Origin of the sequence: Streptomyces silaceus (assembly GCF_001419745.1) — a bacterium.
GTDB lineage: Bacteria > Actinomycetota > Actinomycetes > Streptomycetales > Streptomycetaceae > Streptomyces > Streptomyces silaceus.
Genome location: NZ_LIRJ01000031.1, coordinates 1 through 55426, shown reverse-complemented (window position 1 = coordinate 55426; position 55426 = coordinate 1). Strand labels below are relative to the sequence as shown.

Below are 55426 nucleotides of genomic sequence, written 5' to 3'. Positions count from 1 at the left end.
CCGGTGCCGCCTGGCCGAGGAACGGGCGCGCGACATGGCCGCCGCGGTGCACGAGGCGGTGGTGAACGCCGTGCGCTTCGGCGGTGGCCACGGCGTGCTGCGGCTGTGGAGCGACCCGGACTGGGTGGTCTGCGAGGTCGCCGACACCGGCGGCGGACGCCCCGCCGTCTCCGTCCGGGACGCCGGTTACCTCGGCCACCTCCCACCCGACCCGCTGGCCCCCACGGGCCACGGACTGTGGGTCGTACGACAGCTGAGCGACCTGGTCACCGAACGGCTCGGCACGGAGGGGACGGCCGTGCGCATGCACTTCCGCCGCTGAGCGCCGCCCCGCGACGCGTCCTCGACGGTGTGCCTGGGCGCCGAGGTGGGTGTGGCTGGACCCACCTCGGCGTCGATTCCCGCGGGACCGGGCTCCTCCGGGTGCACAGTGGGGACTCCGGGCCGTGGGATGCGAAGGAGAGCAAGGTCATGCGACAGGTGACGTCGTGGATGGCGGGGGTCTGCGTGGGGTTCGCGCGGGCGTGCGCCGTGGCGGTCGTCAGCATGCTGGTGCCGGCCGTGTGGGCCGGTGCCGTCGCGCTGGGGATGTGGTGGGGAGCGGGCAACCCGTGGTCGTGGGTGGCGCCGGTCGTGCTGGTCGGCGTCGGCACCCTCGCCCTGGCCCGGCCGGTCTGCCGGATGTTCCGCGCCCTCGTCGCGCGGTGGACCGGCACCGTGCTCCCCGCCGGGTACCGGCGGCCCGGACCGGTCACCCAGCTGTCCACCGGCCACTGGTGGAACGGCTTCGGCTACGAGCGCACCCGTCGCGACGCCCTCATGGACCAGCGGTGGCGTCTCCGCTGGAGCGATCCCGCCACCTGGCGCGACGTACGCTTCACGGCTGTCGCGCCGTGGACCGCGGGCGCGGTCGCGGCACTCCCGCCGGCCGGGCTCGCGGCGGCGGTCGTCGCTCTCACCGGGCCCGAGCCCGTCGCGCGTCTCCTCGGCGGACTCGGCCTGCTCGCCGCCGTCGCCCTGGCGCCCTACGCCTGGCGGGTCGCCGAGCCGGTGGCCGTGCGCTTCCTGCGCCCGTCGCCCGCGATGCTGCTCGCCGAGCGGGTGGACGAGCTCACGGCCCAGCGCGCGGACACGACGGTCGCGCAGGCCGCCGAGATCCGCCGGATCGAACGCGACCTGCACGACGGGGCCCAGGCCCGCCTGGTCGGCCTCGGGCTCTCGCTGGCGACCGCGGAGAAGCTGATGGAGACCGACCCGGAGCAGGCCAGGGCCCTGATGCGGCAGGCACGGGCGGGCGCCGCCACCTCCCTGAGCGAACTGCGCGACCTGGTGAGGGGCATCAACCCGCCGGTCCTGAACGACCGAGGGCTCGTCGACGCGGTGCGCGCCCTCGCCCTGGACAGCCCGCTGGACGTGACGGTCACCGCAGCGGCGCCGCTGAGCCTGGACCCGCCGATCGAGTCCGCCGTGTACTTCGGGATCGCGGAGCTGCTGACCAACGCGGCCAAGCACGCCCACGCGACCCGGGTGCGGATCGCGCTGGCCCGGGACGACATCGGCATCGTCGTCGACGTCGAGGACGACGGCCGGGGCGGCGCCGAGGTGCGGGCCGACGGCGGACTCGCGGGCCTGCGCCGACGCCTCGCGGTCTTCGACGGCGCCCTGGAGATCACCAGCCCCGTGGGCGGCCCGACCAGCGCGAGGATGATGGTCCGATGCGAATCGTTGTAGCCGAAGACCTCTACCTCCTGCGCGACGGCATGGTCCGCCTCATCGAGGCGTTCGGGCACGAGGTGGTGGCGACGGCGACCACCGGGCCCGAGACCCTCGACGCCCTGCTGGCCCACCGGCCGGACGTCGCCGTCGTCGACGTCCGCATGCCGCCGAGCCAGAAGGACGAGGGCCTGCGGGCGGCCCTCGCCGCCCGCCGCGAGATTCCCGGCCTGCCGGTCCTGATCCTCTCCCAGTACGTGGAGCAGCTCTACGCCCGCGAACTCCTGTCGGACGGCTCCGGAGGCGTCGGCTATCTCCTCAAGGACAGCGTGTTCGACGCCGATCAGTTCATCGACGCCCTGCAACGCGTCGCGGGCGGCGGCACCGCCATGGACCCGGCCGTCATCGGCAAGCTGCTCTCCAGCGGCTTCTCCAACCGGCGGCTGGAGAAGCTCACCGAACGCGAGCACTCCGTGCTCGCCCTCATGGCCGAGGGGCTCTCCAACCACGCCATCGGCCGCCGGCTGTTCCTCAGCGACAGCGCCATCGGCAAGCACACGACCTCGATGTTCGGCAAGCTCGGCATCACCGATGACGACGACAGCAACCGTCGGGTCCTGGCCGTCCTCACCTATCTGAACGACACCCAGGACGACGCCTGATGACAATGCGTCAGGTGGTGCCCCAGCGGTGCGCCGCCAACGCGGCCCGCAGGCGCGGCAGTTCCGCTGGCAGCGTCGGGTCGAGACCGGTGAGTACGGTGACGCGGCGCAGCCGGTAGTCGACCGTATTGGGATGGATGTGCAGGGCCTCCGCCGTCGCCCGGCGCCGGAAGCCGCTGTCCGCGTACGCGCGCAGCGTCTCCAGGAGCGCGGGCTGCCGCTCCAGCGGGGCGAGGAGCGCCGCGAGCCGGTCGCGGCCCGCGCCGGGCCGGGTCAGCTGGTAGTCCAGCAGGACGTCCACCACCCGATAGGCGCCGGGCGGCCGTCCGAAGGTCCGCGCCACCCGGAGCACCTCCTCCGACTCGGCGACGGCAGCGGGGACACCGGCGGGCACGGCGGACGCCGCCCCGGCGAGGACCGCGGCGCCCGTGCGGTCCGCGAGCCGGGCGACCAGCGCGACGAGCCGCCCCCAGTCCTCTCCCAGCGCGCGGCCGGCGTCGTCGGAGGGCAGCAGCACCCGGCCGCCGTGCGGACCGAGCGCGTGCAGGGCGCCACCGCGCGCGTCGTGGTCGACCTCGGACCGGGCGCGGCGGACCTTGCGGCGCGCGGCGACCGCGCCGCCCGTTCCCGGCAGCGCCTCGTCGGGGTGGTCGGCGAAGGCCAGCGCGAGGACGACGTACGCGGGAGCGGGCCGCAGTCCGGCGCGCGCCGCGGCCTCGGTGGCGTCCCGCCCGTCGAGCAGGGCGGTCAACAGGTCGTGCCGGGCGGCCTGTTCGTACCCGTGGAGCGCCTCGCGCGCGTCGAGATAGGCGTCGGTGACGGCGCGGGTGGCCAGCCGCAGCTGGGTCAGGGCGACCCGCTGCGTCGCGGCCACCGCCGCCAGATCCCCGGGCCCGGCCCCGGCCAGCAGCTCGTCCAGGCCGAGCTGCCAGCCCAGGTGGTACGCGCAGAGCACCGCCGACAGCGGTACGCCCTCCTCGGCGCGGCGGGCGGCGGAGCGTACGAGAGGCAGGAGTTCGCCCGGGTCGGCCAGACCCGGGCCGTGCCGCAGGGCGCGGGCGACGACCCGGATGCCGTGCTCGCACACACGCGTCACGTCTCCGGCCAGCTCCTCGCGGGGCAGCGCGGCGTAGGCGGGCACCTCGGCGGTGAAGGCCGCGACCATGAGCCGGGTGAGCCGTGGCAGCGCGGCGGTGAGCAGGCCGTCGACGGGCGTGCCGCCGATGCGGGGCGCCGGAGGACCCGCGGTACCCGGCGGTTCGGAATCCGTCCCCATGCGGGTGCTCCAACTCTGGAGTTCATCATGAACACGCGAGTGGCATGAGACACCGACCATGGCGGTGTCACCAGGGCGGTGCCGCCCCCGACGCCACGGAGGAGTCATGGTCAACTCCGCACGCCGAACGTTCCGTTCGCCCCGCAGAGCCGCCGTCGCCGTGGCGGCCGGCTGCGCGGTCACCGGGCTGCTGCTGCCCGGTGCCGCACCCGCCACGGCCACCGGTCCCGGCCACGAGAGGTATGTGGCGCTCGGCGACTCGTTCACCTCGTCCCCTCTGACCGGGCTGCCGCAGCCGGGCTCGCCGCTCGGCTGTTTCCGCTCGAACAACAACTATCCATCGGTGATCGCACAGCGTCTGCGTCCCGCCTCCTTCACGGACGCCAGCTGCGGCGGCGCGCAGACCAAGGACATGACCGCGCCGCAGGACGTCACGCCCGGCGGGCCCAACCCGCCGCAGTTCGACTCGCTGCGCAAGAACACCACGCTGGTCACCCTGGAGATCGGCGGCAACGACATCGGGTTCGGCAAACTGATGGACTGCTTCAGGCTCAGCGTAGGCGACCCGGACGGCTCGCCGTGCAAGGACGCGATGGTCAAGGACGGCAAGGACCCCTTCGTCGAGGCCATCAACGCCACCGCCCCCAGGCTCGCGGCCGTCCTGCGCGGCATCCACCGGCGCGCGCCCGAGGCCGACGTGTACGTCCTCGGCTACCCGGCGCTGCTGCCCGCGCGGGGCGACGGCTGCTACCCGTACATCCCTCTGGCCAAGGGCGATGTGCCCTGGCTGCGCGGTGTCCAGCGCAAGCTGCACGCGATGATCGCCGCCCGGGCGACGGCGGGCGGCGCCCGGTACGTGGACCTGTCCGTGCCGGGACACGACATGTGCCAGGTGGACCCGACGAAGCGATGGGTCGAGGGGCCGGTGCCCCTCCTGCCGGCGGCACCGGTCCATCCGAACGCGAGCGGTTCGCGGAACATGGCGCGCATCGCGCTGGAGGCCATCCGGGGGAGCTGACCGCGCCGGGGCGGCGACCGCTACTGCCAGACGCGGATGTAGTCGACGTACATCGTGGAGTTCCAGTCGAAGACCTCGTCGTGCACCGACCCGTCGGCCCAGTTGTCGAGCACCTCGTGCGACAGGATCGGGAACTCCTTGACCTGGCTGATCAGGCCGGGGTCGGTGACCGTGCGCACGACGGCGCCGTCGTACAGGAACTGCATCCGCGTCGGCGTCCAGGTCAGCCCGAACGTGTGGTACCAAGTGCCGTGCAGGCCGGGTGCGTTCGCGACCGCGGACGAGGACCGGTGGTCGGCGCCGTAACCGTCCCAGTGGAGGGTCGCCGAGTACGTGTCGGCCTGGAAGTTGGTCTCGGTGACGTCGATCTCGGCGCCGTCGCGCGCCGTGCCGTCGACCGCGCCGCCCGGTGTGAGCCCCGCGTCGGCCTGCAGCCAGACCGCCGCGAGATGTCCGTTGGTCCGCGCCGGGGTGTGCACGCGTGCCTCCAGTGTGCCGTGCGTGTAGGTGAACTTGCCCTGGCTGTCGATCCGGCCGCCGGAGAACTGGTTCGGGGCGAGCTGCCGTACGTCGATGGCGAGGGCGCCCTTGCCGTCCGTGCGGACATCGGCCGGCTTGTACCACCAGCGGTCGCCGGGCGCGGCACCGGAACGCTCCTGGTCGCGGGCGGTCCAGCGCGCCGTGCTCACCGTGGAGCCGTCGAACTCGTCGCTGAACACCAGAGCTTGGGCGCTCGCGGCGCGGGCGTCGTCCGCACCCAGAGGCTGGACTCCCCGCGGTGTCGCGGGGTCGATCAGTGAGGCCGGAGGTGGGCCACCGGAGGCTCCGGTGGGTGCGGCCGCCGCCGGAACGGCAGCCGCGAGCGCGCAGGCGCCGAGCAGCAGCCCGGCGGCCGCGCGACGGCGGGAACGGACGACGGCGCGGTGGTCTCGCATGGCGTCACCTCTCGGTCGGGCCGCTCCCGGCGGGCGAGGGGCCATTCCTCGGATGCCGGGTAGAAAACGCTTTCTCGACGCGCCATGGTGAGGCTGAGGTGAGGAAGCGTCAAGAGGTGTGGCAGGAGGCGGTGTTGAGGGAGAGGCGCGGTGTCTCAGATCGGCAGCAGCCGCGCGACGAGCCCGCTGAGCTGGCGTGCGTTGCGGCACTCGTGCATATCGACCAGCTCGGCGTACGCGTCGGCTGCGGAGTCGCCCGTCGACCACTGCGCGCGCTGCTCGGGGTTGAGCCAGTACACCTGGCGGGCCCGGCCCGCGATGGCGCGCAGCGCGGGGAGGTTCGGGTCGCTCATGTTCGTCCGGGCGTCACCGAGGACGAAGACCGTGGAACGCGGGCCCACCGCGTCGAGGTACCGCTCGGCGAACTCCCCGAGGGAGGTGCCGTAGTCGCTGCTGCCGTGCCAGCCCGTCACCGTGGCCTCGCCGATGATCCGGCCACCGAGGCCCGCCGGGTCGGCGGCGCCGTGGGCGACCAGGTCCGTCACCTCGTCGATCCGGTTGACGAAAGCGAACACGCGGACCTTGCTGAACTGGTCGTGCAGCGCCTGCACCAGCAGCATCGTGAAGTTCGCGAAGCCCGCGACGGAGCCGGACACGTCGCACAGCAGCACCAGCTCGGGCCGGGCGGGACGCCGGCGGCGCAGCACGGGCCGCATCGGCACCCCGCCGGTCGACAGCGAGCCGCGCAGCGTGCGGCGCAGGTCGATGCTGCCGTGCGCGGCGCGCCTGCGCCGGGCGGCGAGCCGGGTCGCCAGCTTGCGGGCCAGCGGGTGCACGGCCCTGCGGAGTTCGTCCAGGTGGGCGCGGCCCGCCAGCAGGAAGTCGACGCGTTCGGCGGTGGTCGCCACGGCCCGACGGGCGATCTCCTCCGTGCCGCGCCGCTCGGCGACCCGGCGGCGTGCCTCGGTGCGCACGCGCTCGCGGAACCCCTCGATGCGGCGCCGGATCTCGTCGGCCTCCAGACGGTCCGTGAACGCCGCCTCCCCGGTGTCCTGCCCGGCCGGCCCCGCGCGCAGGGCGGCGAGGACGCGCGCGAGCAGCGTCTCGGGCCGGAGCCGGCTCAGGGTCTGGTAGGACGACCAGCCGTCGGAGCCGGCCGAGGACGAGCCGTAGCCGCCGAAACCGTCCACCGCCTCGCCCGCCAACTGGCCCAGCAGGGCCTGGTCGTCGGCGGCGAGCGCGGCGACCAGACGCTCGCGCAGCGCCTGACGGTCGGCCTCGCTGCCGCTCTCGCGATCGCGTCCGTCGGCGCCGTCCGGTCCGCCGACGCCCAGCGGGAAGTACAGATCGAAGACGGGGTCGAAGACCGTCCGTTGGCTCTCCTGGTGGAGCAGCGCCGCGGCGAGGCCTTCCCTGACCCGCTCGCGGTCGGCGACGCCGAGCGCCTCCAGGGCGGCGGCCGCGTCGACGGTCTCGCCGGGCCCGATGCGCAGACCGTGCGCGCGCAGCGCCGCGACCAGCCCGGTGAGTCGACCGGTGAGCCCGCCGGCGAAGCCACCGGAGGAGGAGCCGGGTAGGCCGGCGACGGTGGATCCCGGCAGGCTCGCGGCTGCTGCCGGGCCGGGCGGGCTCGCGGCCGGGGATCCGGGCGGGGGCGCGGCCCCGGGCCCCGGCAGCTCCTCGGCCATGGATCCGGGCGGGCCCCCGGGGCCGGGTGCCGCCGTCACACGGCGTCCAGGTCCAGCTTGGCGGCGGCCTTCAGCACGTCGTCCTGGTGCTTGAGGACGACACCGAGGCTGTCGCGCACGACGGTCTCGTCCAGCGCGTCCGCGCCGAGCGCGAGCAGCGTGCGGGCCCAGTCGATGGTCTCGGCCACCGACGGCACCTTGCGCAGGTCCATCGCCCGCAGCGCCCCGACCACCCGCACCACGGACGCGGCCAGCGCCTCGTCCAGGCCGGGCACCTTCATGCGCACGATCCGGCGCTCCAGCTCCTCCTCGGGGAAGCCGATGTGCAGGAAGAGGCAGCGGCGGCGCAGCGCCTCGGACAGCTCCCGGCTCGCGTTCGACGTGAGCACGACGAAGGGGCGCCGCTCGGCGCTGATCGTGCCCAGCTCGGGGACCGTGACCTGGAAGTCGCTCAGGACCTCCAGGAGCAGGCCCTCCACCTCGACGTCCGCCTTGTCCGTCTCGTCGATCAGCAGGACCTTCGGGTCGGCGCCCCGGATCGCGCCGAGCAGCGGGCGCGAGAGCAGGAACTCCTCGCTGAAGATGTCGGTCCGCGTCTCGTCCCACGACTCGTCGCGCCCCGCGGTGATGCGCAGGAGCTGCTTGGCGTGGTTCCACTCGTACAGCGCGCGGGACTCGTCGACGCCCTCGTAGCACTGCAGCCGCACCAGCCGCGCGCCCGCGACCTCGGCGACGGCCTTCGCCAGCTCCGTCTTGCCGACGCCCGCGGGGCCCTCCACCAGCAGGGGCTTGCCGAGCCGGTCGGCGAGGAAGACGGTCGTGGCGACGGCGGGCGAGGCCAGATAGCCGGTCGCGGCCAGCCGGGCCGCGACATCGTCGACGGATGTGAAGTACCCGGTCGTCATGGGGAGTTCTCCTGCTTCGTCGGCCCGACCGGTGCCCCGCCCGGTGCCCGGTCCTCCGTACCCGATCAGGTCCGGGCACCCGGCCACAACGGGTCGGCGCCGTTTGCGTCGAACGTCACGTCCCTCCGGTACGGCTCCTCACTGCTGGGTCTCATGGTGAGACCCTCCGGTGCCCGCCCGGGTCGGGCCTACCGGGCCCTGTGCGGGTGAGGCCTTCTGGGGCCCGGGGGCCGGTTCGTATGCTGGCGCCATGAGGCGGACTTCCTTTGCGAACTGGCCGTGCTCCATCGCCCGCACGATGGACCTGCTCGGCGACTGGTGGACGCCCCTCGTCCTGCGGGAGGCGTTCTACGGCATCACGCGGTTCGACGTGTTCCAGCAGGAGCTCGGCATCGCCCGCAACACGCTCACCGACCGGCTGCGCCGCCTCGTCGACGAGGGCCTCCTGGAGAAGCGGCCCTACCAGCGCGATCCGGTGCGCCACGACTACGTCCTCACGGAGAAGGGCCGCGACTTCTTCGGGGTCCTCGCGGCCATGAACAGGTGGGGCGACCGGTGGCTGGGCGGCGAGGAGGGCGCGCCCGTCGTGTTCCACCACGACCGCTGCGGTCGGGAGAGCCACGCCGAGGTCGTGTGCGCCGCGTGCAAGGAGCCGATGACGGCCGCGAACACGACCCCGCGCATGGGCCCCGGCTACCCGCCCCGGCTCGCCGAACGTCCCGACGTGCAGGCGCGGTTCAACCGCTGAGCCCACCCGGACCACGGTGTGCACCTGTCCGGTCGTCGACTCTTGACGAGTGAGTTCATCTACGCAACTCTCAAGCTCAGAGACGACTTCCGAGCCCTTGGACGATGTGGAGGACGGTCGACGATGGAGTGGACGGGTGCCCGCTATGCGGACGGGCCGACGGTCGAGGTGAGCGGGCGGATCGCCGCGTCGCCGGAGCGGGTGTGGGAGCTGGTCTCCGACATCGGCCTGATGCCGGTGCTGAGCGGGGAGCTGCAGTCGGCGGGGTGGCTCGACGGCGCGAGCGGGCCCGCGGTCGGCGCACGGTTCGCCGGCCGCAGCAGGCACGAGTCGCTGGGGGAGTGGGAGACCACGTCGTACGTCGTCGCGTGCGAGGCGCCGCGCGTCTTCGCGTGGGCGGTGACCGACCCCGAACAGCCCAGCGCCCTGTGGCGGTTCACTCTCGCGGCGCGGGAGGACGGCGGCACCGAACTGACGCAGTGGATGCGGCTGGGCCCCGGCCGTTCGGGACTCTCCTACGCCATCGACCGGATGCCGGACAAGGAGGAGAGGATCGTGTTCGTACGGCTGCGGGAGTTCGAGCGGAGCATGACCGCCACGGTCGACGCGATCCGGCGCCTGGCCGAGGGCACGGCGACCGCGGACGAGGTGCGCGCCTGATGCGTACGTCGACGACGATCGAGGCGTCCGGGGCGGACTGGCGGCAGACCGCCGACTTCGTGTCCGAGGCCGAGAAGCTGGGCATGGACATCTGCTGGGTGGCCGAGGCCTGGGGTGCCGAAGCGCCGTCCCCGCTCGGCTACTTGGCGGCCCGCACCGAGCGGATGCTCCTCGGCTCGGGCATCATCCAGCTCGCCACCCGCAGCCCGGTCGCCATCGCCCGCGCGGCGCTCACGCTCTCGCACATCTCCGAGGGCCGCTTCCTGTTGGGCCTCGGACCGTCCGGGCCGCAGGTGATCGAGGGGCTGCACGGCGTGCCGTTCGCGCGTCCGCTCTCCCGGATGCGGGAGACGGTGGAGATCGTACGGAGCGCGGCCGCCGGCGAGAAGATCGCCCACGAGGGGCGGGAGTTCACCATTCCGCTGCCCGGCGGCGAGGCCCGCCCGATGCGCCTGTCCCTGCGCCCCGAGCACGACCTGCCCGTCTACCTCGCCACGCTCTCCCCGAAGATGCTGCGTCTGACGGGTGAGATCGCGGACGGCTGGCTCGGCACGAGCTTCGTGCCCGAAGGCGCCGAGGAGGCGTACTTCGCGCCTCTGGACGAAGGGCTCGCCGCGGCCGGGCGCAGCCGCGCCGACCTGGATGTCTGCCAGGGCGCGGAGGTGGCGTTCGCGGAGGACGAGGACGTGCTGCGCACGATGGTCGCCGGGCGCAAGAAGGAACTCGCCTTCAGCCTCGGCGGGATGGGCTCCGCCACGACCAACTTCTACAACGACGCCTACAGCAGGCAGGGCTGGGCCGAGGTCGCCGCCGAGGTCCGCGAGCGGTGGCAGGCGGGCGACCGCGACGGCGCGGCCGGCCTCGTCACGGACGAGATGGTCCTCGCGACCACGCTGATCGGCACCGAGGAGATGGTCCGCGCGCGGCTGCGGGTCTGGCGCGCGGCCGGTGTGGACACGGTGCGTCTGTATCCGGCGGGCGACACGCTGGACGCGCGGCTCGCCACGCTGGGGCGCGCGATCGAGCTCGTGCGCGAGACGGCGACTGGGTGAGCCGCGTCCCGGCCTGTCGAACCTGTGGGCCTGCCCTCCCGGGTGCCGGGTGGGACAGGCCCGCAGAAAGAGCCGATCAGGGCTCGAACGGCGTCAGCACGAAGAGGGGGATCTCCCGGGCTGTCTTCTTCTCGTACTCGGCGTAGTCGGGCCAGGCGGCCACGGCTCGCTCCCACCAGATCTCCCGCTCCTCGCCGGTGGCGATCCGCGCGCGGTAGTCCTTCTTCACGGGGCCGTCCTGCAGCTCCACATGAGGGTGGGCGACGAGGTTGTGGTACCAGGACGGGTTGGCCGGGTCGCCGCCCTTGGACGCGACCACCGCGTACTCCCCGTCGTGCTCGACGCGCATCAGGGGGTTCTTGCGCAGCTTGCCGCTCTTGGCGCCGACCGACGTGAGCACGATGACGGGCTTGCCCTGGAGGGTCGTCCCGTCGGTGCCGCCCGAGCTCTCGTACAGGTCGGTCTGCTTGTTCGACCAGCCCCAAGTACCGGGCTCGTATTCACCAGTCAAAGGCATACCCCCTTCAACGGCGGAGGGGAGTGGAATGTTCCTCGACCTCGTGGGCCACGGCGACGTCGCGTACCGGCCCCCCTGGCCATGCCCCGAAATGTCGGACCCGGCGGGGCGCCGTCGACCCCTCATGCGTTAGAAAGGCATCAAGGTTTCACCGAGGTGGCTGTGGTCCACCACGACATCAGGGGGGACATGGCGGCGCACGGCATACCCGAGGAGTTTCTCGACGGCTATGCCCACATCCTGGCCGGAGCCGCGGCGACCGGTCGGCGGCTGACCCGCGACGAGCTGGACTCGCGACGCGCGCTGGGTGAGCGGGCCGCCGAGGCGGGGTACGGGCTGCGGGCTCTGGTGGGCGCCCATCTGGCCGCGACCCGCGCCCACTGGCCCACCTCACGTGCCGTCTCCGCGGACAGCGTGATGTACGCCGCCGAGCAGGCCGTCGACGCCCTCGCCGAGGGCTACGAACGTGCCCAGCGCCTGGCCGTGCGCCAGGAGGAGGCCGCTCGCCGGGAGTTCATCGACGACCTGCTCCACGGCCGCAGCGACCTCGGCCGCCTCGTCGAACGCGCGGACCGCTTCGGGCTGCGCCTCTCCTACGAGCACGCGGTCGCCGTCGCCGAGGGCACGGGCGGATACGAGGACGGGGACCCCGTACCCCGCGAGGTCGAGCGGGCCCTGATCGGCCGGTTCGGCGACCGCAGCATCCTGCTCACGACGAAGGAGGGCCGCCTGGTGTGCGTCGCCCCCGGTGACCAGGACGAGGTGCTCGCCTTCTTCGCCAAACACGCGTACGCCGCCACCGACGGGGGCCGCGTCGCCATCGGCCGTCCCCGGCCGGGACCCGGCGGTGTCGTCCAGTCGTACGAAGAGGCGCTGAACGCGCTGGATCTCGCCGAGCGCCTCGAACTGGACGAGCCGGTGCTGCGCGCCGTCGAACTGCTCGTCTACCCGGTCCTGACCCGCGACCGGCAGGCCATGGCCGACCTGGTCCTCGACACCCTCGGGCCGCTGCAGAAGGCCCGCGGCGGGGCGCGGCCGCTCATCGAGACGCTGATCGCGTTCTTCGACTCCGGCTGTGTGGCGGCGGAGGCGGCCCGCCGCCTGGCGCTGAGCGTGCGCGCCCTGACGTACCGCCTGGACCGCATCCACCAGCTGACCGGCGCCAACCCTGCAGACCCGGTGCACCGCTACACCCTGCAGACGGCGGTGATCGGCGCGCGGCTGCTCGGCTGGCCCGAGAGGCCGTTCTGAGACCGGACGCGCCCTTCCGTGCATGAGCCCGTGAGCCCGCGACCACCGCGGCTACGCGTCGGGCTCCCGCGTCCCGACCCCCAGCAGGGCGAGAAAGGCGGACGCCGCGGGAGACGGCGTGAACCGGCTCCAGATCAGACGCTCCACCCGTACCGGACCGCCCGCGACCGGCACCGTCCGCACCTCGTGCAGCCCGTCCGCGAACGCCCCGGGCAGCAGGGCGATGCCCAGGCCCGTGCGGACCATCCGGGCCATGAGCTCGACGCCGGACACCTCGAAGGCGACCTCCCGCCGCAGGCCGGCTGCCGCGAACGCCTCGTCCGACTGGGCGCGGGCGGCGCTGCCGTCGGCGAAGTCCACGAACACCTCGTCGGCGAGGTCGCTGAGGTCCACTTCGGCCCGGTCGGCGAGCGGGTGCCCCGGGGCGACCACGGCGACGTGCCGCCCGTGCGCGAGCTGGTGGTCGTGGACGCCCTGCGCCCGGAACCCCGGCGGCACGCCCAGGAACGCCGCGTCCAGGCCGCCGTCGCGGACCTGCTCGATGAGCCGCTCGCTGGAGCCCGTGCGCAGACTGATCCGCACCTGGGGATAGCGCCGGCGGTAGTCCCGCAGCACCGCGGGCAGATCGACCGCCGCCACGGTCGGGATGGAGCCGACGACCAGCTTGCCCCGTATCTCGCCGGTGGCCGCCGCGACCTCCGCGCGGGCCCGCTCGGCCGCCTCCAGGGACTGGCGCGCGGCGGGCAGGAACGCCTCACCCGCGGTGGTCAGCCGCACCCGCCGGCTGGTCCGCTCGAAGAGCCGGGCGCCCAGCTCCTTCTCCAGGCGGGCCACCTGGTGGCTGAGGGCCGACTGGACGACGTGACACCGCTCGGCGGCACGGGTGAAGCTCGCGGTCTCGGCGACCGCGAGGACGTAGCGCATCTGCTGGAGATCCATTGATCCATCGTGGATCGCGATGGATATCGATGACAAGCATGTGTTGGACCGATGGATGCCCGCTCGGAGATGCTGAAGTCCACGGCGGGCCACGGGAGTCGGCGGCCCGCCGGACCGGACCGATGAGGTCCGCCCATCCGCCGCACCACGGCAGGCGCCGCCGGCGCCCCGACCCACGGAGACCCTCATGCGCGTGATCGCCTTCGACCACCTCGTCCTCAACGTCGCCGACGTCGAGCGCTCGCTCGCCTTCTACACCGGTCCGCTGGGTCTCGAACCGGTCCGGGTGGACGAGTGGCGGGCCGGCGAGGTCCCCTTCCCGTCCGTGCGGGTCAGCCCCACGACGATCATCGACCTGGTCAAGCCCTCCGACGGGCAGCCGGAGGGCTCGAACGTCGACCACATCTGCCTGGTCGTCGAGCCCCTCGACTGGCAGGAGGTCATCGACTCCGGTGTCTTCACGGTGGTGGACGGCCCCGGCAAGCGCTTCGGCGCGCGGGGCGTCGCCCTCTCCCTCTACGTGCGGGACCCGGACGGCAACACCGTGGAGCTGCGCTGGTACCCGAAGGAGGCGTGACTAGCCGAGGCGCGGGATCTCGATGGCGGGGCAGCGGTTCATCACCATCTCCAGTCCCGCCGCGCGGGTCCTGTCGTACGCGGCCTCGTCGATCACGTCGAGCTGGAACCACACCGCCTGCGCGCCGGCGGCCACGGCCTCGTCGGCCACCTGGCCCGCCAGCGCGCTGTTGACGAACACGTCCACCACGTCGATCTGGAACGGCACGGCGGACAGGGACGGGTATCCCTGCTCGCCGTGGACCGTCTCGGCCTTGGGGTGGACCGGCACCACGCGCTTGCCGAAGCGCTGCAGCACGGCCGCGACACCGTACGCCGCCCGGTCGCGGTTGTTGGACAGGCCGACGACGGCCCAGGTGTCGCCGAGCTCCGTCAGGATCCTGCGCACCGTCTCCTGGTCGCCGTACATGGCCTGCCTCCTCATGGTCGCGGCCGAGGGCCGCTCAGCGGTCGCGGCGTGATGCCGTCCGAGCCGGGGTCGTCTCAGACGTTCACACCGAAGTCCGAGGCGATGCCGCGCAGCCCACTGGCATAACCCTGCCCGACCGCGCGGAATTTCCACTCCGCGCCGTGGCGGTAGAGCTCGCCGAAGACCATGGCGGTCTCGGTGGAGGCGTCCTCGGAGAGGTCGTAGCGGGCGATCTCGTTGCCGTCCGCCTGGTTCACCACGCGGATGAACGCGTTGCGGACCTGGCCGAAGCTCTGGCCGCGGTTCTCGGCGTCGTGGATCGACACCGGGAAGACGATCTTCGTGATCTGGGCGGGCACCTGCGCGAGGTTCACCTTCACGGCCTCGTCGTCGCCCTCGCCCTCACCGGTGAGGTTGTCACCGGTGTGCTCGACCGAGCCGTCGGGGCTGGTCAGGTTGTTGTAGAAGACGAAGTGCTGGTCGGAGACGACCTTGCCGGAGTCGTCGCACAGCAGCGCGCTGGCGTCCAGGTCGTAGTCCGTGCCGGTGGTGGTGCGCACATCCCAGCCCAGGCCGACCAGCACGGCGGTGAGGCCCGGGGCCTCCTTGCTGAGCGAGACGTTGCCGCCCTTGGCCAGGGAAACTCCCACGATGTCCTCCTGAGGTCAGAGATCTGGATGAGTGGTTCCGTAAAAACTACAGGAATGTAGAAATTAACGGGACGCGGTGTCCCCGTTACGATAGGGCGCTCCCCGTCCGCCGCGGAGCACGGAGTCGCAGGAGGGATACCCGGGCATGAAGCGTCATGACGACAGCGAGGAGCCGCAGCCGCGGCTGCGCCGCCGCGCGCAGGGCGAACTGGAGTCGCAGGTGCTCGCCGCGCTGCACGCCGCGCGCGGTCCCGTCAGCGCCGCCTGGGTGCAGGAGCGGATCGGCGGCGACCTCGCGTACACGACCGTGATGACGATCCTGACGCGCCTGCTCGCCAAGGACGCGGTCACCCGGGAGCGCGCGGGCCGGTCCTTCGCCTGGCTGCCCGCGTCGGACGAGGCCGGGCTCGCGGCCTTCCGCATGCGCAAGGTGCTCGACGGCGAGAGCGACCGCGAGGCGGTCCTCGCCAGCTTCGTCACCACGCTCACGCCCGACGACGAGCAGCTCCTGCGCGACCTGCTCGGCCGGGCGGGCGCCGACGCGGACGACTGACGCCCGAGGGGGGTACTTCGCTGATGGGCGTGTTCGTCTTCCTGCCCCTCGTGCTGCCGCTGACCGCGTGGCCGATAGCCCGCCTCGCCGAGCAGCATCTCCACCCGCGCGCCGCGACCCGGCTGCTCACCGCCGTCGCCGGCGTGATGGCCCTGTGCAGCACGCTCTGCCTGGCGCTTCTCATGGTCGTCGGCACCGCCCAACTGCCGGGAAACCCCCTGCCCGACGGCTGGTCCGACCCCGAGGTGCGCGCCGCCGTCCCCTATGACGAGGTCGCGGGGCGGGTCGCCATCCCCGCGCTGCTCGCCGTGTGCGCGGCCTGCGCGCGCACGCTCTGGCGGCACGCGCGTGTACGCCGCCGGGGAAGCCGCGCGCTCGCAGGGCTGCCCGGCACCTCCGTCGCCGTCCTCGACGACGACGCGTCGTACGCGTACGCGCTGCCGTCGCGCGCGGGCGGGCGCGTGGTGGTCACCACCGGCATGCTGTCGAAGCTCGCGGCTCCCGAGCGCCGGGCGCTGTTCGCGCACGAGCGGGCGCACCTCTCCGGGCGGCACCACCGGCATCTGCTCGTCACGCAGCTCGCGGCCCGCGCCAATCCCTTCCTGCGGCCGCTGCGCACCTCCGTCGCCTACACCGCGGAGCGGTGGGCCGACGAGGCGGCCGCGCGCGACGTGCGGGACCGGCGCACCGTCGCCCGCGCGATCGGCAAGGCGGCCCTCGTGTCGCGGGGCGTGCCCGCGCCGACGCTGGCGGGACTCGCGGCGCCGGGGCCGGTGCCGCGCCGTGTGGCCGCGCTGCTCGCCCCGGCGCCCGCCGCCCGCACCCGCCCTTCCGTGTTCACGGCGGTGGGGCTGGCCCTGTGGTGCGCGGCGTTCGGCACCGCTGTCTCGGCGATGTCCTCCGCGAACTCCGCGGTCACGATGGTCCTGATCCTGCGCGCCGCCACACCGCTGTGAGCGGGCCCGCGGCGCCGTACACGGACCGGCCCCCAGGGGCCGGTCCGCCGGGGTCCGTCAGAGGTCGAACTCGTGCGGCGGCAGGTCGAGGGCGAAGCACGCCTCGCGCACGACACCCTGCTCGTCCTTGTCGAAGTCGCCGTCGGCGCCGCCGATGACGATGCCGATCTGGATGACCGCGCGGGCCTCCGCCGGCTTCTTCTTGGCCTTCGCGACCTCCTGGAGAACGCTCACCTTGCCGAAGGCGAAGTCGGCCGTCAGCTTGTCCACGTACTCGTCGAAACGGCGGCGCAGGTCGTCCGCGGGGAAGTTCTGCAGCACCTCGTTCGTCCCGATGAGCTGGGCCACGCGCTGGCGCTCGGAGGCGTCCACGGTGCCGTCGGCGGCGGCCACCAGAGCGCACATCGCCATGCTCGCGTCGCGGAAGGCGCCGCTCTTGAGGTCGTTCTTCTTCGCCATCAGCTGGGTCTGCATCGTCGATGCGGATTCCTTGACGCGGTCCCACAGGGCCATGGGGAGCTCCATAAACGTATCGATGTATCAGGGGTGTTGGGCGAGGCCCCGGTACGCTGCTCGCAGGTCCGGGGCGTCGCCAGTTTCTACAACAGAGTAGAAACTAGCAGCCGGGCCGAGAAGTTCCCGCCCAGTGAGAGGGTGCGCGCGATGACACCGACGGCTCAGGAGCTCCTGCGGACCACGACGGCACTCCTCGCCGCGGATCCGGCCGCCAACCCGCTCGTGCCGCGCATCGCCGACGGCCGGGCGCGCCTGCGGACGGTCGCGGTCCTCGCCCTGGAACAGTGCCACGTGATCCCCGCCGACCGGCGCTCCTTCCGGCACCTGGCGCAGCGGTCCATCGAGGCCAAGGACCCGGAGTCCGCCGCCTTCTTCGAGGCACTCGCCGACGGCGAGAGCCTCGCCGAGGAGCGCCTCGCGCCGCTCCTCGACGCCTGCGCGGTCGACGAGGCGGAGCGGCTGACGTACGAACCGCAGGCGGGCTGCCAGGCCTACCCGGCGTACGTGGCCTGGCTCGCCCTGAACGGCGAACCGGTCGACGTCGTCCTCGCCCTCACCGCCAACTTCGCCTCCTGGGGCCGCTGTTGCGCGGCCATCGCCCGCGCGCTGCGCGAACGCCACGGCTTCTCCGACGAGGCCTGCGGCTTCTTCGACCTCTTCGCCGAGCCCGCGCCGGACCTCGACCGGCAGGCGCTCACCGCGGTGCAGGCCGGCCTCGACCGGGGAAGCGTCACCGCGGCACACCTGCACCACGGCAGGCTCGTACAGAGTTACGAGGCCATGTTCTGGGAGACCCTCGCGCACGCCGACGAGACGGCGGGCGACCGCTGACTCACCCGGACCCGCCGCCCCGCAGCTCCTCCGACTGCGCCACGAGGCCGCGGATCAGCGCGTCGAGTCCCGCCTCGAACGCCTGGTCCGCGCGGGCCGCCTTGTCCCCGTCGTGGGCCGCGCGCAGGGCAGCCGCGAGGACGGGGACGCGCGGCGCGTGACCCGCCGGGTCGATCATCAGGGGCGGCGCGACGAGATCGAGCGCGGAGCCGAGCAGGAAGGACTCCACGCTCGTCAGGACCGCCACCAGACGCTCCCGCGGCCAGCCGCCGCGCGCCAGCGCCGCCACCACCGCCTCGTACATGGCGAGCGTCGCCGGAGAGCTGATCGTCGTCGTGGCGAGCAGGTCGATGGCATGAGGGTGGCGCGCGAACGCCGCGCGGTACGAACGCGCCCACACCGCGAGGGCGTCGGGCCAGGGCAGCACGGCGAACGCGGAGACGTCCATCTCCTCGACGACCAGGCGCCGCACCCCCTCGACGACGGCCGCGCGCCCGTCCAGGTGGTTGTACAGCGACGCGGTCCGCACCCCGAGCCGGTCGGCGAGCCGCGGCAGGCTGAACGCGGCCGTGCCCTCGGCGTCGATCAGTGCCAGCGCCTCGCGCGCGATCAGGTCCGCGCTCAGCACGGGTCTGCGCGGTCTGCCCCTGCCCGTCATGCCACGGCCTCGCAACTCCCGTTCCGCAAGGGGGTCTTCCCTGACGCCCCACCCGAAGAGTACGGTCCTGCCAGCTCGAACTAAAGGGTTTAGTTTTCGGGCCGCCCTCGCCGTCCCGGCCCGGCCGGGCACCGACATCAGGGAGCACGCGCGTGACAGCACCCTCCTCCGTCCCGCCCGCCGCCTCAGCCTCCGCTTCCGGCACCGACTCCGCCGCCCGCGGACTCAGCGACGGTGCCATCGGCACCGGCGACCTGGTGTTCTTCGTGGTGGCCGCCGCCGCGCCGCTGACCGTCATGGCGGGCGTGGCCCCGCTCGCCATCGGCATGGCGGGGGAGGCGGCACCGCTCGGCTATCTGCTCTCCGGCGTGCTGCTCGTCGTCTTCGCCGCGGGATTCACGGCGATGAGCCGCTTCGTGCGCAACGCCGGTGCCTTCTACGCCTACGTCGGCCGAGGCCTCGGCCGTCCGACGGGAGCGGGCGCCGCGTACGTCGCGCTCTTCTCGTACAACGCCATCGAGGTCGGACTGCTCGCCGCGTTCGGCTGGTTCACCGAAGCGGGCTTCGAGGACCTCACCGGGATCCATGTGCCCTGGTGGGCCTGGGCGTCCATCGGGCTCGCCGCCATCGGGGTGCTCGGCTACCTCAAGGTGACGCTGAGCGCCAAGGTCCTCGGCGCCGCGCTCGTCCTCGAAGTCCTGGTGCTGCTCGTCTTCGAGGGAGGCGTCCTCGCGCACGGCGGCGGCCCGAGCGGCCTCGACCTCGGCACGCTCTCGCCCGCCCACCTCGGCACCTCCGGGATGGGCGGCATGTTCGTCCTCGCCCTCGGCGCCTTCATCGGCTTCGAGGCCACCGCGATCTACGCCGAGGAGGCGCGGCGGCCCGAGCGGAGCGTGCCGCGCGCCACCTACGCGGCCGTGGCCTTCCTCGCGCTCTTCTACACCTTCACCATATGGATGATCATCAACGCGTACGGAGCCGACCGCGCCCAGGACGTCGCGAACGGCGCGGGCGGCGCCGACATGGTCTTCACCGCCACCGAGCGCTTCGCCGGGGCCTGGGCCGCCGACTCCATGCACGTGCTGCTCATCACCAGCGCCTTCGCCGCGACCCTCGCCTTCCACAACGGCGCGGCCCGCTACTTCTACGCGCTCGGCAGGGAAGGCCTGCTCCCGGCCCGCCTCGGCACGGTCTCCGCGCGGACCCGGGCCCCGGCCGTCGCGGTCGTCACCCAGTCGGTCATCGCACTCGCCGTGCTCGTCGCGACGCTGCTGAGCGGGGCCGATCCCTACGACGTCACGTTCCTGTGGACCAACGGCTCCGGGATCCTCGGCGTGATGCTCATGCAGGCGCTCGCCGCCCTCGCCGTGTACGGGTTCTTCCGCCGCGACCGGCGCGGCATGCCCGCCTGGCGCGTGGCCGTCGCCCCACTGCTCGCCTGCGCGGGCCTCGCGGTCATGATCGTCCTGGTCTGCGCCAACCTCGACCTGCTCACCGGCGCGTCCAGCGGCGTCAACGCGGCCCTGATCGCACCACTGCCCCTGCTGTTCCTGGCCGGGGTGGCGGTGGCGCTGCGAATCCGGCGACGCGATCCGGCCGCGTACGAACGACTGACGACCGTGGACGCGGAGCGGGTCTGAGCGCGCGTGAACCGGCACGGACCGGGGCGCGGCACCAGCCATGACCCGGCGAACCGCACCCCGCGATCACCGGATGGACGACGACAGCAAGGAGACAGCGACAGCATGACGGCGACGACCCTCGTCTTCCTCGGCACGGTCCGCACCGGCGGTGACGTCCACGGCACCGGCGCGGACACCACCGCGCTCGCCGTGCGCGACGGCCGGATCCTCGCGCTCGGCGAGGAGGCCCGCGCCCTCGCCGCAAGCGCCGACGACGTCGTCGACATCGGCGACGGGCTGCTGATGGCCGCCTTCGGAGACGGCCACGCCCACCCGCTCTTCGGCGGTCTGGAGAGCTTCGGCCCCCAGATCAAGGAGCTGGACTCGGTCGACGCGATCGTCGCCGAGGTAGGACGGTGGGCTCGCGAGCACCCGGAGGCCGCGTGGATCGTCGGCGCGTCCTACGACCCCGCGCTCGCGCCCGAAGGAGAGTTCGACGCGCGCTGGCTGGACGCCGCGGTGCCCGACCGGCCCGTCGTGCTGCGCGCCCACGACTACCACACGGTGTGGTGCAACACCGAGGCGCTGCGCAGGGCCGGAGTGACCAAGACGACGCCCGAACCGCGCCTCGGCTGGATCGTGCGCCGCGCGGACGGCGCACCCCTGGGCACACTGCGCGAATGGCACGCCTGCGACCTCGTGCTCGACCAGGTGCCCGCACGTCCGGTGGACGACCTCGTCGAAGCGGTCCGCCGCGCCGGGCACGCGTACGCGCGCGCGGGCATCACCTGGGTCCAGGACGCCTGGGTCGAACCGGAGATGGCCGACGCCTATCTGGCCGCGGCTCGCCGCGGGGCGCTGTCCGTCCGCGTCGACCTGGCGCAGCGCGCAGACCCCGACCGCTGGCGCGAGCAGCTCGGACCGTTCGCCGCGACCCGCGCGCGCGTGGACGCCGACGGCGGGGAACTGCTCTCCGCGCGGACGGTCAAGTTCTTCAGCGACGGTGTGATCGAGGGCGGTACGGCCGCCATGCTCGCCCCCTATCTGGACGCGCCGCACAGCTGCGGCATGCCCGTGTGGGAGCCCGCGGCGCTCGCCGAGGCGGTGTGCGCCTTCGACGCGGCGGGCTTCCGTACGCACATCCACGCCATCGGCGACGCGGGGGTGCGCGCGGCCCTCGACGCCATCGAGGCCGCCCGCACCGCCAACCCGGACTGGGACCGGCGTCCGGTGATCACCCATGTCCAGGTCGTCGACCCCGCCGACCTGCCCCGCTTCGCCGCGCTCGGCGTGATCGCGAATTTCGAACCGCTGTGGGCGCAGCCCGACCCGCTCCAGACCGAGCTGTCCATCCCACGGATCGGCGCGGAGCGTGCCGCGCTGCAGTACCCCATGGGTGAGCTCGCGCGCGACGGCGTGCGCCTGTCCTTCGGGAGCGACTGGCCCGTCAGCTCGCACATGCCCCTGGAGGGAATCCAAGTCGCCGTCACCCGGCGTACGTTCACCGGCGAGCCGGCTGACGGATGGCTCCCGCACCAGCGGCTCACCGTCGACCAGGCACTGACCGCCGCCACGGCCGGCGTCGCCCATCAGGCGGGCGCCGACGACCGCCTGGCCCTCGTCCCCGGCGCCCCCGCCGACCTGGTCCTGCTCTCCGAGGACCCGCGCACGGCGGACCCCATGGAGATCCGCCACGCGCGTGTGCGGGGAACCTGGCTGGGCGGGCGGTGCACGTACCGGGACCGGGACGAGGGGGAGTGAGCGCCCTACGCGCCCTGCACGTCCTACGAGGACGACGTGATCGGCAGGACGATCGCCGTCGCCGCGATGCCGTTCTGCACGACCCACCGGCCGGAGAACACCTTCAGCTCGACGCCCTCCACCACGGGCCCCTCGACGAGCAGCCGCGCGGTGAACGTCCCGGCCGGGTCGAGCTCGACCCGCGCCTCCTCGAAGCCGAGCCAGCGTCCGGTGAGCGGGAACCACGTCTTGTAGACGGACTCCTTGGCGCTGAAGAGCAGCCGGTCCCAGGGCGTGCCCGGGTGGCTCGTGCCCAGCGCGGCGAGCGCGGCGCGCTCCGTGTCGTCGGCGACCAGCTTCAGGACGTCCGGGTCGCGCAGCCGCTCGGCAGGCTCCGCGTCGATGCCCAGCGAGGTCACCTCTCCGGCGCGGGCGACGACGGCCGCGCGGTATCCGGCGCAGTGCGTCATGCTGCCGACGACCCCGGCCGGCCAGCCGGGCGCCCCGCGGTGCCCCGGCAGGATCGGCGCGGGCGCCACCCCGATCCGGCCCAGCGCGGTACGGGCGCAGTGCCGGACGGTGGTGAACTCGTTCCGCCGCTTGGCCACCGCGTTGGCGACCACCGCCTCCTCCTCGGGGAAGAGGAGGGCGTCGGCCGGGTCCTCGTGGGTCTCGACCACTGTGACCGGCACATCGGAGAGCAGGGATGCCAAGGGGCCCGCGGAATCGGGGACTTGGCGCACGGGTATGGAAGGTGACGTCACGAGAGATCACCGTACCCGGCGCGGGGCACCCGCGTGCGTGCTGTGTCCTACGCCACCTCGCAGGTCACGCGTGGGGCGCGCGGGATCCGCGGACAGGCCCTCCGGCGCACCGGGCGGCCCTCCCGGCCGGTGGCGGCGAACGGCGAGCGCCTACCCTGGTCGGATGCAGGACGAGTACCGCACAGTGGCCCGTGAGGGCGTGCACGAGATCGAGATCAACCGCTCGCGCTTCCTGTGCGCCCTGGCACCCGCGGCCACCGAGCGGGAGGCGCAGGACTTCGTCGCGCGCATCCGCAAGGAGCACCCGACCGCCACGCACAACTGCTTCGCGTACGTCATCGGGGCGGACGCCTCCGTGCAGAAGGCGAGCGACGACGGCGAGCCCGGCGGTACCGCGGGCGTCCCGATGCTGCAGATGCTCATGCGCCGCGACATGCGGTACGTCGCCGCGGTTGTGACCCGCTACTACGGAGGGGTCAAGCTCGGCGCCGGCGGACTCATCCGTGCCTACGGAGGAGCGGTCGGCGAGGCACTCGACGCGCTGGGCACCGTCACCCGCCGCCGCTTCCGCCTCGCCACCGTCACCGTCGACCACCAGCGCGCGGGCAAGGTCCAGAACGATCTGCGGGCGGCCGGCCGCGAGGTCCGCGACGTCCGCTACGGCGACGAGGTCACCATCGAGATCGGTCTGCCCGACGCCGACGTGGAGGCCTTCCGCGGCTGGCTGGCCGACGCCACGGCGGGCAGCGCGGTGTTCGAGCTCGGCGGAGAGGCGTACGGGGACGCCTGACGCGCGGGGGTCCGGCGGGATGCGGCGGGCCCCGGAAGGAGCGGTTACGGCAGTAGCCGCCCGTGATGTCCGACCCGCCCGTTAGTCTCGGGGATCATGAGGCTGCTGCACACGTCCGACTGGCACCTGGGCCGCTCGTTCCACCGCGTGAACATGCTCGACGCCCAGGCCGCGTTCATCGGCCACCTCGTCGCGACCGTGCGCGAGCGCGCGGTGGACGCCGTCGTGGTCTCCGGTGACGTGTACGACAGAGCGGTGCCGCCCCTCGCGGCCGTCGAGCTCTTCGACGACGCCCTGCACCGGCTCGCGGACCTCGGCGTGCCGACGGTCATGATCTCCGGGAACCACGACTCGGCGCGCCGCCTCGGCGTCGGCGCCGGCCTCATCGACCGCGCCGGCATCCACCTGCGCACCGACCCGTCCGCGTGCGCCGAGCCGGTGGTCCTCGCCGACGACCACGGGGACGTGGCGTTCTACGGCCTGCCCTACCTCGAACCCGCGCTGGTCAAGGACGAGTTCGGCGTCGCCAAGGCGGGCCACGAGGCGGTCATCGGCGCCGCCATGGACCGCGTGCGCGCCGACCTCGCCACCCGCGCGCGGGGCACCCGCTCCGTCGTCCTCGCCCACGCCTTCGTCACCGGCGGCGAGGCCAGCGACAGCGAGCGGGACATCACGATCGGCGGGGTCGCGGCCGTCCCCTCCGGAGTCTTCGACGGCGTCGACTACGCGGCGCTGGGCCACCTGCACGGCAGCCAGACCATCGCCCCGCGCGTGCGCTACTCCGGCTCGCCGCTGCCGTACTCGTTCTCCGAGACCGACCACCGCAAGAGCATGTGGCTCGTCGACCTCGGCCCCGACGGCGGGATCGAGGCCGAGCGCGTCGACTGCCCGGTGCCGCGCCCGCTCGCCCGCATCCGGGGCACCCTCGACGCCCTGCTCGACGACGCGGACCTCGCCCGCCACGAGGAGGCGTGGGTCGAAGCCACCCTCACCGACGCGGTCCGGCCCGACGACCCGATGGCCCGGCTCTGCGAACGCTTCCCCCACACCCTCAGCCTCGTCTTCGACCCGGACCGCGCGCCCGACGACCCGGACGTGTCGTACGCCAAGCGGCTCCAGGGCCGCAGCGACCAGCAGATCGCGGAGGACTTCGTGACCCATGTGCGCGGCGCGGGACCCGACGAAGAGGAACAGGCCGTGCTGCGCTCGGCGTTCGACGCCGTCCGCACCGACGACACGCTGCGCGAGGTCGCCCGATGAGACTCCACCGCCTCCGCGTCACCGCCTTCGGGCCCTTCGGCACCGCCCAGGACATCGACTTCGACGAGCTCTCCGCCGCCGGTCTCTTCCTGCTGCACGGCCCCACGGGCGCGGGCAAGACCTCCGTCCTGGACGCCGTCTGCTACGCCCTCTACGGCTCGGTGCCCGGCGCCCGCCAGGGCGCGGGACAGGGCATGTCGCTGCGCAGCGACCACGCGGCACAGGGCACGCGCACGGAAGTGTGCCTCGAACTGACCGTCGCCGGACGCCGCCTGGAGATCACCCGCCAGCCGCCCTGGGAGCGCCCCAAGAAGCGCGGCACCGGCACCACCACGGAGAAGGCGCAGAGCTGGCTGCGGGAGTACGACGCCGGGGCGGACGCGGAGCCGGGCGGCTGGAAGGACCTCAGCAGGTCGCACCAGGAGATCGGCGAGGAGATCACACAGCTGCTCGGCATGAGCAAGGAGCAGTTCTGCCAGGTCGTGCTCCTGCCGCAGGGCGACTTCGCCCGCTTCCTGCGCGCCGACGCGGAGGCGCGCGGCAAGCTGCTCGGCCGGCTCTTCGACACGCGCAGGTTCGCCGCCGTCGAACAGCGGCTCGCCGAGCAGCGGCGCACCACCGAGGCCGGGGTCAAGGAAGGCGACGCGGCGCTCCTGGCCGACGCCCACCGCATGCAGCAGGCGGCGGAGGACGGCGGCGGGGGCGCCGAGCTGCCCCTGCCCGACGCGGCCCCCGGCGACCCCGGCCTGGCCGAGGCGGTCCTCACCTGGGCCGCCGTCGTCCGGACGAGCGCCCGCGAGCGCCTCACGATCGCGCACTGCGCGCTCTCGGCCGCCGAGTCCGGCCAGGCCGCCGCGGAGCGCGACCTCGGCGACGCACGCGAACTCGACCGGCTGCAGCGCCGGTTCGCCGAGGCGCAGGAGCGCGCGGCGCGGCTCCACACCCGCGAGGCCGAGCAGCGCGGCCTAGAGGAGAGGCTGGAGCGGGCCCGCAAGGCCGAGGCGGTCGCGCCCGCGCTCGCCCTGCGCGACACCGCCGACGCCGAGCACCGCGCCGCCGCCGCGGCCGAGGCGCGCACGCGTGCCCGGTTGCCCGAGACGTTCGCCGCCGCCGGCGCGGCGGGCCTCGCCGCCGCCGCGCGCAAGGCGGCCGAGGACCTCGGAGGCCTCGCGTCGGCCCGGCGCGGCGAACAGCGGCTCGCCGACATCACCGCGGAGCGCACGGCACTGGACCGCCAGGAGCGCGCCGACGACGACCTCCTCCAGGAAGCCTCCGGCTGGCTCGACGGCTGGGAGGAGAACCGCGCCGCGCTCCAGGAGCGCATCGCCTCCGCCCAGGAAGCCGCCACCCACGCCGAGCGCCTGGTGGGCCGCCTCGAACCGGCCCGGGCACGGCTCGCGGCGGCGCGCCGCCGCGACGGGCTCGCCCAGGACGCGGCACAGGCGCAGGAGCGCGCCCTCGCCGCCCGCGAGAGCGCCACCGCGGCCCATGAGCACTGGCTCGCTCTCAAGGAGCAGCGCCTGACGGGCATCGCCGCCGAACTCGCCGCGCACCTGACCGACGGCGACCCGTGCGCGGTGTGCGGCGCGACGGAGCACCCCGCGCCCGCGCGGAAGGTCGCCGGACACGTGGACCGCGGTGCCGAGGAGGCCGCGCTCGCCGCCCACCGCAGGGCGGACGAGTCCCGCACGGCCGCAGAGCGCGCGCTCGGTGACGTACGCGAGTTGCTCGCGGCGGCGACGGAGGCCGCACGCGGCGGCGCCGTGACCGAGCGGGACGCGGAACAGGGCGGGGCCGGTGCGGCGGACACCGAGGCGACGAGCGCGGCATCGAAGGACGCCACCGTCGACGAACTCGCCGCGGAGGTCGAGGAGCTGCGCCGTGCCCACGCCGCGGCGCACGAGCGCGCCTGCGGGCTGCACGCCGCGCGAGAGGCGCTCGCGCAGGCCGAGCGCGAGTACGACCGCAGGCTCGCCGGACAGCAGGAGGCCGCGCGCCGGGCCGCCTCCCGGACCACCCTGCGTGACGCCCTGGAGCGCGAACAGAGCGCTCTGGACGAGGAGCTGGCCCGCGCGCGGGGCGGCACGGAAAGCGTGGCGGCCCGCGCCCGCCAGCTGGAGCGGCAGGCCGCTCTGCTCACCGAGGCCGCCGACGCCGCCCGCGCCGCCGACGAGACCGCCGAGCGCCTCAAGGACGCGGACGCGCGACTCGCCGACGCCGCCTTCCGCGCCGGGTTCGACACGCCGACGGACGCGGCGGCGGCCCTGCTCGACGACGCCGGGTACCGCGAGCTCCAGCACCGCATCGACGCCTGGCGCAACGAGGAGGCGGCGGTGCGCTCCGTGCTCGCCGAGCCGGACACGGCCGCCGCCGCACGGCAGCGGACCGCCGACCTCCCGGCGGCACAGACCGCCGCGGACGCCGCGGGCCTGCAGCTGCGCCGGGCGGCCTCCGCGCGCGACGCCGCGGCCCGGCGCTGCGCCGAGCTCGACCGGCTCTCGGGCCGGGCGGCGGACGGGATGCGGGGCCTTGCGCCCCTGCGCGCCGCGTACGACCGCGTGGCGCGCCTCGCTGGCCTCGCCGCGGGCACCTCGGCGGACAACGAACGCAGGATGCGCCTGGAGTCGTACGTGCTGGCCGCCCGCCTGGAGCAGGTGGCGGCGGCCGCGACCGTGCGGCTGCGTCGCATGTCGTCCGGGCGCTACACCCTCGTGCACTCCGACGACCGCACGGGACGCGGCCGTTCGGGCCTGGGCCTGCACGTCGTCGACGCCTGGACGGGCCGTGAGCGCGACACGGCGACGCTGTCGGGCGGCGAGACGTTCTTCGCCTCGCTGGCGCTCGCGCTGGGCCTCGCCGACGTGGTCACGGACGAGGCGGGCGGTGTCCGCCTCGACACCCTCTTCATCGACGAGGGCTTCGGCAGCCTGGACGACCAGACGCTCGACGAGGTCCTCGACGTCCTCGACGCGCTGCGCGAGCGGGACCGCAGCGTCGGCATCGTCAGCCACGTCGCGGACCTGAGGCGGCGCGTGCACGCGCAACTGGAGGTCGTGAAGGGACGCGCGGGCTCGACCGTGCGGCTGCGGGGCGGCGACTGAACGGCGCCCGGGACGCAGGGGTCAGCGGCCGAGGGGGCGGCGTGGCAGGGGAGAGGAGTAGACGACGCTCGTCGTCACCGAACCCAGCGCGCCGATCTTCCCGGAGACCTCTTCGAGGTGGTGCATGGAGCGCGCCGCGACCTTGATGACGAAGCAGTCGTCACCCGTGACGTGATGCGCCTCGAGGATCTCGGGGGTCGCGTCGACCAGGTCGTGGAAGGGCTTGTAGTTGCCGTTCGGGTAGCGCAGGCGTACGAACGCGAGGATGGGGAGGCCGAGCCGGTCCGGGTCGACCACGGCGGCGTACCCCTGGATGACGCCCGCCTCCTCCAGGCGCCGCACCCGTTCGGTGACGGCGCTCGCCGACATCGAGACGGCGCGCGCCAGTTCGGCGTAGCTGGCGCGGCCCTCGCGCTGGAGGACGTCGAGTATGCGCCAGTCGGTGGCGTCCGTGGAATAACCCGTCATCCCCGAGAGGTAACAGGGAAAACCCCGGCCGATCAAGGGGTGGGCCCCAGAAAGTCCCTGTCCGGACCGTGTCGGCAGGTCCTTGCCCGGGCGGTGTCGCCTCCGCGCGGTGGGAGCGCGGAGGCGACGGTTCTGGTGGGTTCCCCGGGGTCCGGAGACCGTGCGGTCCCGTCAGACGCCCGCGACGCTCTGGATCCAGGAGCGGTACGCCGTCACGTTCGTGTAGGCCGTCGTCGTCTGGCGGTCGCTGGTGGAGGCGACGCCGACCTGCGCGCCGCCCGCCATCATCGGACCGCCCGAGTCGCCGCCCGCGGTGATGCCGTCGCCGCGCCGGGCGCAGATGGCCTGGCCCTGGTAGGCGTCGCGGCAGCCGCCGGTCACGACGACGTTGGCGACCTTGAGGAGCCGCGACTGGCAGTTGATCTCGGGGCTGCACTGGGACGTGGCGCCCCAGCCGTAGACCTGCACGGTCTGGCCGACGGAGACGGAGCCCGGGTTGCCGAGACGGGCGTACGTGCCCGGCACCGAGCGGTCCAGCTTGACCAGGGACAGGTCCGAGGCCGAGTGGTTGGTGACGCTGACGCCGTTGGCCGTGGTGCCGCCGGACGACTGGTCGAGGCTGCCGATGCGGAAGGACAGGCCGCCGCCGCTGACGCAGTGCTTCGCGGTGAGGATCCAGGTCGGGGCGATGATCGTGGCGCTACAGGTCTGCCGGCCGTTGGAGAAGAGCCGGGCCGCCCAGGGCGCGTTGCTCGCGTTGCCGCCGCCGATGATCGGCTGCGGGGCGTCGACGGACGCCGCCGGGGGTGCCTCCGCCTGCGCCGAGGTCTGCGCCATGGCCGTGGGGGCGAGCCCCAGGACGGCGAGTGCGGTGGCCGCGAGTGCGGGGACGAGTCTGGATATACGCACGTTCGTCTCCATTATGTGGGGATGAAACGTTCTGTTGGGGAGCGGGGCTGCATAGGTATGCGGCCACGACGCACGCACAGGAGGCGGGTATCTCCTGTTGCGTGCATGCCATTTCGGCTGGGCTGAATCTGGCAGAGGAGGCGTCGGCGGCGCAAGAGGTCGGCCGCCGGAAATCCGTTGCGATCGTGGGCAGTTGACGGTCCTCGGGCCCTTTTCGTAGACCAGTGACGCCGATTGACCTTCATTCGAACGATCGGTCGGAGGTCCGCCGGGGCTGCGCCGCTGGCCGGATGTCGCCGTTCCGGACGGTGGCCGCGCGAGCCCGCCGGCTGACCCGTCGTCATGGACCACGTACGCCGAAGCGTTTTGCGGCAGCGCGGAACCGTCGTGTGAGCTTGCGTTTTGCCGCATGAACAAGCGAGTTCTGGTCTGGACCATTCTCGGTGGAGGGGGCACCCTTCTGGCAACTGTCTTTCGCGACAAACCCGCTGTCGCCGCGTCTCCATGAGTGCCCCCGGTGAAAGCGGCGCATCGCCGGGAAATCCCCGGCGAGAAGGCCCGGATGCCGGTGATCAGTCCTTCAGGCTTTCAGCCACCACCCGTAGATTTTCTGCCATGAACAACGCGAACGTGCAGCTCAGCGCCCCTTCCGCAGTCTCCGCCGCCCCTGTCGCCCCCGCCGACAACGCGGTCCTGCGTGTCCCCCCGGCGTCCCCGGCCGCGGCCGCCGTCTACTTCGGCGCGAGCCTCGCCTTCCACGCGGATGTCTCCGACGTGGCGTCCGCGCTCGCCGCCGACGGCGACCCGGGCTTCGTCGTGATCGACACCCGCTCCACCGCCTCCTGGGACCAGGGCCACGTCCCCGGCGCCCTCCACCTGCCCACGGCGCTCATCGTCGAGCAGGCCGAGGCGCTGCTCGACACGTCGGTGCCGGTGGTCACCTACTGCTGGGGCCCCGGTTGCAACGGCGCCACCCGCGCGGCGCTGGCCCTCGCCCAACTCGGCTTCCAGGTGAAGGAAATGCTGGGCGGCTTCGAGTACTGGGCCCGTGAGGGCTTCGAGTTCGAGACCTGGGAGGGCCGCGAGCAGCGCGACCCCGACGCGCTCACCGCGCCGGTCGACGCCGAGGACTGCGGCTGCTGAGGCGCGGCGCCGCGTACCGCTGTTCCCCGCGGCACGCGGCCGCGCCGGGACAACTGCCGTGCGCGGCGGTCACCCGGCGCGCATCATGATCTGTCATGCCGCATCTACCGCATCCCACCGTCGGCCAACTCCGCCGCGACCCGCTGCCGTTGCGCGGGCGGACCGCCCTCGTGACCGGCGCCAGCCGCCGTGGAGGCATCGGATACGCCGTGGCGCGGCGGCTCGCCGCGTACGGCGCCGGTGTCCATCTGCACCACCACGTCCCGCACGACGCCGAGATGCCCTGGGGCGCCGACCGCCCCGAGCAGGTCGTCGAAGGAGTGCGCGAGGCGCTCGGCGACCCGGAGGCACCGGTGTGCGCGGGGCCCGCCGACCTCGCCGATCCCACCGCCCCCGCCCGGCTGATCGAGACGGCCGCCGACGCGCTCGGCGGACGGCTCGACATCCTCGTCGCCAACCACGCGCGCAGCGGCCGTGACGGCGCGCTCGGCGAGATCGACGCCGCCATGCTCGACGCGCACTGGGAGGTGGACACCCGGTCCGTGATCCTTCTCGTCCAGGCGTACGCCCGGCTGCGCGCGAAGCTGCAGGAGCGGACGCCCGGCGGGCGGGTCGTGATGATGACCTCGGGTCAGGACATCGCGGGCGGGATGCCGGACGAGATCGCCTACAGCCTGCAAAAGGGCGCGCTCGCCTCGGCGACCCGCACTCTCGCGACCGCGCTCGCCGACCTCGCCGTCACGGTCAACTGCGTCAATCCGGGGCCCGTGGACACGGACTACCTCACCGGCGAGGTCTACGAGCAGATCGCGGCACGCTTCCCGGCGGGACGCTGGGGCATGCCCGACGACCCGGCCCGGCTCATCTCCTGGCTCGCCACCGACGAGGCCGCCTGGATCACCGGCCAGGTCATCGACTCCGAGGGCGGCTTCCGCCGCTGACGTCCCGCGTCATCCGGTGTGCGTCGGGGCGGCGGCCAACGCGGCGTACAGCGCGTCCGCCGCCCCCATGGAGTCGGCGCCCCGCGCGCCCCGAGGCAGCCCGCTGACCTGTCCGTCGCCGACCTCCACGACCCGCCACCGCCCGTCCTCGCGCAGCGCCAGATCCGTCGTCACGAACCGGCAGCCCAGCGCCGCCACCGCCGCACGCACGCCGTCGAGTTCGGGCGAGGGCAGCCGCTCCGGAGTGTCCGGGTGGGCGGTCACGAGCAGCACCTCGCCGTCCAGCCACCACACGCGGGCCTCGCCGCCCGCGACGAACGGTTCGTACGCGCGTACCACCAGACCGCCGGCGAGCGACTCGTCCTGCAGCGCGAAGAGCCGCTCGACCACCGTGGAGAGCCGCGCGCCGTCCGTCAGGTCGGGCACGAAGCACGCCTCGTCCCACTCGTGCTTGCGGGACTTCACGTAGTCCTGACGATCCCGGGACCGGGGCCGAGCGGCGCGACGAGCTCCGCGAGCCGCCCGGCCGGGGGAGGCGCGCCCGGGGCCGCCGCGCACCAGACGCTGCGCGACGTGAGTGACGCCTCGGCCACCACGTCGTACCAGCCCGGCAGTTCATGGGCGCGGCCGTACGCGGCGGAGGGCGTGAGCAGGGCGCAGCCGCGCGCCGCGAGGGCCTGCGACAGCTCCTCGTAGCGCGCGACCGGCATCATCCAGCCCCAGTACCAGTACGGACCCGAGCCGCGAGGCACCCGCCCCACGGCGCCTGCCGCGTCCCCGGCCAGCAGCGCGTCGTGGTCGACGAGCGCGACCTCGGCGCCGCACGCCCGCGCGGCCTCGGCCTCCGGGGCGAACCCGGGGTCGGGCCGCGCGGCGCGCAGGGGATCGGACGGGAGGAGGAAACCGGCGCTCACAGCTTGGACAGCTCGTCGACCAGGTCGTCCAGGCCCAGCGAGCCCTGCGAGAGCGCGGCCATGTGCCAGGCCTTGGCGTCGAACGCGTCACCGTGCCGGCGGCGCGCGTTCTCCCGGCCCAGCAGCCAGGCGCGCTCGCCGAGTTTGTAGCCGATGGCCTGGCCGGGGATGGTGAGGTACCGCGTCATCTCGCTCGTCACGTAGTCCGTGGGACGGCTGCAGTGCGCGTCGTAGAACTCCTGGGCGAGGTCGGGCGTCCAGCGCTCGCCCGGGTGGAAGGGCGAGTCCGCCGGAATCTCCATTTCCAGGTGCATGCCGATGTCGACGATGACCCGCAGCGCCCGCATCATCTGGGCGTCCAGGTAGCCGAGCCTGCGCTCGGGGTCGGTCAGGAAGCCGAGCTCGTCCATGAGCCGCTCCGCGTACAGCGCCCAGCCCTCGGCGTTGGCGCTGACGATGCCGACGGTCGCCTGGTAGCGGGAGAGGTTCTCCGCGACGTGCGCCCACTGGGCCAGCTGGAGGTGATGGCCGGGTACGCCCTCGTGGTACCAGGTCGAGACCAGGTCGTAGACCGGGAAGCGGGTGTCGCCCATCGTGGGCAGCCAGGTGCGGCCGGGGCGCGAGAAGTCCTCGGACGGGCCCGTGTAGTAGGGGGCCGCCGCGCCGCCGGGCGGGGCGATGTGGGACTCCACCTTCCGCACCCGCTCGGCGAGTTCGAAGTGCGTGCCGTCCAGCGCGTCGATGGCCTCGTCCATCAGCTCCTGCAGCCAGACGCGGACCTCCTCGACACCCTCGATGTGCGTGCCGTGCTCGTCGAGGTGGGCGAGCGCCACCCACGGCGTCTCCGCGCCCGGCAGGATCTTCTCGGCCTCGGCCCGCATCTCCGCGAGCAGCCGGTGGAACTCCGCCCAGCCGTACGCGTACGCCTCGTCCAGATCCAGGTCCGTGCCGTTGCACTCGCGGGACAGTCGGGCGTAGCGCTCGCGGCCCACGACGTCCGGAGAGCCCTCGATCGCGGGCGCGTAGACGCCCCGCATCCAGTCGCGCAGCGCCACGACGGACGCGGTCGCCGCCCGTGCCGCGGCGTCGAGCTCGGCGCGCAGCGCCTGCGGGCCCGCGGCCGCGAAGTCCTCGAACCAGCCGCGTCCGCTCGGCTCCGCGCCCCCCTCGCCCGCCCACTCCGTGAGCTGCTCGATGAACGTCGCGGTCGGCCGCGGCGGACCGAACAGCTTCTGCTCCAGGCCCAGTTCGAGGCTCGCGCGGTAACCCTCCAGCGCGGCCGGGACGGCCCGCAGCCGCTCCGCGATCGCCGCCCAGTCCTCCTCGGTCTCCATGGGCGTCACGGTGAAGATCTCCCGCACCTGGTGCGGCATCGTGTGGAGATTGCCGACCGCGCGCAGTCCTTCGCCAGCCTCGTGCACCGCCAGCTGGGCGGTGAGCCGCTCCCGGAGCAGCCGACCGCAGCGGCGTTCGATCTCACTGTCCGCGCCGGGCAGGCGCTCCGCCTCGTCGAGCCGGGCGAGCGTCGTGCGGGCCAGGCGGGCGAGGGCCTCCTGGCCCTCGGGGGAGGTGTCCGGGAGCTTGCTGTTGCTCTCCTCGACGCCGAGATAGGTGCCCGTGACGGGGTCGAGGGCGATCAGCTCGTCGACAAAGGCGTCGGCGACGGCGCGGGGCAGGAGACCGGCGTTCGGCTGCGGGTTCTTCGTGTCTGACATGCGGACATCCTCGTACGAGGGACGGGCGCGCGTCAGCAGGATCGGCCTCAGTGATCCGAAACGGCCCCGGTCGTCGCGTCGGGCGGCAGCAGCGGGCCGCACGCCCACTGCTGGAAGATCAGCCGTGTCTCCACGCGTGCCACTTCGCGCCGCGCCGTGAACTCGTCGAGGACGAGCCGCTGCAGATCCGCGGGCCCCGCCACCGCCACATGCACCAGGAAGTCGTCGGGCCCCGTGAGATGGAAGAGGGACAGCGACTCGGGCAGGGCCCGCACCCGCTCGATGAACGGGCCCACGAGATCCCGGCGGTGCGGCCGCACCTGTACGGAAAGCAGCGCTTCGAGCCCGCGGCCGAGTTTCGCCGGGTCGAGCCGCAGGTCGTGTCCGAGAATCACTCCCGAGCGCCGCAGCCGCGTCACACGGTCGAGACACGTGGAGGGCGCGACACCGACCTGTGCCGCCAGGTCGCGGTACGTGGTCCGGGCGTCGTTCTGCAGCAGGCGCAAAATATGCAGGTCCACCGGGTCCAGTGCGACAGATTCGGCCATCGGCCGAACGTAGCACGGCATCCGGACACCGGTCTCCGGCCGTTGTTCAGCCTGTGCGACATGGAAGCGAACACCGGGACAGCACCGCACCGCCCCTCCGCCGACGCCGCGTCACCGCCGCGTGCCCTGGCCACCGAGGCCGTCCACGCGGGCCGTGACGACCTGGCCGACCTCGGCCTGCACGCCCCGCCGATCGACCTCTCCACGACCTACCCTTCCCGCGACAGCCGGGCCGAGGCCGCGCGCATCGACGCCTTCGCCGCCGACGGGACCGTCGACGACGGGCCGCCGGTCTACGCCCGCCTCGGCAATCCCACCGTGGCCCGTTTCGAGACGGCCCTCGCCCGACTCGAAGGCACGGAAAGCGCGGTCGCGTTCGCGAGCGGCATGGCGGCGCTGACCGCCGTTCTTCTCGTACGAGGGGCCGCGGGCCTGCGCCACGTCGTGGCCGTCCGCCCGCTGTACGGCTGCAGCGACCACCTGCTCACCGCGGGTCTGGTCGGTACGGAGGTGACCTGGGTCGACCCGGCGGGCATCGCGGACGCCATCCGCCCCGACACCGGCCTGGTGATGGTCGAGTCGCCCGCCAACCCCACCCTTGCCGAACTCGACCTGCGCGCGATCGCCCACGCGTGCGGCGAGGTGCCGCTGCTCGCCGACAACACCTTCGCCACGCCCGTGCTGCAGCGGCCCGTCGAGAGTGGCGCCCGCCTGGTGCTGCACAGCGCCACGAAGTACCTGGGCGGGCACGGCGACGTCCTGGGCGGGGTGGTCGCGTGCGACGAGGAGTTCGCGCGGCAGCTGCGCCAGGTGCGCTTCGCCACCGGCGGGGTGCTGCATCCGCTCGCCGGGTACCTGCTGCTGCGCGGTCTTTCCACGCTGCCGGTCCGGGTGCGGGCGGCGTCGGCGAACGCGGCGGAACTGGCCCGCAGGCTGGCCGCCGACCCGCGCGTGACCCGCGTGCACTACCCACGGATCGGCGGCGCCATGGTCGCCTTCGAGGTCTGCGGCGACCCGCACGGAGTGATCGCCGGGGTACGGCTGATCACCCCGGCGGTCAGCCTCGGCAGCGTCGACTCGCTGATCCAGCACCCGGCGTCCATCAGCCACCGCGTGGTGGACGTCGGCGACCGGCACTCGTCCGGGGTGAGCGACCGGCTGCTGCGCATGTCGTGCGGGCTGGAGGACGTCGAGGACCTGTGGGGGGACCTGGACCGGGCGCTGGGACCGGTCGCGGTGACAGGGGCGGCGCCCGTCGGGGCGAAGCGGCCCGTCGCGGAGGCCGCCCCCGCACTGTGAACCGCGGTGCTCCGCCCGACGGCTCGTGACCGTCGGCGCTCCGCCTGCCGGGCGCCCGCCGGTCCCGGTCCTCAGTGCTCGGCCTGCTGATGGCGTTCGGCCGGGCCGTCCCGCCCGTCCTGGACGTCGTACGGCAGGCGTGAGCCGACCGGCGTCGCGTCGAGGCGGGCCGTGATCACGAGCGTGCCCTCCTCGATCTGGTAGTCGAGCGGCAGGCCGAGCCCGCGCATCGCGGCGACCATGCCCGTGTTGGACGCCTGCGTCACCGCGTACACGCTCTCGCAGCCCGCCTCGACCGCCATCGCCACGAGGCGGCCGAGCAGCTGGCTGCCGATGCCGCGGCGCTGCCAGCCGTCCTCGACCAGGAGGGCGACCTCGGTCTCGTCGCCGTCCCAGAGGAGGTGGCCGAGCCCGACGATCCGGCCGGACGCGGTCTGCACCGCGAGGGTGCGGCCGAACCGGGGGCTGAGCAGGTGGTTGAGATAGCGGTCCGCGTCGCGCACGGGGCCGTGGTACCGCATGCTCAGCGTGCGCGGCGAGCACCGCTCGTGCATGGCCTTGGCGGTGTCGACGTCGCCGGTGTCGGCCCGGCGCACGGTGATGGAGTCCCCCTCCGGCAGCGTCAGGACGTCCTGGCTGCGCGGGATGCGCGGGCCGAGGCGCGTGTCCAGCTCGACCAGGGCCCGCGCGCGGGCGAACTCGGTCGGCGTGAAGGGCAGATAGGGCCGCTCCACGGTGATCACTTCGCCCTCGGGGCCCTTGAGCCGGAGCACGGTGTCCTCGAGTACGCCGTCGACCGGGCTGCCCTCCGCCGACGCCGCCTCGCCCTTGCGCGTCGCGGCGGGCAGCGAGCGGATCGTGCAGCGGCCGAGCAGATGCCGCAGCGCGAGGGGGAGTTCGGCCGCGTCGAGCGCCGTGCGGGTGGCCAGGCCCAGGATGCGGGTGGGGGCGTCCACCAGGTCGTGGGCGTCGGCGCGCTCGATCCAGGTGCCGGAACCGCCCGCGCGGGAGACGGCCCGGGTGATCTCGGAGGCCGACAGGTCGTCGGGAGTGCGCAGCAGGAACTCGTCCACGGTGCCCTCGGCCAGCGGGTGGGCCTGCAGGCTCAGGATGTCCACGCGCCGCTCGGCGAGCGACACGCACAGCGCGGCCAGGGACCCCGGCTCGTCCCGCACCGTCGTCCGCATCCGCCACAGGGTGCCCGCGCCCGGCACCTGGCCTTCGGACGCCGCGGGCGTGGTGGTGGTCGTGGCCGTGGTGGGCTCGGGCCCGGTCCGCTCCGCGTCCGCGGGAGACCGGGTGCCGGTATCGTGCGCCGTCGGCGGTGCGTGGTTGTGGCGTCGTGCCCACCATGTGTGGAAGCCGACCGTGGCCAGGAGCACCACGGCCGACACCACCAGCAGGGCGGGCCCGTCGGGGCCGTGCCCGATCATGTTCGCCACGGCGTCGGCCACCGCGACGGCCGTGAACAGGGCCGCCAGTTCGACGAGGTCGCGCCGCCAGTGGTGAACGGGGCGACCGTGCTTCGTCCGTGTCACGTCAGACATCTCAGCTCTCATACGGCCACTGTGCTGGACCGGTGTTGCGTGATCACGAACGATGTGTGACCGATGGGTTAAGGGGTCCTATGCCCCTTTGGCAATGATTTGACCCGCCGGGCTATTGCCCCACCCGGCCCGGCTCCAGGACCTGGGTGAACAGCACGCCGCCGCCCTCCTGCCGCAGCCGCACCGTCAGCGCGCCGCTGCCCCCGTCGATGTCGACCTCGCCGAAGTACTGCGGGGTCTCGGCCGGAGAGGTGTTGGCACGGCTCGGCGCCTTGATGAACTTCTGCTCGGGCCCGAACGTCCCGTCGAGCTTCGTCGCCGGGAAACCGCCGGCGGCCAGCGGCCCGGACACGAACTCCCAGAACGGCGCGAAGTCCTTGAACGCGGCGCGCGAGGGGTCGTAGTGCTGCGCCGAGGTGTAGTGCACGTCGGCGGTCAGCCACAGCGTGCCGGTGATCCTGCGGTGCTTGATGTGCCGCAGCAATTCGGCGATCTGCAGTTCGCGGCCCAGCGGGGCACCGGGATCGCCCTGCGCGACGGCCTCGAAGTTCTCCTTGCCGTCGGCCACGACCAGGCCCAGCGGCATGTCGGACGCGATCACCTTCCACACCGCACGCGAGCGCGAGAGCTCCCGCTTCAGCCAGGCCAGCTGCCGGGCGCCCAGGATGCCGGTGGCGTCGTCGGGCTGCCGGCCCGGCGAGTTGGCGTTGCGATACGAGCGCATGTCCAGGACGAACACGTCCAGGAGCGGCCCGTGCCGCAGCACGCGGTACACCCGGCCGTCCTCGTCGCCCGGCGGCAGCGTGGAGACGGGGAAGTACTCGCTGAACGCCCGCAGCGAGCGCCCGGCGAGGACGTTCACGTCCTTCTCCGTGTAGCGCGCGTCGTCGAGGATCTGCCCGGGGTACCAGTTGTTGCGCACCTCGTGGTCGTCCCACTGGACGATGGACGGCACCTGGGCGTTGAACCGCTTGAGGTTCTCGTCGAGCAGGTTGTAGCGGAACGCGCCGCGGAACTCCGCGAGCGACTCGGCGACCTTGGACTTCTCCTCCGTCGTGATGTTGCGCCACACGGTGCCGTCGGGGAGCGTGACGCGCGGCAGGATGGGCCCGTCGGCGTAGATGTTGTCACCGCTGCACAGGAAGAAGTCCGGGTCCCGCCGGCGCATCTCCTCGAAGATGCGGTAGCCGCCGCGGTCCGGGTTGATGCCCCAGCCCTGCCCGGCGATGTCGCCCGACCACAGGAAGCGCACGCCCTGTTTGCGGCCCCTCGGCGTCGTACGGAACGTGCCGCGGACGGGCTCGCCCGTGCGCCGGGGGTCGTCGGGATCCGCGAGCAGCACGCGGTAGTGGATCTGCTCGCCCGCCGGCAGACCGCGCAGCCGGGTCGTCCCGGTGAGGTCCGTGTCCGGACCGAGCAGCGGGCCGTGCCACCGCCGGGGGTTGCGGAACGACTCGGTGGCCGACGTCTCCACGATCATCCGGGCCGGTCTGTCCGAGCGGACCCACACGAGTCCCGAATGCGCGCCCACGTCACCGGCCTGCACACCCCACCCGGCCTTCGGGCGTCCCGAGAGGGCGAGCGAGGGAGCCGCCCCGGCGAGCGCGGGCACGGCGAGCGCCGCCGGCACGGCGAGCGAACCGCGCAGCACGCTGCGGCGGCGAGGGGACGGGCTCGGCTGACGATCTGACATGAATGCGCCTCCAGTTGACGGGTGCGACCAGTGTGCGGGTGCCCGGCGGGTACTGCGCCACAGCGTCCACGCGAACCACAAGTGAACAACTCCCCACAGGCGAGGGGGAACCGCCGCGCGGGGTTCGCGCCGACCTGCCTCGGCACGGCCTAGGCCCAGGGGCGTACGCCGTCGGACCGGACGCCCGGGACGGACGGCCGATGCGCGCAAGATCCACTGCTGGCTACGCTCGGGACCAGGGCACGCCGCCGGGGTGCCGCACCGAAGGGGGAGTCGCGTGCCCGTGAACGGCCAGAGCCACATCCGCATCGCCCGCCCGTCCCGCGACCTGGCCGCGGCCGAGCGCTTCTGGGTCGACGGCCTCGGCCTGGACGTGGTGTACCGGGCCGAGGGCGACGGCGCTCCCGGCGAGCACGACCTGCTCATGGTGGGCTGGCCCGACGCGTCCTGGCACCTCGAACTCGTCCACGAGGCCGCAGCCCCCGTCCAGCCGCGCCCCACCGAGGAGGACCTGCTCGTCGTCTACGTGGACGGCGAGGTCCCCGAGGCGCTGGTCGCCCGCCTGGAGGAGCACGGCGGCACGCGTGTCCTGTCGCCCAACCCGTACTGGAACGAGTGGGGCGTCACCGTGGAGGACCCCGACGGCTACCGCTTGGTGCTCTCCACGCGCGCGTGGTCCAACTCCTGAGAGGTCCGCGCCGCCCCGATCTCCTGAGGGGGCCGCACCCCTTTCGTCTTCTGCGCCGGTTTCCTCGCGGGCCGGGACTTCCGCACGGCATCCGGTGCGCGGACGGCTTCCGGCTGCCGCACGGTTTCCTTCTCGCGTACGGCTTCTGGTCCGCGTACGGCCTCCGCCAGGATCCGTACGCCCTCGGAGATGCGGGCCGGTGACAGATGGGCGTAACCGAGCACCAGACGTACGCCGTCGCCCGCCGGACCCGTGCGGTCCGTCCCCGCGCCGTAGTCGCCGAGTGGCCGGACCGCGACGCCCGCCGCCACGGCCCGCGCCAGGAAGGCGTCCTGCGGGCCCCAGCGGGCGGGCAGCCGCGCGATGACGTGCAGACCGGCCGCGATCCCGGTGACCCGCACGCCCGGCAGCCGCTCGTGCAGCGCCGCCACCAGCGTGTCCCTGCGCTCGCGGTACGCGCGCTGGCAGCGCCGCAACTGCCGGTCGTACTCGCCCCGTTCCACGAACCGGGCCAGCAGCGCCTGGTCGAGCACCGGGTTGCCGAGGTCGACGACCCGCTTGCGCTCGACGACCTCCTCGGCGAGTTTCTCCGGCACCAGCAGCCAGCCCAGCCGCAGCCCGGGGGCCAGCGACTTGCTGACCGAACCGGTGTACGCGACGTGTTCGGGGTCCAGGCCCTGCAGTGCTCCCACCGGCGCGCGGTCGTAGCGGAAGTCGCCGTCGTAGTCGTCCTCGACGATCAGACCGTCCACGGACCGCGCCCAGTCCAGGAGCGCGGCGCGGCGCCGGGCGGAGTAGGCGATCCCCGAGGGGAACTGGTGGGCGGGGGTGGTGACGACCGCGCGTACGCCCTGGTCCCGCAGGGCCTCGACGAGCACACCCTCCTCGTCCACGGGGATCCGCACCGGTGTGACCCCCGCGGCACAGAGCAGCGTCTCGTGCTCGGGGCTCCCGGGGTCCTCGACGCCGATCGTGGTGTGTCCCCGCGCGTGGAGGGCCTGTGCCAGCAAGGTCATGGCCTGGGCCACCCCGGAACACACGACCACGCGCTCGGCATCGGCGACCACACCGCGGCGGCGCACGAGGAGTTCGGCCAGCACGGTGCGCAGCCGGGGCAGCCCGCGCGGGTCCGGATAGCCCAGCATGTGGTGCGGCAGCGCGGCGAGTTCCTGCCGGTGGGCGGCGGCCCAGGCGGCGCGCGGGAACAGCGACAGGTCCGGGAGCCCGGGAAGGAAGTCCACGCGCGCGTGGCCGTCGCGCGGGGCGAGGTCACACACCGGGGGAGCGGCGGCCCGTGCCGCGTCGCTCACCCACGTCCCCGAACCGCGGTCGCTGCGCAGATAGCCCTCCGCCGTCAACTGCTCGTACGCCTCCGTGATCAGACCCCGCGAGACGCCCAGGTCCGCGGCGAGTTCACGGCTGGAGGGCAGCCGGGTGCCCGCCGTGAGCCGGCCCGATCTGACGGCCTCCCGCAGGGCCGAGCGCAGCGTGCGGCCCCGGCTGCGGGCGGGGGCGGACACGGCAGGCAGCAGCAGTTCCCAGGCGGCGTTCCACCGCTCGCGGCCGGCCTCGCTCTGTGGCTGTGAAGTCAGCGCCATGCACCTCTTCGGGTCTTCGGGTCCGCGGGTCCTCGGTCTTCGCGCGAACGGCCGGGCGGATGAGTGGTCGCGCCGTGGGGGCGCGCGGACGGGGCGAGCGTACGGGGGACGGGCGGCGCGAAGTGGTCTCCGAACCCGACGTGGAAGTGGCCCTCAACGAGGACCGCCGGGCTTCCTAGCGTCGGGGCATGAACGTGAACTCCTCGCGGGGGTCGCTGCCCGCGGCCCTCGCCTGCCTCCTCGTCGGCGGCTCCTTCACCGCCAACAGTGTGCTGGGCGACTACCCATACCTGGGAGGCCAGTTCGTCCGCTACGGCTTCGCCTGTCTGCTTCTGATCCCCCTGTTGGGCCGGGGCGGCACGAGGCCTCTGAGGCGTCTGAGCACCGGACAATGGGGACGCCTCGCCCTTCTGGCGGCCGTGGGGATGGTCGGTTTCAACGTGGCGATTCTGGCTGCGGAACGGTCGGCGGAACCTGCCGTACCGGGTGTCTTCGTAGGATGCGCGCCCGTGGTCGTCGCTCTCCTTGTGCCGCTTCTGGAACGGCGCACCCCTCAGAAGTCCGTGCTGCCCGGCGCCCTGCTCGTCGCCGCGGGCGCCTTCGCCGTGCAGGGCTGGGGCCGCACGGACGTCCCGGGGCTCGTGTTCTCAGTGGGCGCGCTCGCGGGCGAGGTCGGCTTCGCGGTGCTCGCCGTGCCCGTGGTGCGCCCGCTCGGCCCCCGGCTCCTCGCCGCCACCGTGTGCGGACTCGCAGCCGTCGAGTCGGCGGTCCTGGGGATCGCCGTCGACGGGAGCGCCTTCGTGCGCGGGCCCGATCTCACCGAAGGCGCCGCCCTGCTGTGGCAGTCGGCGGTCGTCACCGTCGTCGGGTTCGTCCTCTGGTACACGGGCCTGCGGCGCATCGGTGCGGAACGGGCCACGCTCTTCTCGGGGCTCATCCCGGTCGCGGCGGCCGGTACCGCGCCTCTCGTCGGCACGGGCAGCTACGGAGCACCCCAGGCCATCGGCAGCGCCCTCGTCGGCGCCGGGGTGGTCCTGGGGTCCGGGGTCGTCGGCCGGCGCCGGTCAGCGGCAGGTGTCGAGGATGACGCGGGAGACGAGGGCCGGGTCGTCGTGCATCGGGACGTGGCCGCACCCGGGGAGCCGGACGAGCCGTGCGCCGGGGATGGCGTGCTTGGCGCGGATGCCCTGACGGGGCAGGAGCAGCCGGTCCCGCGTGCCCCAGGCGACGGTGACCGGCAGGCCCGGCACGTCGTCCCGGACGACGACGTCACGCCCGGCCGCGAGCGTGGCGTCGAACCCGCTGGCATCGCGCAGCGCGAGCGTCTCGGCGACGACGGCCCCCGGTGAACGGCGCCAAGGGCGGGCGTAGATGGTGCTCGTGAGCGCCGTGCGTCCGGCCGCCGAGCCCGACAGGCGCTCGATCGCGGGCAGCGGCAGCAGCCGGGCGCCCCGCCGCATCGCGATCAGCGTGGTGAACGCGTACCGGCGCTCCGCGGGCGACCAGAAGCCGCCGGGGGACAGTGCGGTGACGGAGCGCACGAGCTTCTCGCGGCCCAGCTCCAGCGCGAGCAGCCCGCCGAGCGAGTTGCCCGCCACATGCGGCCGCTCGATGCCCAGGGCCTCGCAGAACGCGCCGAGCACGGGGACGACCGTCGCGAGGTCGTAGGCGAGCCCGTCCGGCAGCGCGGGGGAGGTCCCGAAGCCGGGCAGGTCCGCCGCGATCACGTCGTGCTCGGCGGCCAGGATCTCGATCACCGGGTCCCACGCCTGCCGGTGGTGCCCGATGCCGTGCAGCAGCAGCAACGGCTCACCGGCGCCCGCACGTTCGTAGGAGATCGTCACGGTGCGCGGGCCGTCGGGCGACGCCACACCGAAGGACACCTCTGCCGCCATGACCACTCCTGTCCCCGCCGCTGGGCGACGGTTCGTCCGATGCGTTAGACACGATGTCAGCAACAATTACCGCTCAGTAGGCCTCACTTCAAGAGGGTGGTCGCCGGTGCTTCACGCGCACCGCCGCGCGTACGCCCGCGCGGCGGCCGTGCGGGTCCGCCCGAGCACCCGCCGGAGGGGTCCCGATGTGCTGTGCGCCGCACCGATTTCCGCTGGACACGGGCTGTTTCGTGGGCTGGGATGGAGGACGTGGCCACCAACAGCGCGACCGATGTCTTCGAAGAGCACCGCCCTGTCCTGATGGGTGTCGCCTACCGCATGCTCGGGCGCGTGGTCGACGCGGAGGACGTCGTCCAGGAGGCCTGGCTGCGCTGGTCGGTGGCCGACCACGGCCAAGTGCGCGAACCGCGCGCCTACTTGGTGCGCGTGACGACCCGGCTCGCCATCGACCGCCTGCGCCAGGTGCAGACCCGACGCGAGGCGTACGTGGGGCCATGGCTCCCCGAGCCCTACGCCACCGACTTCGGGCAGACCGTCCCCGACACCGCGGAGCGGGCCGTCCTCGCCGAGTCGGTGTCCCTGGCCGTCCTCGTCGTCCTGGAGTCCCTCTCGCCCCTGGAGCGCGCCGTGTTCGTGCTCCGCGAGGCCTTCGGGTTCCCCTTCTCCGAGATCGCCCTCACGCTCGACCGCAACGAAGCCGCCGTGCGCCAGCTCGCCGCGCGGGCCCGCAAGCACGTCGACGCGGGCCGCCCCCGCTACGAGGTGGACCCGGCCGAGCGCCGTGACCTCACCGAGCGTTTCCTCGCCGCGGCGACGGAGGGCGACCTGGACGGGCTGATGTCGCTGCTCGCGCCGGACGTCCGCCTGGTCGGCGACAGCGGCGGGAAGTCCAAGGCGCCGCTGCGGGTCATCGAGAGCGCCGACAAGGTCGGCCGGTTCCTGCTGGGCGTCGCCCGCAAGGGCGTCCCCGGAGCCGCCGAGTACGAATTCCGTTTCCTGGAAGTCAATGGCGGCGACGCACTGCTCTTCCTTGTTGACGGCAAGCCGGACAGCATCTTCCAGTTGGATGTCGCCGACGGCCGTGTCCAGAGTGTCTACATCGTCCGCAATCCGGACAAGCTCGTGTCGCTCGCGCGGTAGAGCGAGACTCTTGAATCGCTGACAAAGACGCGTTTGCGCAGGACAGAGCCCCCGCCCGGGAGAGCGGGGGCTTTTTGCTGCGATCTTTGTGCGCCGTTCGCGCGCGCATGGCCGATTACGCCCGCTTGGCCCCGCGCGAACAGCGCATGAATGCTCTGTGGCATCACCCCTGTGCGGGCTGTAACGGATCGAGGATTGGTCTTGACCAAGGGTGGGTGCGGCCCTATGGTCGCAGGGATAGTGCAGGAACCTTTAATAAACAAGGGCGCTAAAACGCCGCCGGTGAACGGCGAATGCGGAGGACAGGGTGGGGACCACGCAGCTCGAAACGGTGCCGGAGCCGAAGTACTGGCATCTGAAGACCGTGCTCAGTGAGGCGCTCGACTCCGAGTTCGCCGTCGGCGAGATCCTGCCGAACGAGCGCGATCTCGCCGCCCGCTTCGGTGTCGCCCGTGCCACGCTCCGGCAGGCTCTCGAACAGCTCGAGCTCGAAGGCAGGCTCCAGCGCCGCCGCGGGGTCGGTACGACCGTCGCCCCGCCCCGCATGGGCGTGGCCGTCGGCTCCGCCCAGGGCTCGTGGCCGGGTGCGGTCGGCGACGCCTGGCAGCCCGCGGACTGCGCGCCGGCCGCACCGCCCGCCGAGGTCGCCCGCATGCTGGAGACGTTCTCCGGCGAGCAGGTGCACGTGGTGCGCCGCACCCGCGTCTCGAACGGCCAGCCCGTCGCGGCCGAGCTGCTGTACGTCCCCACGTCGTCGGTCGCCGAGCTGACCGGCATGGACGCTCCGTCGGGCGCTGCCCGTGCGCGCGTCGTCATGCGCGAGCTCGCCCGGCTCGACCTCGAGGGCCAGGACCGGGCCGTCGAACTCGGCTCGGCCCGCGCGGACGACGCCAAGGCCCTGGACCGCCTCCCCGGAGCGCCGGTCCTCATGGTGACCACCCGCTTCTTCGCCGAGGGCCGCACGGCCGCGGTGTCGGTGGCCACCTACCGAGCCGACACGTGCCGCCTGACCTTCGGCGACTCGGGGGGCGTGGAGATCCACCACGAGGGCGGAGGCGCGCCGGCCTGAGGGCCGCGCCGGCCCGGCCGGAGCCGATGCTCTGGAGTGGGGGATTGCAGGAAAGTCCCGCTGGCGTGTCGCTAATGCCGGAAATGTCCGGGAATTAATTGCGACACGCGGAAGCAACCCTGCGGCTCAGCGGCGGGCCGTTACCGTTCCCTCCACGGCGAACAGTTGCTCCTCCACGTGGTCTAGTGCCAGGCGCAGGGCGCCGGTCGATACCGCCGCCTCTCCCAGCGTCGACAAGGCCACCTTCGGTGGGCGCAGGCAGTAGCGGGCCAGTTCGCGGTCCAGGGGTTCCAGGACGCCGTCCAGGCCGGACGCCCAGCCGCCGACCACGACCAGCTCGGGGTCGAGGGCGAGGACCAGGGCCGCCACATCGTGCACGAGGCGCTGGATGAAGCGCTCCACCGCCGCCCGGGCGCGTTCGTCGCCCTCGCGAGCGTGGGCGAAGACGTCGGCGACCGCCTGCTCGTCGAGTGGGTGCAGGGGCTCGCCCGTGGTGGACAGGAGGGTCTCCGGGGTGGCCTCGCGGCCCAGGAGGTGCAGCGCGCCGATCTCGCCGGCCGCGCCCCCGTAGCCGCGGTGCAGCCGCCCGCCGATCAGGGAACCCGCGCCGGGGCTCAGCCCCGCGCGGACGAAGACCACGTCGTCCGTGTCGGCCGCGACACCCTTCCAGTGCTCGGCCACGGCCGCGGCGTTCGCGTCGTTCTCCACCAGGACCGGGCACTTGAACGAGCGGCGCAGCCGCTCGCCCAGCTGGAGCCCCGTCCACTCGGGCAGCGCCGTGCTCAGCTGCACCGTGCCGTCGGCCTCCAGGATGCCGGGGCTGCCCACCCCGACCGCGCGCAGCGAGCTGCGGGCGATCCCCGCGCGGCGCAGCAGGTCGGCCACCATCGTCCGCAGGCGTTCGAGCCGGTCGTCCGCCGAGGCCTCCGCGGAGACGCTCTTCGCACCGGTGCCGAGGACCGTGCCGTCCAGGTCCGAGAGGACGGCCGCCACCCGGTGGGAGCCGATCTCCAGGCCGAGCAGATGGCCCGCCTCCGCTCGGAAGCGGAACTTCCGGGCAGGGCGTCCCTGGCGCCGGGCGCCGCTGTCCTCGGGTGCGGACTCCACCACGAGTCCCGCCTCGATGAGGCCCTCGACGACCCCCTCGACGGTGGGCCGGGAGAGCCCGGTCACGCGGGTGATCTCCGTGAGCGTCGCCAAGTCCGCGGCACGCAGCGCGTGCAGCACCACCGCGGAGTTGATCCGCCGCAACAGAGAGGGGTCCCCGCCGGTCAGCTGCCCCAACGTCCGTCCTCCCAGCTCGTGCGCATGATGGCCGGATCGTACTCGCAGGACGGGACAGCGGCGAGTGCCGGACCCGCCACGGTCCCGCACGCCGACAGGCGCGACACTGCGACCGGCGTCCGGTCAGCGTAGATCACCGCAGGGGTAGTTCGACGTGGACCTGCCATGCTTCGTCGTGCGGACCCGTCGTGGCGCGGCCGCCCAGGAGCGCGGCCCGCTCCCGTATGCCGCGCAGTCCGCTGCCGCCGCGACCGGTGTGGGGCGAGGTGGAGGGGGTGAGCGCGTTGCGTACGTTCATCACGAGGCGGGCGTCGTCGACGGCGACGCGCAGCCGTACCGGAACCGGACCCGAGTGGCGCAGGACGTTCGTCAGCGCCTCCTGGAGCATGCGGTAGCCCTCGCGCGAGACGGGCCCGGGGATGCGCTCCAGCGGGCCCGTCACCTCGGCGTCGACCTCGGCGCCCGAGGCGCGGGCGGAGGCGAGCAGGCGCTCGGTGTCGGTGAGCGTGGGCCGTTCGCCCGCGGGTTCCCCGTCCTCGTGCAGGATCCGAAGGACACGCTCCAGGTCGTCCAGGGCCGCGCGGCCGGTCTCCTCGACGGCCTCCAGGGCGCGGTCGGTGAACTCCGGGTCGGCCGCGGCGCGGGCCGCGCCCGCCTGGACGACGGCGACGGTCAGCGCGTGCCCGATCGAGTCGTGCAGCTCCCGCGCGATGCGGTTGCGTTCCAGGAGTTGTTCGGTGCGCTCCTCCAGGGCGGCGAGCCGCTCCGCGGGGGAGGGCCCCAGGAGCCTGCGGGCCGCCCACGCCATGCCGTGGCCGACCGCGACGGCGAGGGCCAGCACGACGAGGACGGGCAGTACGCTCAGGAGGATGTCGGCCCGGCCCAGGGAGGGGGTGGGCAGGAACGCGCCCGAGGCGTGGGTCCGTTCGTCGTCCGTCGAGCCCAGCAGGGACAAGGCCAGGCCCAGGAGCTGCACGGTCGCCAGGGCCATGACGCCGCCCACCTCCAGGCGCAGCACGAGCCACAGCGCGGTCCTCGCCCGGTCCCGCCACGAGGCGGACGGGGCCACGGAGATGCCGGGGTCGTCATCGGCATCGTCCACGCGCGCGTGCCGTTCGTGTCCGGGCGGCTGCGGGGACGGGAACAGCAACATCCGTGCCTGAAGACCCTCGACGCGTCGCATGGCGGGCACCATCGCTGCCGCGACGACCAGGGGCACGGGAATGACCAGCATGAGAAGCCAGTCGGTACGCGCGTCGACGGGCAGGCCGGGGTAGATCGCGCCACAGATCCAGGCGATCACCGAACCCACCAGGATGTGCAGCCAACGCGCGTAGGTGACCGCGCGCGCCAGGGGTCTGAGGAAGCCGGGCATGCCGTCATCCTGCCAGCCGTGTCGGCAGGGGCGGCTCCCCCTCGTGGGGGAGGTGAACTGCCTGGTGCGGAGGGTCTTGGTGGTGCGGTGCGGCCGACGCCCACGGCAGGTGACCCGTTGTCAGTGGCGCCCGGTTTACTGGACGTCATGAGTACCGCACAGCATCTCGCCGCCATCGACCTGCTGCGCTCCCGGGAGTTCCCCGCGGAGCACGGCAGGTCGGCGTGCGGCGCCGAGGGACCCGGGTACCACATCGCGGAGTTACTGACGAGCGACACCTTCTGGGAGGACGACGGGACGCGCTGGCACGCCGCTGAGGAGCAGTTCGAGGCCGAGCGCGACGGCCTGACCGTGCTCCTGGCCGACCGGTGGGGCCCGCCGCAGAGGTTCAGCCTGGCACGTCTCTTCGAGCGCGCCATGGAAGAGGACTTCGAGACGGGCGGGCACGCGGGGGAGGAGACCGAGGAGATACCGGAGCCGTGGCGGCAGCTGTGCTCGGCCGTCCCCGATCTGCACCTGTGGCGCGTGGAGGACCGCTGGATCGCGCTCGGCGTCGCCCAGTGGGACCGGGAGCTGCCCTTCCAACTCCTGGCCGTCGTGACGGAGATCGACCCGCCGTGACCGGTGGATGGGGCCCGCCGTGACCGGTGGATGGGGCCAGGCGTGACCGGTGCAAGGGACCCGGCGTGACGGCGTGGCGCGGGCGTCAGAGGAGGCGAAGACCGCCGTCGTCCGCCGGACCGTCCACCGCCGCGAAGACGCGGGCCACGTCCGCGTCCGTCACCTGCGACAGCTCCGCCGGCGACCAGCGCGGCCTGCGGTCCTTGTCGACCACCTGGGCGCGGATCCCCTCGGGCAGGTCCGGCGCGGCCAGCATGGCGCAGGAGACGCGGTACTCCTGCTCCAGCACCGCTTCCAGGGACGGCAGTTCCCGTGCCCGGCGCAGCGCGGCGAGCGTGACCTTGAGGGACATCGGGGACTTGGCGAGAAGCGTCTCCGCGGCCTCCTTGGCGTGCCGGTCACCGGAGGCGTGCAGCCGGTCGACGATCTCCTCCACGGAGTCCGCCGCGTAGCAGTGGTCGATCCACTCGCGGTGCCCGGCGAGTTCGCCCTCCGGTGCCCGCGTCGCGAACCGCCGCACGGCGTCCGCCGGATCGGTGCCGGCCAGCGCCGCCGTGAACTCGGGCAGTCGCTCGGACGGTACGAAATGGTCGGCGAGGCCGCACAGCAGCGCGTCGCCCGCGCCCACCGCGCCGCCCGTCAGCGCGAGATGGGTGCCGAGCTCGCCGGGCGTGCGGGTGAGCAGATAGGTGCCGCCGACGTCGGGCACGAAGCCGATGCCGGTCTCCGGCATCCCGACCCGGGACCGCTCGGTGACGACCCGCACGCTGCCGTGCGCCGAGACACCCACGCCGCCGCCCATCACGATGCCGTCCATCACGGCGACGTACGGCTTCGGATAGCGGGCGATCCGGGCGTTGAGGTGGTACTCGTCGTACCAGAACGCCGCCGACGCCGTCGCGCGGCCCGCGCGCACGTCGTCGTGGATGGAGCGGATGTCGCCGCCCGCGCACAGCCCGCGCTCCCCGGCGCCGGTGAGCACCACCGTCGCCACCGAGGCGTCCCGCTCCCAGTCGTCGAGGGCGCCCGCCATGATCCGGACCATGGAGTGGTTCAGGGCGTTGATGGCCCGGGGCCGGTCGAGGACGATGTGCCCCGCCCGCCCCTCACGGCGGAGCAGGGCAGGGGTGTCGTCGGGAGTGGCGTTCACGGCGGTCATCGTGCGGGTGGCTCCATTTCACGAGGGACGCGTGCGCGAGGGACGCGCTCACCCGGCAGGCGGCGCGACCCGGTCGCCCTGGAACGCGTCCAGGATCTGCTCGGCGGCCGAGGTCGCCGTCAACGTACCCTCGCGCACGCGCTGTTCGAGATCCGGGGCGACACGCTGCACGTCCGCGTGGGCGCGCAGCCTGCCCAGCAGTTCGTCCCGCACCATCGACCAGGTCCAGTCGACCTGCTGGTCGCGGCGCTTGGCGGCGAGGCGGCCGGACGAGTCGAGCAGCGTGCGGTGCTGCTCGATCCGCTCCCAGAGGGTGTCGAGACCGCTCGACTCGCGGGCGCTGCACGTCAGGACCGGCGGCGTCCAGGAGGCGTCCGCGGGGTGCATCAGGCGCAGCGCGCCCGCCAGTTCACGCGCCGCCGAGCGCGCGTCCCGCTCGTGCGGGCCGTCCGCCTTGTTCACGGCGATCACGTCCGCCAGCTCCAGGACACCCTTCTTGATGCCCTGCAGCTGGTCGCCGGTGCGGGCCAGGGTCAGCAGCAGGAACGTGTCGACCATGTTCGCGACCGCCGTCTCCGACTGGCCGACGCCCACGGTCTCCACGAGCACCACGTCGTACCCCGCGGCCTCCATCACCACGATCGACTCCCGGGTCGCCTTGGCGACCCCGCCGAGCGTGCCGGCGGAGGGAGACGGGCGGACGAAGGCGGCGGGATCCAGCGAGAGCCGCTCCATCCTGGTCTTGTCGCCCAGGATGGAGCCGCCCGTGCGCGTGGACGACGGGTCGACCGCGAGCACCGCGACCCGGTGACCCAGCGAGGTGAGCATCGTGCCGAGCGCGTCGATGAAGGTCGACTTGCCGACCCCCGGCACTCCGCTGATGCCGAGCCGCCGGGCCCGCCCGCTGTGCGGGAGCAGCTCGGTGAGCAACTCCTGCGCCAGCGCGCGGTGCTGCGGACGGGTCGACTCGACGAGGGTGATGGCGCGCGCGACGTACGCGCGCTTCCCGTCGAGGACGCCCTTCACATACGCATCGATGTCGATCGTCACAGGCATGGGGTCGGCGCTCACCGGCTCACAGTTCGTGGCCGAGGTCGGCCGCCAGTCGCTTCACCAGGTCGTACGCCGCGTCCGGGATCACCGTGCCGGGCGGGAACACCGCCGTGGCGCCCGCCTCGTGGAGCGCGTCCACGTCCTGCGGCGGGATCACCCCGCCCACGACGATCATGATGTCGTCGCGGCCCTCGGCGGCGAGCTCCTCGCGCAGCGCCGGTACGAGGGTGAGGTGGCCTGCGGCCAGCGAGGAGACGCCCACGATGTGCACGTCCGCCTCGACGGCCTGGCGCGCGACCTCGGCCGGGGTCTGGAAGAGCGGGCCGACGTCCACGTCGAAGCCCAGGTCGGCGAAGGCGGAGGCGATCACCTTCTGGCCGCGGTCGTGGCCGTCCTGGCCCATCTTGGCGACCAGGATGCGGGGCCTGCGGCCCTCGGCCTCGTCGAAGGAGTCCACGAGCGTGCGCGTGCGCTCGACGGACGGGGACTGGCCTGCTTCGGTGCGGTACACACCGGAGATCGTACGGATCTGGCCCGCGTGCCGCCCGAACACGCTCTCCAGTGCGTCGGAGATCTCACCGACCGTGGCCTTGGCCCGCGCCGCGTCCACGGCGAGCGCGAGGAGGTTGCCCTCCAGGCCCTGGCCGGGGCCGCGCTGGGCCGCCGCGGTGAGGGCGCGCAGCGCGTCCTGGCAGACCGCCTCGTCGCGCTCGGCGCGCAGCCGCTTCAGCTTGGCGATCTGCTGGGCGCGCACCGAGGAGTTGTCGACCTTGAGGACCTCGATCTGCTCGTCGCTGTCCACCCGGTACTTGTTGACGCCGATGACCGGCTGGCGCCCCGAGTCGATGCGGGCCTGCGTGCGGGCCGCCGCCTCCTCCACGCGCAGCTTCGGGATGCCGGCGTCGATGGCCTGCGCCATACCGCCCGCCGCCTCGACCTCCTCGATGTGCTGCCAGGCACGGCGTGCCAGGTCGTACGTGAGCTTCTCGACGTACGCGCTGCCGCCCCACGGGTCGATCGAGCGGGTCGTGCCCGACTCCTGCTGGATCAGCAGCTGGGTGTTGCGGGCGATGCGCGCGGAGAAGTCCGTGGGCAGGGCGAGCGCCTCGTCCAGGGCGTTCGTGTGCAGCGACTGGGTGTGGCCCTGGGTCGCCGCCATCGCCTCGACGCAGGTGCGCGTGACGTTGTTGAACACGTCCTGCGCCGTGAGCGACCAGCCCGACGTCTGCGAATGCGTGCGCAGCGAGAGCGACTTGGCGTTCTTCGGGTCGAACTGCTTGACGAGCTTCGCCCACAGCAGGCGCGCCGCGCGGAGCTTGGCGACCTCCATGAAGAAGTTCATGCCGATGGCCCAGAAGAACGAGAGGCGCGGCGCGAACGCGTCGACGTCCAGGCCCGCGTCACGGCCCGCGCGCAGGTACTCCACGCCGTCGGCCAGTGTGTACGCCAGCTCCAGGTCGGCCGTCGCGCCTGCCTCCTGGATGTGGTAGCCGGAGATGGAGATGGAGTTGTAGCGCGGCATCTTCTGCGAGGTATACGCGAAGATGTCGGAGATGATCCGCATCGAGGGCTTCGGCGGATAGATGTAGGTGTTGCGGACCATGAACTCCTTCAGAATGTCGTTCTGAATGGTTCCGGCCAGCTTCTCGGGCGCGACGCCCTGCTCCTCCGCCGCCACGATGTAGAGCGCGAGAACGGGCAGCACGGCGCCGTTCATCGTCATCGACACCGTCATCTTGTCCAGCGGGATCCCGTCGAACAGCTGACGCATGTCGTAGATCGAGTCGATGGCGACGCCCGCCATGCCGACGTCACCCGTCACGCGCGGGTGGTCGCTGTCGTACCCGCGGTGCGTGGGCAGGTCGAAGGCGACCGACAGGCCCTTCTGCCCCGCCGCGAGGTTGCGGCGGTAGAAGGCGTTCGACTCCTCGGCGGTGGAGAATCCCGCGTACTGCCGGATCGTCCAGGGCTGGTTCACGTACATCGTCGGGTAGGGGCCGCGCAGATACGGCGCGACGCCCGGGTACGTGGCGAGGAAGTCCAGGCCCTCCACGTCGGCGCCCGTGTACAGCGGCTTGACCGCGATGCCCTCGGGGGTCTCCCACAGCAGGTCCGCCTCGGAGCGGCCCGCCGACTCCTTCACGGCGGCACGCCACTGCTCGTCCGAGCCCGAGGGCCCGCCACCCGCGTCGAGTCCGACGTCGGAGAAATCGGGGATCCGCATTACGCCACTCCCATGCGGTCGAGGGTGGAGGTGAGGTGGGCGACCGCGTCGCAGCCCGCGAAGACGTTCTCGTCGACGTCGGTGAACTCGCCGCGCCCCGCGAGGAACACCCGCAGCGCGCCCGCCGACTTCAGGGCCTTGGCGACATCGGCGGCCTGCTCGTCGTAGAGCGCGTCGCTGGAGCAGAGGCACGCGACCTTCGCCCCGCTGGCCGTGAACGCCTCGGCGACCGACTCGGCGTCCACCGTCACCGGGTCGTGCACGGGCTCGATGCCGCCCGCCATGAAGAGGTTCGACGCGAAGGTGGCGCGCGCGGTGTGCGCGGCGGCCGGCCCGAGGGCGGCGATGAACACCTTCGGCCGGTTGCCCGTCGCCTCGAGGTGCGCGTCCGAGCGCGTACGCAGCTCCTCGTACGCCTCGTCGCGGCGCACCCGGGGCAGTCCGCCCGCCGGGGCCGCGGCGGCGGGCTCGCGCTCCACCGCGCGCTCGGCGAGCAGCGGGAACTCGCTGACGCCCGTGATGGGCTCGCGCCGCCGCGCCAGCTTCTTCTTGCGCTGGGCCCACGTGGCCGCGATCCGGTCGCCGACCAGACCCGAGCGCAGCGCCGCGGCCTGGCCGCCCCCGCGCTCGATCTCCTGGAAGAAGTCCCAGGCGGAGTGGGCGAGTTCGTCGGTGAGCCGCTCCACGTACCAGGAGCCGCCCGCCGGGTCGATGACCCGGGCGAGGTGGGACTCCTCCACGAGGATCGTCGAGGTGTTGCGGGCGATGCGGCGCGCGAACGCGTCCGGCAGGCCCAGGGAGTGGTCGAACGGCAGGACCGTCACGGCGTCCGCGCCGCCGACGCCCGCGCCCAGGCACGCCACGGTCGTGCGCAGCATGTTCACCCACGGGTCGCGGCGGGTCATCATCACCGACGAGGTCACCGCGTGCTGGCGCTGGGCGCCGGCGTCCGGCACCCCCGACGCCTCGGCGACGCGGGCCCAAAGCCGCCTGGCGGCCCGGAACTTGGCGATGGTCAGGAACTGGTCTGCGGTGGCCGCGTAGCGGAACTCCAGCTGGGCGAAGGCCTTGTCGAGGGCCATGCCGCCTTCGTGGAGGGCGCGCAGGTACGCGACGCCGGTGGCGAGCGAGGTGGCGAGTTCCTGCGCGGCGGAGGCGCCCGCCTCGTGGTACGGCAGCGCGTCCACGGTCGCGGCGCGCAGATGCGGGTAGCGCTCGCCGCACAGCTTCGCCGGCTCCACGAGGCCCGCGACGGAGTCGATCCGCTCGCCGGTGCGGGCCTCGTGGGCGAGGGGGTCCGCGCCCAGGGTGCCGCGCAGCGCGCCGTCGGCGACGCCCGCGGCCTCGGCGATGCGCAGGAATTCGCGCGCCGCGGGCTCGCACTGGTCGCCGGCGTCGAGGGCCACGGGCGCGAGGTCGAGGAGTACGCCGTCCAGCGCCCGCTCCAGGCCCGACACGGGGAGGCCGGCGGCGCCCAGGGTCAGCCAGAGCGACGTGACGCCGTTCTCCAGGTCCGTGAGGACCGCCTCGTTCGTGGCGGCGGGGTCCCCGCTCGCGTGCCGCTGCCGGACGTCCCAGCCCATGGCCGCATTGCCGCCTGCCGTGCCCCCTCGTACGAAGGGTGCGAATCCGGGATGTCCGACATCGGCTACGGTGTCGCGGGCGGTGTACAGGGGGCGGGTGATGAGCCCGTCCTCGAGGGCGGTGGACAGTGCTTCCTCGGCGGCCGTGCCCGATACGTCCTTACCCGACTTGCGCAGCACGCCTTCCACCAGGCGTTGCCACTGCTCATGGGTCGCATCAGGGAACTCGGCGGCCAGAGAAAGCCCGTCGTCAGGCAGGACCGTCATGCCCCGATGCTAGGGCGCAACCCCTGGCACGCGGTGTCATTCGAGGCTGTGACCTTGCCCTCTTCTGAACACTCTTGATCTCGAACAGGTGGGCGGCTAGGGGCCGGTGAGGCCTGGTGCGGGAGTTCTCTGGGGCTTCCCGTGACGTACCGGACGTATTCATGGCGCAGTCGAAATCCAGCCGTCCAGGCCAGCAGCCGGCTGGGGCGGTTCTCCTGCGCGCACGACCAGCTCGCGGTGCGGCCCCGCGCGGCGATGTCCGCGCACAGGGCGGTGACGCAGGCCAGGGCGAGGCGCTCGCGACGCCGCTCGGGCGCGGTGACCACGGCGACGTCCTCGTACGTCTGTCCGACGAAGTAACCGCAGGCCACCGCCGCGAGCGTGCCGTCCCGGTCGAACGCGCCCCGGCCGTGCCCGGAGCCCGCGAGCCCCTCGGGGCCGCCCCAACTGGCATGGATCCAGGCCGATTCGGGGGAGAGGGCGGCGAGCGCGGGGGCGTCGGC

The 55426-nt window shown here is 73.4% G+C and carries 51 protein-coding genes and 2 pseudogenes (1 of these 53 cut by a window edge); 25 read left to right on the top strand and 28 right to left on the bottom strand.

From position 1 onward, the window contains the following. The 3 genes from AOK22_RS03265 to AOK22_RS03255 form a co-directional block, all read left to right on the top strand. Positions 1–322 carry the 3' portion of a sensor histidine kinase gene (locus tag AOK22_RS03265; protein ID WP_055697000.1) on the top strand. 650 nt of this gene lie to the left of the window's left edge, so 322 of the gene's 972 nt are visible here — the last part of the coding sequence; its start codon lies off the left edge, out of view; the stop codon is at positions 320–322. 149 nt (positions 323–471) lie between these two features. Beyond that, on the top strand, positions 472–1731 hold the full coding sequence (locus tag AOK22_RS03260) for a sensor histidine kinase (protein WP_055696999.1): 1260 nt from the start codon (positions 472–474) through the stop codon (positions 1729–1731). Beyond that, a complete protein-coding gene (locus AOK22_RS03255; RefSeq protein ID WP_055696998.1) occupies positions 1716–2375 on the top strand; it encodes a response regulator transcription factor in 660 nt (219 codons plus the stop codon). Before AOK22_RS03260 ends, AOK22_RS03255 begins: the two co-directional genes overlap by 16 nt. Positions 2376–2385: 10 nt before the next feature. Here the strand turns inward: AOK22_RS03255 and AOK22_RS03250 are convergent, their stop codons facing one another. Next, positions 2386–3651, bottom strand: a complete 1266-nt coding sequence (locus tag AOK22_RS03250) for a PucR family transcriptional regulator (protein WP_055696997.1) — start codon at positions 3649–3651, stop codon at positions 2386–2388. Positions 3652–3757: 106 nt separating this feature from the next. On the opposite strand from AOK22_RS03250, the gene AOK22_RS03245 reads away from it, so the two are divergent. Continuing rightward, positions 3758–4669, top strand: coding sequence for an SGNH/GDSL hydrolase family protein (locus tag AOK22_RS03245; protein WP_055696996.1), 912 nt, complete (start codon positions 3758–3760; stop codon positions 4667–4669). 20 nt (positions 4670–4689) lie between these two features. On the opposite strand, the gene AOK22_RS03240 is transcribed toward AOK22_RS03245, so the two are convergent. The 3 genes from AOK22_RS03240 to AOK22_RS03230 form a co-directional block, all read right to left on the bottom strand. Beyond that, positions 4690–5604 carry a glycoside hydrolase family 16 protein gene (locus AOK22_RS03240; protein WP_157872165.1) on the bottom strand — a complete coding sequence of 305 codons (915 nt, stop codon included), beginning with the start codon at positions 5602–5604 and terminating at the stop codon, positions 4690–4692. A gap of 155 nt (positions 5605–5759) precedes the next feature. After that, complete coding sequence (locus AOK22_RS03235; RefSeq protein ID WP_079036298.1) at positions 5760–7292, bottom strand: vWA domain-containing protein; 1533 nt, start codon at positions 7290–7292, stop codon at positions 5760–5762. A 35-nt stretch (positions 7293–7327) separates the two neighbouring features. After that, positions 7328–8197, bottom strand: coding sequence for an AAA family ATPase (locus AOK22_RS03230; protein WP_055696994.1), 870 nt, complete (start codon positions 8195–8197; stop codon positions 7328–7330). Positions 8198–8447: 250 nt separating this feature from the next. On the opposite strand from AOK22_RS03230, the gene AOK22_RS03225 reads away from it, so the two are divergent. The 3 genes from AOK22_RS03225 to AOK22_RS03215 all read left to right on the top strand — a co-directional run bounded on the left by AOK22_RS03225 (position 8448) and on the right by AOK22_RS03215 (position 10657). Further along, a complete protein-coding gene (locus AOK22_RS03225) occupies positions 8448–8945 on the top strand; it encodes a winged helix-turn-helix transcriptional regulator (RefSeq protein ID WP_055696993.1) in 498 nt (165 codons plus the stop codon). 123 nt (positions 8946–9068) lie between these two features. Continuing rightward, the gene (locus tag AOK22_RS03220; protein ID WP_055696992.1) at positions 9069–9605 is read left to right on the top strand and encodes an SRPBCC family protein; all 537 of its coding nucleotides are present in this window, start codon (positions 9069–9071) and stop codon (positions 9603–9605) included. After that, on the top strand, positions 9605–10657 hold the full coding sequence (locus AOK22_RS03215) for an LLM class flavin-dependent oxidoreductase (RefSeq protein WP_055696991.1): 1053 nt from the start codon (positions 9605–9607) through the stop codon (positions 10655–10657). The genes AOK22_RS03220 and AOK22_RS03215 overlap by 1 nt, the downstream gene beginning before the upstream one ends. 76 nt (positions 10658–10733) lie before the next feature. On the opposite strand, the gene AOK22_RS03210 is transcribed toward AOK22_RS03215, so the two are convergent. Further along, complete coding sequence (locus tag AOK22_RS03210) at positions 10734–11174, bottom strand: nitroreductase family deazaflavin-dependent oxidoreductase (protein WP_055696990.1); 441 nt, start codon at positions 11172–11174, stop codon at positions 10734–10736. A gap of 189 nt (positions 11175–11363) precedes the next feature. Here AOK22_RS03210 and AOK22_RS03205 point away from each other — a divergent pair, with 189 nt between their 5' ends. Then, positions 11364–12425, top strand: a complete 1062-nt coding sequence (locus AOK22_RS03205; protein WP_055697016.1) for a PucR family transcriptional regulator — start codon at positions 11364–11366, stop codon at positions 12423–12425. A gap of 51 nt (positions 12426–12476) precedes the next feature. Here AOK22_RS03205 and AOK22_RS03200 read toward each other — a convergent pair whose 3' ends face one another. Further along, positions 12477–13364: a LysR family transcriptional regulator gene (locus tag AOK22_RS03200; RefSeq protein ID WP_055696989.1), complete on the bottom strand. Its 888-nt coding sequence runs from the start codon at positions 13362–13364 to the stop codon at positions 12477–12479. 187 nt (positions 13365–13551) lie between these two features. Between AOK22_RS03200 and AOK22_RS03195 the strand changes: the two genes are divergently transcribed. Continuing rightward, a complete protein-coding gene (locus AOK22_RS03195; protein ID WP_055696988.1) occupies positions 13552–13941 on the top strand; it encodes a VOC family protein in 390 nt (129 codons plus the stop codon). Here the strand turns inward: AOK22_RS03195 and AOK22_RS03190 are convergent, their stop codons facing one another. Next, the gene (locus tag AOK22_RS03190) at positions 13942–14349 is read right to left on the bottom strand and encodes a CoA-binding protein (RefSeq protein ID WP_055696987.1); all 408 of its coding nucleotides are present in this window, start codon (positions 14347–14349) and stop codon (positions 13942–13944) included. Between the two features lie 74 nt (positions 14350–14423). Next, positions 14424–14999, bottom strand: a complete 576-nt coding sequence (locus AOK22_RS03185; protein ID WP_055696986.1) for a TerD family protein — start codon at positions 14997–14999, stop codon at positions 14424–14426. Between the two features lie 145 nt (positions 15000–15144). Between AOK22_RS03185 and AOK22_RS03180 the strand changes: the two genes are divergently transcribed. Together AOK22_RS03180 and AOK22_RS03175 are read left to right on the top strand one after the other, a co-directional pair. After that, positions 15145–15552 (top strand): BlaI/MecI/CopY family transcriptional regulator, encoded by a 408-nt coding sequence (locus tag AOK22_RS03180; protein WP_055696985.1) that lies wholly within the window; start codon positions 15145–15147, stop codon positions 15550–15552. A gap of 23 nt (positions 15553–15575) precedes the next feature. Further along, the gene (locus AOK22_RS03175) at positions 15576–16508 is read left to right on the top strand and encodes a M56 family metallopeptidase (protein ID WP_055696984.1); all 933 of its coding nucleotides are present in this window, start codon (positions 15576–15578) and stop codon (positions 16506–16508) included. Between the two features lie 57 nt (positions 16509–16565). Here AOK22_RS03175 and AOK22_RS03170 read toward each other — a convergent pair whose 3' ends face one another. Continuing rightward, positions 16566–17021 (bottom strand): tellurite resistance TerB family protein, encoded by a 456-nt coding sequence (locus tag AOK22_RS03170; RefSeq protein WP_055696983.1) that lies wholly within the window; start codon positions 17019–17021, stop codon positions 16566–16568. Between the two features lie 150 nt (positions 17022–17171). Between AOK22_RS03170 and AOK22_RS03165 the strand changes: the two genes are divergently transcribed. After that, complete coding sequence (locus AOK22_RS03165) at positions 17172–17855, top strand: TenA family protein (protein ID WP_055696982.1); 684 nt, start codon at positions 17172–17174, stop codon at positions 17853–17855. A 1-nt stretch (position 17856) separates the two neighbouring features. Here AOK22_RS03165 and AOK22_RS03160 read toward each other — a convergent pair whose 3' ends face one another. Beyond that, positions 17857–18483, bottom strand: coding sequence for a TetR/AcrR family transcriptional regulator (locus AOK22_RS03160; protein WP_244164681.1), 627 nt, complete (start codon positions 18481–18483; stop codon positions 17857–17859). Between the two features lie 182 nt (positions 18484–18665). Between AOK22_RS03160 and AOK22_RS03155 the strand changes: the two genes are divergently transcribed. Beyond that, the gene (locus AOK22_RS03155) at positions 18666–20153 is read left to right on the top strand and encodes an APC family permease (protein ID WP_055696980.1); all 1488 of its coding nucleotides are present in this window, start codon (positions 18666–18668) and stop codon (positions 20151–20153) included. A gap of 105 nt (positions 20154–20258) precedes the next feature. Beyond that, positions 20259–21896 (top strand): amidohydrolase, encoded by a 1638-nt coding sequence (locus tag AOK22_RS03150; protein ID WP_055696979.1) that lies wholly within the window; start codon positions 20259–20261, stop codon positions 21894–21896. A 23-nt stretch (positions 21897–21919) separates the two neighbouring features. Here the strand turns inward: AOK22_RS03150 and AOK22_RS03145 are convergent, their stop codons facing one another. Next, the gene (locus AOK22_RS03145) at positions 21920–22588 is read right to left on the bottom strand and encodes a 4'-phosphopantetheinyl transferase family protein (protein ID WP_055696978.1); all 669 of its coding nucleotides are present in this window, start codon (positions 22586–22588) and stop codon (positions 21920–21922) included. Between the two features lie 214 nt (positions 22589–22802). On the opposite strand from AOK22_RS03145, the gene AOK22_RS03140 reads away from it, so the two are divergent. The 3 genes from AOK22_RS03140 (at position 22803) to AOK22_RS03130 (ending at position 27790) form a co-directional block, all read left to right on the top strand. Continuing rightward, the gene (locus tag AOK22_RS03140) at positions 22803–23429 is read left to right on the top strand and encodes a YigZ family protein (protein WP_055696977.1); all 627 of its coding nucleotides are present in this window, start codon (positions 22803–22805) and stop codon (positions 23427–23429) included. A 96-nt stretch (positions 23430–23525) separates the two neighbouring features. Continuing rightward, positions 23526–24689 carry an exonuclease SbcCD subunit D gene (locus tag AOK22_RS03135; RefSeq protein WP_055696976.1) on the top strand — a complete coding sequence of 388 codons (1164 nt, stop codon included), beginning with the start codon at positions 23526–23528 and terminating at the stop codon, positions 24687–24689. Further along, positions 24686–27790, top strand: a complete 3105-nt coding sequence (locus tag AOK22_RS03130) for an AAA family ATPase (RefSeq protein ID WP_055696975.1) — start codon at positions 24686–24688, stop codon at positions 27788–27790. Before AOK22_RS03135 ends, AOK22_RS03130 begins: the two co-directional genes overlap by 4 nt. A 21-nt stretch (positions 27791–27811) precedes the next feature. Here the strand turns inward: AOK22_RS03130 and AOK22_RS03125 are convergent, their stop codons facing one another. Continuing rightward, positions 27812–28258, bottom strand: coding sequence for an Lrp/AsnC family transcriptional regulator (locus AOK22_RS03125; RefSeq protein WP_055696974.1), 447 nt, complete (start codon positions 28256–28258; stop codon positions 27812–27814). A 171-nt stretch (positions 28259–28429) separates the two neighbouring features. Next, positions 28430–29167 (bottom strand): S1 family peptidase, encoded by a 738-nt coding sequence (locus tag AOK22_RS03120; RefSeq protein ID WP_055697015.1) that lies wholly within the window; start codon positions 29165–29167, stop codon positions 28430–28432. Between the two features lie 615 nt (positions 29168–29782). Between AOK22_RS03120 and AOK22_RS03115 the strand changes: the two genes are divergently transcribed. After that, a complete protein-coding gene (locus AOK22_RS03115; RefSeq protein ID WP_055696973.1) occupies positions 29783–30310 on the top strand; it encodes a rhodanese-like domain-containing protein in 528 nt (175 codons plus the stop codon). Positions 30311–30405: 95 nt separating this feature from the next. Then, entirely contained in the window at positions 30406–31251 is an 846-nt protein-coding gene (locus AOK22_RS03110) for an SDR family oxidoreductase (RefSeq protein ID WP_055696972.1), read from the top strand. Between the two features lie 9 nt (positions 31252–31260). Here the strand turns inward: AOK22_RS03110 and AOK22_RS03105 are convergent. From AOK22_RS03105 to AOK22_RS03095, 3 genes and pseudogenes are all read right to left on the bottom strand, one after another. After that, a pseudogene (locus tag AOK22_RS03105) lies at positions 31261–32165 on the bottom strand (ATP-grasp domain-containing protein). Beyond that, on the bottom strand, positions 32162–33880 hold the full coding sequence (locus tag AOK22_RS03100; protein ID WP_055696971.1) for a DUF885 domain-containing protein: 1719 nt from the start codon (positions 33878–33880) through the stop codon (positions 32162–32164). Before AOK22_RS03100 ends, AOK22_RS03105 begins: the two are co-directional and overlap by 4 nt. Before the next feature lie 47 nt (positions 33881–33927). Continuing rightward, positions 33928–34428: an Lrp/AsnC family transcriptional regulator gene (locus AOK22_RS03095; protein WP_055696970.1), complete on the bottom strand. Its 501-nt coding sequence runs from the start codon at positions 34426–34428 to the stop codon at positions 33928–33930. Between the two features lie 60 nt (positions 34429–34488). Between AOK22_RS03095 and AOK22_RS03090 the strand changes: the two genes are divergently transcribed. Continuing rightward, positions 34489–35727, top strand: a complete 1239-nt coding sequence (locus AOK22_RS03090; protein ID WP_055696969.1) for a trans-sulfuration enzyme family protein — start codon at positions 34489–34491, stop codon at positions 35725–35727. Between the two features lie 71 nt (positions 35728–35798). Here the strand turns inward: AOK22_RS03090 and AOK22_RS03085 are convergent, their stop codons facing one another. Together AOK22_RS03085 and AOK22_RS03080 are read right to left on the bottom strand one after the other, a co-directional pair. Further along, the gene (locus AOK22_RS03085; RefSeq protein WP_244164680.1) at positions 35799–37274 is read right to left on the bottom strand and encodes a GNAT family N-acetyltransferase; all 1476 of its coding nucleotides are present in this window, start codon (positions 37272–37274) and stop codon (positions 35799–35801) included. Positions 37275–37386: 112 nt separating this feature from the next. Further along, positions 37387–38967: an alkaline phosphatase D family protein gene (locus AOK22_RS03080; protein WP_055696967.1), complete on the bottom strand. Its 1581-nt coding sequence runs from the start codon at positions 38965–38967 to the stop codon at positions 37387–37389. Positions 38968–39244: 277 nt separating this feature from the next. Between AOK22_RS03080 and AOK22_RS03075 the strand changes: the two genes are divergently transcribed. Further along, positions 39245–39655 (top strand): VOC family protein, encoded by a 411-nt coding sequence (locus tag AOK22_RS03075; protein WP_055696966.1) that lies wholly within the window; start codon positions 39245–39247, stop codon positions 39653–39655. On the opposite strand, the gene pdxR is transcribed toward AOK22_RS03075, so the two are convergent. After that, positions 39613–41253, bottom strand: a complete 1641-nt coding sequence (gene pdxR, locus AOK22_RS03070) for a MocR-like pyridoxine biosynthesis transcription factor PdxR (protein ID WP_079036297.1) — start codon at positions 41251–41253, stop codon at positions 39613–39615. The two genes, AOK22_RS03075 and pdxR, sit on opposite strands and share 43 nt — an antisense overlap. A 188-nt stretch (positions 41254–41441) precedes the next feature. On the opposite strand from pdxR, the pseudogene AOK22_RS44150 reads away from it, so the two are divergent. Beyond that, positions 41442–41798: pseudogene (locus tag AOK22_RS44150) on the top strand (EamA family transporter); the annotation flags it as partial. Positions 41799–41806: 8 nt separating this feature from the next. On the opposite strand, the gene AOK22_RS44145 reads toward AOK22_RS44150, so the two are convergent. Further along, entirely contained in the window at positions 41807–42229 is a 423-nt protein-coding gene (locus AOK22_RS44145) for a hypothetical protein (RefSeq protein ID WP_482255549.1), read from the bottom strand. Positions 42230–42317: 88 nt separating this feature from the next. Then, positions 42318–43148 carry an alpha/beta fold hydrolase gene (locus AOK22_RS03060; RefSeq protein ID WP_055696964.1) on the bottom strand — a complete coding sequence of 277 codons (831 nt, stop codon included), beginning with the start codon at positions 43146–43148 and terminating at the stop codon, positions 42318–42320. A gap of 249 nt (positions 43149–43397) precedes the next feature. On the opposite strand from AOK22_RS03060, the gene AOK22_RS03055 reads away from it, so the two are divergent. Together AOK22_RS03055 and AOK22_RS03050 are read left to right on the top strand one after the other, a co-directional pair. After that, on the top strand, positions 43398–44288 hold the full coding sequence (locus tag AOK22_RS03055) for an RNA polymerase sigma-70 factor (RefSeq protein ID WP_055697014.1): 891 nt from the start codon (positions 43398–43400) through the stop codon (positions 44286–44288). Between the two features lie 307 nt (positions 44289–44595). Next, positions 44596–45357 (top strand): GntR family transcriptional regulator, encoded by a 762-nt coding sequence (locus AOK22_RS03050; protein ID WP_055696963.1) that lies wholly within the window; start codon positions 44596–44598, stop codon positions 45355–45357. A 126-nt stretch (positions 45358–45483) separates the two neighbouring features. Here AOK22_RS03050 and AOK22_RS03045 read toward each other — a convergent pair whose 3' ends face one another. Then, on the bottom strand, positions 45484–46641 hold the full coding sequence (locus AOK22_RS03045; protein ID WP_069884899.1) for an ROK family transcriptional regulator: 1158 nt from the start codon (positions 46639–46641) through the stop codon (positions 45484–45486). A gap of 133 nt (positions 46642–46774) precedes the next feature. Beyond that, positions 46775–48016, bottom strand: coding sequence for a sensor histidine kinase (locus tag AOK22_RS03040; RefSeq protein WP_055696962.1), 1242 nt, complete (start codon positions 48014–48016; stop codon positions 46775–46777). 147 nt (positions 48017–48163) lie between these two features. Here AOK22_RS03040 and AOK22_RS03035 point away from each other — a divergent pair, with 147 nt between their 5' ends. Continuing rightward, on the top strand, positions 48164–48637 hold the full coding sequence (locus AOK22_RS03035) for a hypothetical protein (protein WP_055696961.1): 474 nt from the start codon (positions 48164–48166) through the stop codon (positions 48635–48637). Positions 48638–48722: 85 nt separating this feature from the next. On the opposite strand, the gene AOK22_RS03030 is transcribed toward AOK22_RS03035, so the two are convergent. The 5 genes from AOK22_RS03030 to AOK22_RS03010 form a co-directional block, all read right to left on the bottom strand. Further along, positions 48723–49796 carry an enoyl-CoA hydratase/isomerase family protein gene (locus tag AOK22_RS03030; protein WP_055696960.1) on the bottom strand — a complete coding sequence of 358 codons (1074 nt, stop codon included), beginning with the start codon at positions 49794–49796 and terminating at the stop codon, positions 48723–48725. Positions 49797–49844: 48 nt separating this feature from the next. Then, entirely contained in the window at positions 49845–50852 is a 1008-nt protein-coding gene (gene meaB, locus AOK22_RS03025) for a methylmalonyl Co-A mutase-associated GTPase MeaB (RefSeq protein WP_055697012.1), read from the bottom strand. Between the two features lie 19 nt (positions 50853–50871). Further along, positions 50872–53073, bottom strand: a complete 2202-nt coding sequence (gene scpA / locus AOK22_RS03020; RefSeq protein ID WP_055696959.1) for a methylmalonyl-CoA mutase — start codon at positions 53071–53073, stop codon at positions 50872–50874. Beyond that, positions 53073–54923, bottom strand: coding sequence for a methylmalonyl-CoA mutase family protein (locus AOK22_RS03015; RefSeq protein ID WP_055696958.1), 1851 nt, complete (start codon positions 54921–54923; stop codon positions 53073–53075). The genes scpA and AOK22_RS03015 overlap by 1 nt, the downstream gene beginning before the upstream one ends. Next, positions 54920–55426, bottom strand: a 507-nt coding sequence (locus tag AOK22_RS03010) for a GNAT family N-acetyltransferase (protein WP_157872164.1), incomplete at its 5' end; no start/stop codon positions are given. The genes AOK22_RS03015 and AOK22_RS03010, both read right to left, overlap by 4 nt.

Excerpts from the sequence above, each read along its gene's own strand:
- AOK22_RS03210 (WP_055696990.1), bottom strand. The coding sequence starts at position 11,174 with ATGCCTTTGACTGGTGAATACGAGCCCGGTACTTGGGGCTGGTCGAAC.
- AOK22_RS03085 (WP_244164680.1), bottom strand. The coding sequence starts at position 37,274 with ATGTCTGACGTGACACGGACGAAGCACGGTCGCCCCGTTCACCACTGG.
- AOK22_RS03135 (WP_055696976.1), top strand. The coding sequence starts at position 23,526 with ATGAGGCTGCTGCACACGTCCGACTGGCACCTGGGCCGCTCGTTCCAC.
- scpA (WP_055696959.1), bottom strand. The coding sequence starts at position 53,073 with ATGCGGATCCCCGATTTCTCCGACGTCGGACTCGACGCGGGTGGCGGG.
- AOK22_RS03195 (WP_055696988.1), top strand. The coding sequence starts at position 13,552 with ATGCGCGTGATCGCCTTCGACCACCTCGTCCTCAACGTCGCCGACGTC.
- AOK22_RS03080 (WP_055696967.1), bottom strand. The coding sequence starts at position 38,967 with ATGTCAGATCGTCAGCCGAGCCCGTCCCCTCGCCGCCGCAGCGTGCTG.
- AOK22_RS03030 (WP_055696960.1), bottom strand. The coding sequence starts at position 49,796 with ATGACCGCCGTGAACGCCACTCCCGACGACACCCCTGCCCTGCTCCGC.
- AOK22_RS03150 (WP_055696979.1), top strand. The coding sequence starts at position 20,259 with ATGACGGCGACGACCCTCGTCTTCCTCGGCACGGTCCGCACCGGCGGT.
- AOK22_RS03140 (WP_055696977.1), top strand. The coding sequence starts at position 22,803 with ATGCAGGACGAGTACCGCACAGTGGCCCGTGAGGGCGTGCACGAGATC.
- meaB (WP_055697012.1), bottom strand. The coding sequence starts at position 50,852 with ATGCCTGTGACGATCGACATCGATGCGTATGTGAAGGGCGTCCTCGAC.
- AOK22_RS03200 (WP_055696989.1), bottom strand. The coding sequence starts at position 13,364 with ATGGATCTCCAGCAGATGCGCTACGTCCTCGCGGTCGCCGAGACCGCG.
- AOK22_RS03165 (WP_055696982.1), top strand. The coding sequence starts at position 17,172 with ATGACACCGACGGCTCAGGAGCTCCTGCGGACCACGACGGCACTCCTC.
- AOK22_RS03175 (WP_055696984.1), top strand. The coding sequence starts at position 15,576 with ATGGGCGTGTTCGTCTTCCTGCCCCTCGTGCTGCCGCTGACCGCGTGG.
- AOK22_RS03215 (WP_055696991.1), top strand. The coding sequence starts at position 9,605 with ATGCGTACGTCGACGACGATCGAGGCGTCCGGGGCGGACTGGCGGCAG.
- AOK22_RS03170 (WP_055696983.1), bottom strand. The coding sequence starts at position 17,021 with ATGGCCCTGTGGGACCGCGTCAAGGAATCCGCATCGACGATGCAGACC.
- AOK22_RS03255 (WP_055696998.1), top strand. The coding sequence starts at position 1,716 with ATGCGAATCGTTGTAGCCGAAGACCTCTACCTCCTGCGCGACGGCATG.
- AOK22_RS03235 (WP_079036298.1), bottom strand. The coding sequence starts at position 7,292 with ATGGCCGAGGAGCTGCCGGGGCCCGGGGCCGCGCCCCCGCCCGGATCC.
- AOK22_RS03035 (WP_055696961.1), top strand. The coding sequence starts at position 48,164 with ATGAGTACCGCACAGCATCTCGCCGCCATCGACCTGCTGCGCTCCCGG.
- AOK22_RS03225 (WP_055696993.1), top strand. The coding sequence starts at position 8,448 with ATGAGGCGGACTTCCTTTGCGAACTGGCCGTGCTCCATCGCCCGCACG.
- AOK22_RS03060 (WP_055696964.1), bottom strand. The coding sequence starts at position 43,148 with ATGGCGGCAGAGGTGTCCTTCGGTGTGGCGTCGCCCGACGGCCCGCGC.
- AOK22_RS03090 (WP_055696969.1), top strand. The coding sequence starts at position 34,489 with ATGGAAGCGAACACCGGGACAGCACCGCACCGCCCCTCCGCCGACGCC.
- AOK22_RS03095 (WP_055696970.1), bottom strand. The coding sequence starts at position 34,428 with ATGGCCGAATCTGTCGCACTGGACCCGGTGGACCTGCATATTTTGCGC.
- AOK22_RS03250 (WP_055696997.1), bottom strand. The coding sequence starts at position 3,651 with ATGGGGACGGATTCCGAACCGCCGGGTACCGCGGGTCCTCCGGCGCCC.
- pdxR (WP_079036297.1), bottom strand. The coding sequence starts at position 41,253 with ATGGCGCTGACTTCACAGCCACAGAGCGAGGCCGGCCGCGAGCGGTGG.
- AOK22_RS03245 (WP_055696996.1), top strand. The coding sequence starts at position 3,758 with ATGGTCAACTCCGCACGCCGAACGTTCCGTTCGCCCCGCAGAGCCGCC.
- AOK22_RS03110 (WP_055696972.1), top strand. The coding sequence starts at position 30,406 with ATGCCGCATCTACCGCATCCCACCGTCGGCCAACTCCGCCGCGACCCG.
- AOK22_RS03125 (WP_055696974.1), bottom strand. The coding sequence starts at position 28,258 with ATGACGGGTTATTCCACGGACGCCACCGACTGGCGCATACTCGACGTC.
- AOK22_RS03230 (WP_055696994.1), bottom strand. The coding sequence starts at position 8,197 with ATGACGACCGGGTACTTCACATCCGTCGACGATGTCGCGGCCCGGCTG.
- AOK22_RS03190 (WP_055696987.1), bottom strand. The coding sequence starts at position 14,349 with ATGTACGGCGACCAGGAGACGGTGCGCAGGATCCTGACGGAGCTCGGC.
- AOK22_RS03180 (WP_055696985.1), top strand. The coding sequence starts at position 15,145 with ATGAAGCGTCATGACGACAGCGAGGAGCCGCAGCCGCGGCTGCGCCGC.
- AOK22_RS03100 (WP_055696971.1), bottom strand. The coding sequence starts at position 33,880 with ATGTCAGACACGAAGAACCCGCAGCCGAACGCCGGTCTCCTGCCCCGC.
- AOK22_RS03015 (WP_055696958.1), bottom strand. The coding sequence starts at position 54,923 with ATGACGGTCCTGCCTGACGACGGGCTTTCTCTGGCCGCCGAGTTCCCT.
- AOK22_RS03260 (WP_055696999.1), top strand. The coding sequence starts at position 472 with ATGCGACAGGTGACGTCGTGGATGGCGGGGGTCTGCGTGGGGTTCGCG.
- AOK22_RS03220 (WP_055696992.1), top strand. The coding sequence starts at position 9,069 with ATGGAGTGGACGGGTGCCCGCTATGCGGACGGGCCGACGGTCGAGGTG.
- AOK22_RS03115 (WP_055696973.1), top strand. The coding sequence starts at position 29,783 with ATGAACAACGCGAACGTGCAGCTCAGCGCCCCTTCCGCAGTCTCCGCC.
- AOK22_RS03130 (WP_055696975.1), top strand. The coding sequence starts at position 24,686 with ATGAGACTCCACCGCCTCCGCGTCACCGCCTTCGGGCCCTTCGGCACC.
- AOK22_RS03040 (WP_055696962.1), bottom strand. The coding sequence starts at position 48,016 with ATGCCCGGCTTCCTCAGACCCCTGGCGCGCGCGGTCACCTACGCGCGT.
- AOK22_RS03240 (WP_157872165.1), bottom strand. The coding sequence starts at position 5,604 with ATGCGAGACCACCGCGCCGTCGTCCGTTCCCGCCGTCGCGCGGCCGCC.
- AOK22_RS03205 (WP_055697016.1), top strand. The coding sequence starts at position 11,364 with ATGGCGGCGCACGGCATACCCGAGGAGTTTCTCGACGGCTATGCCCAC.